The sequence below is a fragment of the Oceanobacillus sp. CF4.6 genome (assembly GCF_051262635.1).
Lineage (GTDB): Bacteria > Bacillota > Bacilli > Bacillales > Amphibacillaceae > Oceanobacillus.
Genome location: NZ_JBIMEX010000002.1, coordinates 115,343 through 173,013 on the forward strand (window position 1 = coordinate 115,343; position 57,671 = coordinate 173,013).

General features: G+C 38.5%; 54 protein-coding genes, 1 tRNA gene, 1 other RNA gene and 1 pseudogene (2 of these 57 running past the window's edge). 6 read left to right on the forward strand and 51 right to left on the reverse strand.

Annotated elements, in window-relative coordinates; genetic code table 11:
- On the reverse strand, positions 1-726 hold the 5' portion of the coding sequence (rfbB, locus tag ACHABU_RS04190) for a dTDP-glucose 4,6-dehydratase (RefSeq protein WP_435762582.1). The gene continues 315 nt to the left of window position 1, outside the view; the window shows 726 of its 1,041 coding nt (coding positions 1-726); the start codon lies at positions 724-726; its stop codon lies off the left edge, out of view.
- Positions 719-1,651: a glucose-1-phosphate thymidylyltransferase RfbA gene (gene rfbA, locus ACHABU_RS04195; RefSeq protein ID WP_435762584.1), complete on the reverse strand. Its 933-nt coding sequence runs from the start codon at positions 1,649-1,651 to the stop codon at positions 719-721. The genes rfbB and rfbA overlap by 8 nt, the downstream gene beginning before the upstream one ends.
- A 567-nt stretch (positions 1,652-2,218) precedes the next feature.
- Here rfbA and ACHABU_RS04200 point away from each other — a divergent pair.
- On the forward strand, positions 2,219-2,626 hold the full coding sequence (locus ACHABU_RS04200) for an LAGLIDADG family homing endonuclease (RefSeq protein ID WP_435762585.1): 408 nt from the start codon (positions 2,219-2,221) through the stop codon (positions 2,624-2,626).
- A 317-nt stretch (positions 2,627-2,943) separates the two neighbouring features.
- On the opposite strand, the gene ssrA is transcribed toward ACHABU_RS04200, so the two are convergent.
- From ssrA to secG, 6 genes are all read right to left on the reverse strand, one after another.
- Positions 2,944-3,282: a transfer-messenger RNA gene (gene ssrA, locus ACHABU_RS04205) on the reverse strand.
- A gap of 117 nt (positions 3,283-3,399) precedes the next feature.
- Positions 3,400-3,867 (reverse strand): SsrA-binding protein SmpB, encoded by a 468-nt coding sequence (gene smpB / locus ACHABU_RS04210; RefSeq protein WP_435762587.1) that lies wholly within the window; start codon positions 3,865-3,867, stop codon positions 3,400-3,402.
- Between the two features lie 77 nt (positions 3,868-3,944).
- Positions 3,945-4,751, reverse strand: coding sequence for a zinc transporter ZupT (zupT, locus tag ACHABU_RS04215; protein ID WP_435762589.1), 807 nt, complete (start codon positions 4,749-4,751; stop codon positions 3,945-3,947).
- Between the two features lie 247 nt (positions 4,752-4,998).
- Positions 4,999-7,215: a ribonuclease R gene (gene rnr / locus ACHABU_RS04220; RefSeq protein WP_435762591.1), complete on the reverse strand. Its 2,217-nt coding sequence runs from the start codon at positions 7,213-7,215 to the stop codon at positions 4,999-5,001.
- A 48-nt stretch (positions 7,216-7,263) separates the two neighbouring features.
- Positions 7,264-8,010 (reverse strand): alpha/beta hydrolase, encoded by a 747-nt coding sequence (locus ACHABU_RS04225; RefSeq protein WP_435762593.1) that lies wholly within the window; start codon positions 8,008-8,010, stop codon positions 7,264-7,266.
- 112 nt (positions 8,011-8,122) lie between these two features.
- On the reverse strand, positions 8,123-8,356 hold the full coding sequence (secG, locus tag ACHABU_RS04230; RefSeq protein ID WP_379496290.1) for a preprotein translocase subunit SecG: 234 nt from the start codon (positions 8,354-8,356) through the stop codon (positions 8,123-8,125).
- Positions 8,357-8,523: 167 nt separating this feature from the next.
- Here secG and ACHABU_RS04235 point away from each other — a divergent pair, with 167 nt between their 5' ends.
- A complete protein-coding gene (locus tag ACHABU_RS04235; protein ID WP_435762596.1) occupies positions 8,524-9,438 on the forward strand; it encodes a lysophospholipase in 915 nt (304 codons plus the stop codon).
- 92 nt (positions 9,439-9,530) lie between these two features.
- Positions 9,531-11,243 carry a phosphoenolpyruvate--protein phosphotransferase gene (gene ptsP, locus ACHABU_RS04240; protein ID WP_435762598.1) on the forward strand — a complete coding sequence of 571 codons (1,713 nt, stop codon included), beginning with the start codon at positions 9,531-9,533 and terminating at the stop codon, positions 11,241-11,243.
- 101 nt (positions 11,244-11,344) lie between these two features.
- On the opposite strand, the gene ACHABU_RS04245 is transcribed toward ptsP, so the two are convergent.
- The 14 genes from ACHABU_RS04245 to ACHABU_RS04310 all read right to left on the reverse strand — a co-directional run bounded on the left by ACHABU_RS04245 (position 11,345) and on the right by ACHABU_RS04310 (position 26,037).
- Positions 11,345-11,923, reverse strand: a complete 579-nt coding sequence (locus ACHABU_RS04245; protein ID WP_435762600.1) for a nitroreductase family protein — start codon at positions 11,921-11,923, stop codon at positions 11,345-11,347.
- Positions 11,924-12,023: 100 nt separating this feature from the next.
- Positions 12,024-12,179 carry a hypothetical protein gene (locus tag ACHABU_RS04250; protein WP_435762602.1) on the reverse strand — a complete coding sequence of 52 codons (156 nt, stop codon included), beginning with the start codon at positions 12,177-12,179 and terminating at the stop codon, positions 12,024-12,026.
- 288 nt (positions 12,180-12,467) lie between these two features.
- Positions 12,468-13,757 (reverse strand): phosphopyruvate hydratase, encoded by a 1,290-nt coding sequence (gene eno, locus ACHABU_RS04255; RefSeq protein ID WP_435762604.1) that lies wholly within the window; start codon positions 13,755-13,757, stop codon positions 12,468-12,470.
- A gap of 44 nt (positions 13,758-13,801) precedes the next feature.
- The gene (gene gpmI, locus ACHABU_RS04260) at positions 13,802-15,340 is read right to left on the reverse strand and encodes a 2,3-bisphosphoglycerate-independent phosphoglycerate mutase (protein ID WP_435762606.1); all 1,539 of its coding nucleotides are present in this window, start codon (positions 15,338-15,340) and stop codon (positions 13,802-13,804) included.
- The gene (tpiA, locus tag ACHABU_RS04265; RefSeq protein WP_435762608.1) at positions 15,337-16,095 is read right to left on the reverse strand and encodes a triose-phosphate isomerase; all 759 of its coding nucleotides are present in this window, start codon (positions 16,093-16,095) and stop codon (positions 15,337-15,339) included. The genes gpmI and tpiA overlap by 4 nt, the downstream gene beginning before the upstream one ends.
- 38 nt (positions 16,096-16,133) lie before the next feature.
- Positions 16,134-17,315 carry a phosphoglycerate kinase gene (locus tag ACHABU_RS04270; RefSeq protein ID WP_435762610.1) on the reverse strand — a complete coding sequence of 394 codons (1,182 nt, stop codon included), beginning with the start codon at positions 17,313-17,315 and terminating at the stop codon, positions 16,134-16,136.
- A gap of 215 nt (positions 17,316-17,530) precedes the next feature.
- Positions 17,531-18,538 carry a type I glyceraldehyde-3-phosphate dehydrogenase gene (gene gap / locus ACHABU_RS04275; protein ID WP_435762612.1) on the reverse strand — a complete coding sequence of 336 codons (1,008 nt, stop codon included), beginning with the start codon at positions 18,536-18,538 and terminating at the stop codon, positions 17,531-17,533.
- Between the two features lie 48 nt (positions 18,539-18,586).
- On the reverse strand, positions 18,587-19,615 hold the full coding sequence (locus ACHABU_RS04280) for a sugar-binding transcriptional regulator (RefSeq protein ID WP_435762614.1): 1,029 nt from the start codon (positions 19,613-19,615) through the stop codon (positions 18,587-18,589).
- Positions 19,616-19,857: 242 nt separating this feature from the next.
- Complete coding sequence (locus tag ACHABU_RS04285; RefSeq protein ID WP_435762616.1) at positions 19,858-20,112, reverse strand: glutaredoxin family protein; 255 nt, start codon at positions 20,110-20,112, stop codon at positions 19,858-19,860.
- Between the two features lie 2 nt (positions 20,113-20,114).
- Positions 20,115-21,404 carry an RNA polymerase factor sigma-54 gene (gene rpoN, locus ACHABU_RS04290; protein ID WP_435762618.1) on the reverse strand — a complete coding sequence of 430 codons (1,290 nt, stop codon included), beginning with the start codon at positions 21,402-21,404 and terminating at the stop codon, positions 20,115-20,117.
- 152 nt (positions 21,405-21,556) lie between these two features.
- A complete protein-coding gene (locus ACHABU_RS04295; RefSeq protein WP_435762620.1) occupies positions 21,557-22,486 on the reverse strand; it encodes a fumarylacetoacetate hydrolase family protein in 930 nt (309 codons plus the stop codon).
- Between the two features lie 86 nt (positions 22,487-22,572).
- Positions 22,573-24,609 carry a TRAP transporter permease gene (locus ACHABU_RS04300; RefSeq protein WP_435762622.1) on the reverse strand — a complete coding sequence of 679 codons (2,037 nt, stop codon included), beginning with the start codon at positions 24,607-24,609 and terminating at the stop codon, positions 22,573-22,575.
- Complete coding sequence (locus tag ACHABU_RS04305; RefSeq protein WP_435762624.1) at positions 24,606-25,070, reverse strand: DUF1850 domain-containing protein; 465 nt, start codon at positions 25,068-25,070, stop codon at positions 24,606-24,608. The genes ACHABU_RS04300 and ACHABU_RS04305 overlap by 4 nt, the downstream gene beginning before the upstream one ends.
- Entirely contained in the window at positions 25,060-26,037 is a 978-nt protein-coding gene (locus ACHABU_RS04310) for a TAXI family TRAP transporter solute-binding subunit (RefSeq protein WP_435762626.1), read from the reverse strand. The genes ACHABU_RS04305 and ACHABU_RS04310 overlap by 11 nt, the downstream gene beginning before the upstream one ends.
- A gap of 395 nt (positions 26,038-26,432) precedes the next feature.
- On the opposite strand from ACHABU_RS04310, the gene ACHABU_RS04315 reads away from it, so the two are divergent.
- Together ACHABU_RS04315 and ACHABU_RS04320 are read left to right on the forward strand one after the other, a co-directional pair.
- Positions 26,433-26,822 (forward strand): RNase H family protein, encoded by a 390-nt coding sequence (locus ACHABU_RS04315; protein WP_435762628.1) that lies wholly within the window; start codon positions 26,433-26,435, stop codon positions 26,820-26,822.
- Positions 26,823-26,908: 86 nt separating this feature from the next.
- Entirely contained in the window at positions 26,909-27,463 is a 555-nt protein-coding gene (locus tag ACHABU_RS04320) for a shikimate kinase (RefSeq protein WP_435762630.1), read from the forward strand.
- A gap of 115 nt (positions 27,464-27,578) precedes the next feature.
- On the opposite strand, the gene ACHABU_RS04325 is transcribed toward ACHABU_RS04320, so the two are convergent.
- The 7 genes from ACHABU_RS04325 to ACHABU_RS04355 form a co-directional block, all read right to left on the reverse strand.
- Positions 27,579-28,862 (reverse strand): GntP family permease, encoded by a 1,284-nt coding sequence (locus ACHABU_RS04325; RefSeq protein ID WP_435762632.1) that lies wholly within the window; start codon positions 28,860-28,862, stop codon positions 27,579-27,581.
- A 23-nt stretch (positions 28,863-28,885) separates the two neighbouring features.
- The gene (locus tag ACHABU_RS04330) at positions 28,886-30,064 is read right to left on the reverse strand and encodes a thiolase family protein (RefSeq protein WP_435762634.1); all 1,179 of its coding nucleotides are present in this window, start codon (positions 30,062-30,064) and stop codon (positions 28,886-28,888) included.
- A 28-nt stretch (positions 30,065-30,092) separates the two neighbouring features.
- The gene (locus ACHABU_RS04335) at positions 30,093-30,869 is read right to left on the reverse strand and encodes a 3-hydroxybutyrate dehydrogenase (RefSeq protein ID WP_435762636.1); all 777 of its coding nucleotides are present in this window, start codon (positions 30,867-30,869) and stop codon (positions 30,093-30,095) included.
- A gap of 33 nt (positions 30,870-30,902) precedes the next feature.
- Positions 30,903-31,577: a 3-oxoacid CoA-transferase subunit B gene (locus tag ACHABU_RS04340; RefSeq protein WP_435762638.1), complete on the reverse strand. Its 675-nt coding sequence runs from the start codon at positions 31,575-31,577 to the stop codon at positions 30,903-30,905.
- Between the two features lie 16 nt (positions 31,578-31,593).
- Positions 31,594-32,289, reverse strand: a complete 696-nt coding sequence (locus tag ACHABU_RS04345; RefSeq protein ID WP_435762640.1) for a CoA transferase subunit A — start codon at positions 32,287-32,289, stop codon at positions 31,594-31,596.
- 225 nt (positions 32,290-32,514) lie between these two features.
- A complete protein-coding gene (locus ACHABU_RS04350) occupies positions 32,515-33,876 on the reverse strand; it encodes a sigma-54 interaction domain-containing protein (protein WP_435762642.1) in 1,362 nt (453 codons plus the stop codon).
- A 99-nt stretch (positions 33,877-33,975) separates the two neighbouring features.
- A tRNA-Arg gene (locus ACHABU_RS04355) sits at positions 33,976-34,051 on the reverse strand.
- 971 nt (positions 34,052-35,022) lie between these two features.
- Between ACHABU_RS04355 and clpP the strand changes: the two genes are divergently transcribed.
- Complete coding sequence (gene clpP, locus ACHABU_RS04360; RefSeq protein ID WP_435762644.1) at positions 35,023-35,622, forward strand: ATP-dependent Clp endopeptidase proteolytic subunit ClpP; 600 nt, start codon at positions 35,023-35,025, stop codon at positions 35,620-35,622.
- Between the two features lie 47 nt (positions 35,623-35,669).
- Here the strand turns inward: clpP and ACHABU_RS04365 are convergent, their stop codons facing one another.
- From ACHABU_RS04365 to ACHABU_RS04470, 22 genes and pseudogenes are all read right to left on the reverse strand, one after another.
- Positions 35,670-35,924, reverse strand: coding sequence for an HPr family phosphocarrier protein (locus ACHABU_RS04365; RefSeq protein ID WP_435762647.1), 255 nt, complete (start codon positions 35,922-35,924; stop codon positions 35,670-35,672).
- Positions 35,925-36,085: 161 nt separating this feature from the next.
- On the reverse strand, positions 36,086-37,033 hold the full coding sequence (gene whiA / locus ACHABU_RS04370; RefSeq protein ID WP_435762649.1) for a DNA-binding protein WhiA: 948 nt from the start codon (positions 37,031-37,033) through the stop codon (positions 36,086-36,088).
- A gap of 41 nt (positions 37,034-37,074) precedes the next feature.
- Positions 37,075-38,037: a gluconeogenesis factor YvcK family protein gene (locus tag ACHABU_RS04375; RefSeq protein ID WP_435762653.1), complete on the reverse strand. Its 963-nt coding sequence runs from the start codon at positions 38,035-38,037 to the stop codon at positions 37,075-37,077.
- Position 38,038: 1 nt separating this feature from the next.
- Entirely contained in the window at positions 38,039-38,920 is an 882-nt protein-coding gene (gene rapZ / locus ACHABU_RS04380; RefSeq protein ID WP_435762655.1) for an RNase adapter RapZ, read from the reverse strand.
- Between the two features lie 379 nt (positions 38,921-39,299).
- Complete coding sequence (trxB, locus tag ACHABU_RS04385) at positions 39,300-40,250, reverse strand: thioredoxin-disulfide reductase (RefSeq protein WP_435762657.1); 951 nt, start codon at positions 40,248-40,250, stop codon at positions 39,300-39,302.
- Positions 40,251-40,337: 87 nt separating this feature from the next.
- Entirely contained in the window at positions 40,338-41,327 is a 990-nt protein-coding gene (locus tag ACHABU_RS04390) for a tetratricopeptide repeat protein (protein WP_435762659.1), read from the reverse strand.
- A gap of 143 nt (positions 41,328-41,470) precedes the next feature.
- Positions 41,471-43,135 (reverse strand): glycerol-3-phosphate dehydrogenase/oxidase, encoded by a 1,665-nt coding sequence (locus ACHABU_RS04395; RefSeq protein WP_435762662.1) that lies wholly within the window; start codon positions 43,133-43,135, stop codon positions 41,471-41,473.
- Between the two features lie 195 nt (positions 43,136-43,330).
- Positions 43,331-44,824, reverse strand: coding sequence for a glycerol kinase GlpK (gene glpK / locus ACHABU_RS04400; protein WP_435762665.1), 1,494 nt, complete (start codon positions 44,822-44,824; stop codon positions 43,331-43,333).
- A gap of 167 nt (positions 44,825-44,991) precedes the next feature.
- Positions 44,992-45,109 (reverse strand): annotated as a pseudogene (locus ACHABU_RS04405) (aquaporin); the annotation flags it as partial.
- Between the two features lie 189 nt (positions 45,110-45,298).
- The gene (locus tag ACHABU_RS04410; RefSeq protein ID WP_435762667.1) at positions 45,299-45,844 is read right to left on the reverse strand and encodes a glycerol-3-phosphate responsive antiterminator; all 546 of its coding nucleotides are present in this window, start codon (positions 45,842-45,844) and stop codon (positions 45,299-45,301) included.
- A gap of 21 nt (positions 45,845-45,865) precedes the next feature.
- Positions 45,866-46,375: an acyltransferase gene (locus tag ACHABU_RS04415; protein WP_435762669.1), complete on the reverse strand. Its 510-nt coding sequence runs from the start codon at positions 46,373-46,375 to the stop codon at positions 45,866-45,868.
- A gap of 2 nt (positions 46,376-46,377) precedes the next feature.
- Positions 46,378-47,013, reverse strand: coding sequence for a pyrophosphatase PpaX (gene ppaX / locus ACHABU_RS04420; RefSeq protein ID WP_435762671.1), 636 nt, complete (start codon positions 47,011-47,013; stop codon positions 46,378-46,380).
- Positions 46,988-47,947 carry a nucleoside recognition domain-containing protein gene (locus ACHABU_RS04425; protein WP_435762673.1) on the reverse strand — a complete coding sequence of 320 codons (960 nt, stop codon included), beginning with the start codon at positions 47,945-47,947 and terminating at the stop codon, positions 46,988-46,990. Before ACHABU_RS04425 ends, ppaX begins: the two co-directional genes overlap by 26 nt.
- 33 nt (positions 47,948-47,980) lie before the next feature.
- Positions 47,981-48,859, reverse strand: coding sequence for a prolipoprotein diacylglyceryl transferase (gene lgt, locus ACHABU_RS04430; protein ID WP_435762676.1), 879 nt, complete (start codon positions 48,857-48,859; stop codon positions 47,981-47,983).
- Positions 48,860-48,878: 19 nt separating this feature from the next.
- The gene (gene hprK / locus ACHABU_RS04435) at positions 48,879-49,811 is read right to left on the reverse strand and encodes an HPr(Ser) kinase/phosphatase (protein WP_435762678.1); all 933 of its coding nucleotides are present in this window, start codon (positions 49,809-49,811) and stop codon (positions 48,879-48,881) included.
- A 92-nt stretch (positions 49,812-49,903) separates the two neighbouring features.
- Positions 49,904-50,263, reverse strand: coding sequence for a phage holin family protein (locus ACHABU_RS04440; RefSeq protein ID WP_435762680.1), 360 nt, complete (start codon positions 50,261-50,263; stop codon positions 49,904-49,906).
- Positions 50,263-50,457 (reverse strand): PspC domain-containing protein, encoded by a 195-nt coding sequence (locus ACHABU_RS04445; RefSeq protein WP_435762682.1) that lies wholly within the window; start codon positions 50,455-50,457, stop codon positions 50,263-50,265. Before ACHABU_RS04445 ends, ACHABU_RS04440 begins: the two co-directional genes overlap by 1 nt.
- Before the next feature lie 130 nt (positions 50,458-50,587).
- Entirely contained in the window at positions 50,588-51,259 is a 672-nt protein-coding gene (gene bshB2, locus ACHABU_RS04450; RefSeq protein WP_435762685.1) for a bacillithiol biosynthesis deacetylase BshB2, read from the reverse strand.
- A 27-nt stretch (positions 51,260-51,286) separates the two neighbouring features.
- On the reverse strand, positions 51,287-51,640 hold the full coding sequence (locus tag ACHABU_RS04455) for a YojF family protein (RefSeq protein ID WP_435762687.1): 354 nt from the start codon (positions 51,638-51,640) through the stop codon (positions 51,287-51,289).
- A gap of 147 nt (positions 51,641-51,787) precedes the next feature.
- Positions 51,788-54,667 (reverse strand): excinuclease ABC subunit UvrA, encoded by a 2,880-nt coding sequence (gene uvrA, locus ACHABU_RS04460; protein WP_435762689.1) that lies wholly within the window; start codon positions 54,665-54,667, stop codon positions 51,788-51,790.
- A 7-nt stretch (positions 54,668-54,674) separates the two neighbouring features.
- Positions 54,675-56,657, reverse strand: coding sequence for an excinuclease ABC subunit UvrB (uvrB, locus tag ACHABU_RS04465; RefSeq protein WP_435762691.1), 1,983 nt, complete (start codon positions 56,655-56,657; stop codon positions 54,675-54,677).
- A gap of 221 nt (positions 56,658-56,878) precedes the next feature.
- A protein-coding gene (locus tag ACHABU_RS04470; protein ID WP_435762693.1) for a PDZ domain-containing protein crosses the window boundary here: on the reverse strand, positions 56,879-57,671 show its 3' portion. It continues 416 nt past the right edge of the window; 793 of the gene's 1,209 nt are visible here — the last part of the coding sequence; its start codon lies beyond the right edge, outside the window; its stop codon occupies positions 56,879-56,881.

Here is a 57,671-nt window from a genome sequence, read left to right on the forward strand (position 1 = left end):
ATAAATAGCATCCAATGCACGGCAGTGATCTTCTACAAAGAGCCAATCACGAATGTTTTTCCCATCACCGTAGATTGGTATATGCTCACCTGCAAGCGCTTTTCGTATGATGGTCGGGATCAACTTCTCCTTGTGCTGCTTCGGTCCGTAGTTGTTAGAACTGGATGAAATGATGATATTCATCCCATATGTATACCCGAAGCTTTTCACAAGTAAATTTGCTCCCGCCTTTGAGGCGCTATAGGGATTTCTTGGATCATAAGGTGTCTCTTCGGAAAATACCCCATCTGTACCTAGCGATCCATATATTTCATCCGTTGAAATTTGATGGAAGCGCCTGTTGGAAATCTCACCCTTTTTTTCCCAGTCATCTCTGGCAGCCTGCAGAAGTGTCATCGTACCGAGTATATTGGATTGTATAAATGCTCTGGAATCTTCGATGGAACGATCTACGTGGGACTCTGCGGCAAAGTGAATGACGCCTGTAATATCATAGTTTTGAAAAATATGTTTTACCAAGCTTTCATGTGCTATATCTCCATGGATGAATTGATAGCGATCTGAACCTTCCACCTCGTTCAGGTTTTCTGTTGAACCTGCATAAGTGAGCTTATCAATATTCAATATAGTTACGTTAGGATATTTTTCCATGAAATATTGGATAAAATTAGATCCAATAAAACCCGCTCCACCCGTAATAAGAATTGTTTCCTCTTGATTATTCATTTTTCACCAGTCCCATCATCGGATGAAGATCAATAGAGTCCCAATATTGGTCCGTATGTTTCCTGTTAGCAATTTCCATGAGATACTGTCCATAGTCATTCTTCTCCATTGATTTCCCTTTTTCGTACAGTTCTTTCCTCGTGTTATAGCCTAAATAAAAGGCAATCTCCTCCAAGCATGCAATCTTGAATCCTTGTCGCTGCTGAGTCGTTTTTACAAACTCCGCCGTTTCAAACAATGATTCCTGGGTACCTGCATCCATCCAGGCAAATCCTCTCCCCAGTAATTCAACATCCAAATGATTCCATTTCAAATATTCTTTATTTAAATCTGTTATTTCCAATTCACCCCGGTCAGAGGGTTTCAATTTTTTCGCAATCTGGACAGCACGGTAATCATAAATATACAGTCCAGTAACAGCAAAATCGGATTGAGGATCATCTGGCTTTTCTTCCAGAGAAATAACTTTTTGCCTGTGATCAAACTCAACTACCCCAAAACGCCGTGGATCTTTTACTCGATAGCCAAAGATAGTAGCATACTTATGGTTTTTAATTGCATTTCTAAGAAGTGTTGTAAATCCCTGCCCATAGAAAATGTTATCCGCTAGAATCAAAGTTACTTTATCTTTTCCTATAAAATCCTCTGAAATGGTGAGTGCTTCCGGAATTCCTCTTGGTTGGGCCTGTTCCCGGTATTTCAATGTAATTCCAAGTTCTGAACCATCGCCAAGAAGCTTCTCAAAGCGTGGAGTATCCTCTGGTGTACTAATAATTAGAATCTCCTTGATCCCACCAAGCATCAGTACTGAGAGCGGATAATATATCATAGGTTTGTCATAGACCGGCAGTAAATGTTTATTGATACTGTCCGTACTGGGGGATAACCGTGTACCGCTGCCTCCCGCCAAAATAATACCCTTCATATATAAAACACCCCTCTCGGAAGTGAAAAGCGTGCCTGTCACTACCCGAATTTTGTCGAATTATTTCATGTGTTGCTCTCCATATAGGTTAATTCCACATTTAGTTGGTAAGTAATCTTACATTTGTATTTCAAATTTATTTCAATTAAGGAAATCTAAAAAAAGCACAAGCTATCCAAATGGAAGGCTTGTGCAAATTTTTAAAAAAAAATAACTTTAATTCATAGGTGTTAATTTAGAAATAACTTCAATAAAATCAGTTGCTAAGGCACCGATTTCCATTTATTCTACTAGAAGAATTATAAAACCCATCCCCACCATTATATGCAATACTAAGGGGATACCAAATCACAATATACAATATTTGCGGATAGCGATGAAATCACCAACTTTGACCAATACGTTTTTTGGACTCTTGATTATTTATTAGTTATTTACATTTTATTCGAATCGACTGAAATACTGTTCGATGTATGGCGGGGTCTTCAAATTAATCTGGAAAATTGTTTTTAATAAGGTATAATATAATAAGGTTCTTACTATTAAGTAAATTATTGGAGGGAAAAGGTGGAAAAGTGGGAGGCTGCTTATATAGCTGGAATAATTGATGGTGAAGGAAGTATAACGTTAACTCGAATGCATGTGAAAGAACATCGTAGACCATGCATTACTATAGCCTCAAATGATATAGAATTACTTAATTACGTTCAAAAATTAACGGGTGGAAGTATTTATCTGAAAAAGAATTATAATATTATTAAGCATCAAAACTCATATATTCTAAATATAAATAAAAAGAAAGATGTGTTTCGAGTTTTAACGGAAATTTACATATTTTTGAGAATAGACAGGAAAAGAAAAAGAGCCGAATGGATATTAAACCATTACAACCATGTAACCCCAAGAAATGGAAAGTACAGCGAAGAAACTTTAAAAAAGAAGTTATTATTTGAAGAAAATTTCTTTAAGTTTTAGAAAAGAAAAAAACCACCAACATATGTATTGGTGGAGACGGTGGGACATGCTCATCCATGCTTTCGTCATGGCACTGACTATATCTTGAACCTATATGAAAGGTCCTTCGGCGTTTTATACGAATATAAATTTACCATAATGGTAGGATTTCGTATCCTAGTACTACCTAATAGGCAGCCTATGAGTCGATACATGGCTGTTGGATTACTCCACATACCACTCGGTATTGCCTTATTGCTATATTTATAAGCAACTTAGGTTTCACCGATAAAGCCAAATTTTCACTTTTGTGTTGCCACAAAAGGCGACTAAATTACTAATCGAACCCACGTCCAGAGATATTGGCACTCAGGCCTCTACACGCTTAGTTGATATATTATCATTCGCTTATCCTTCAGCCTATCAACAGGCTTCAGAGTAGCTAGTCTGATTCAGTTCAACTACCGTTCCCCAGACGGAGGATGGTAGTATAGCCCGCTTCATTTGAGACCCTTCAATCTGCCACACGGGCGATAACAGGAAGGATCCTTTAGTGCTACTTACGCAGCTGCTAAAGAGTAATTTTGTTCTTTGCCAGTTATTATAGGCGTTTAACGTTTTACGAGCCGTAACCTCGACATGCAACCTGAGCTCAATCTATCCCTGTCGAATCCGTAACGTCCCCAAAAAAGGAGAAACGCTCGGTAAAAGTGAGCATTCATAATTTGTACTACATATTTTATTATAACAGAAATCCTGTTAAATTCAAGGGATGGAAAGATTTACAAGGTAGCTTACTTTACATGTTCCTTTATAGCACGGTCCACATCACGTTTCATTTGTTTCCGCTTCAGGTCTTCACGCTTATCGTATTTCTTTTTCCCTTTTCCTAGTCCAATCAGCACTTTTGCAAATCCATTTTTAATATAGATTTTCAATGGAATAAGTGCATAGCCTTGCTGTTGGGTTAATCCGATTAACTTATCAATTTCTTTTCGATGCAGCAGGAGTTTACGGGTTCGAGTAGGGTCATGATTATAACGGTTCCCTTGCTCATATTCCGCGATGTGTAAATTGAGTAGCTGTACTTCACCGCGCCTATCAATTCTTGCATGGGAATCTTTCAAATTCACTCGCCCATTTCGTAGTGACTTGATCTCTGTTCCCTGTAATACGATTCCTGCTTCATATGTTTCTTCAATTAAATAATCATGCCTTGCTTTTTTATTTTGAGTGATTGCTTTTCCATGTCCTTTTGGCATAATGTTCCTCCTACTGCTTCCCATAGACCTTTATTTTAACAAAGATTCAGTATGATTCCAATCAGAATACATTTAAATTAAGCAAGTAGTACTAAGCTGACTGCCATAACGGCCATACCAGTCATTACGCCATATATGGAAAGATGGGCCTCATCGTATTTTTTTGCAGCGGGAAGTAGTTCATCCAAAGAGATAAATACCATAATACCAGCCACCATAGCAAATATAATTCCAAATAAGGTTTCAGTGAGAAAAGGCATTAAGATCAGGAAGGCAACAATTGCTCCTACAGGTTCTGCGAGCCCTGAAAGGAAGGAAAGTTTAAATGCTTTCTTCTTATCACCTGTAGCATAGTAAATAGGAACAGATACTGCGATTCCTTCTGGTATATTATGAATCGCAACTGCAACCGCAATCGCTATTCCAATTGATGGATCCTGCAACGCAGAGACAAATGTTGCAATCCCTTCCGGAAAGTTGTGGATTGCAATGGCTAAAGCCGTAAACATCCCCATCTTCAATAAGGCCTGATCATTTACAGGGTTTGTCGGTTTTTCCATATCCTCCACCTTTTTGACTTCATGGGGATTCGTATATTTTGGAATGAATTTATCGATTAAACCAATCAACAACATTCCGGCAAAAAAGGCTAGTATTGTTACCCAATACCCCTGTGTTGCTCCCATGGCAGAAGTGAGTGAATCTTTAGCTTTAAAGAAAATCTCGATCATGGATACATAAATCATAACACCTGCAGATAATCCTAGAGCAAATGACAAAAATTTCGTATTCGTGGTTTTGGCAAAGAAAGCGAGTAAACTTCCAACACCTGTAGCAAGCCCTGCAAACAACGTTAACAAGAAGGCAAATAAAATATCATTCATTCAAAATCACTCCAAACATCGATTATTATGTTGCGCCAGTATTTTTATCTGAAAACACATTATTATTAGGACTATTATAATAAGTAGTCTATAGGACAATTAGTTAGGTGTCAACAAATAGTTTTCCCGGGTGCAACTTTTAATAAAATATATATATGCATCTTCTATTGTTTTGATGACACAAATTTTAGGTAACTGTCATTGTTGTAAATTCGGCGAAAAAAATAAGCCAAACAGAGTGTCTGGCTTATCTTTTACTTTTTTTCTTTTTTGATTTCGCTTTATTAGATGGGGATGGGAACTCTTTCCGATGTGGATTCGTTTTCCTGCTCTTATTCATTTTAGGAATTCCAACCAATTCAAAGTCCACCGTATGCTCATCCGTATTAACACTGACAACTTTTACCTCTACCTCTTGTCCAATCCGATATACATTGGCGGTTCGTTCACCAATTAATGCATGGCTGCGATCATCATAATGATAATAATCATCTGTCAAATAACTTACATGAACAAGACCTTCAATGGTATTTTCCAGTTCAATAAACATACCAAAGTTGGTTACGGAGCTGATTACACCTTTGTATTCTTCACCAATTTTATCCTTCATAAATTCTGCCTTTTTCAGATTGTCGGTGTCTCTTTCCGCATCAACAGCCCTGCGCTCCCGTTCCGAAGTATGTCTGGCAATATCTGGTAGTTTATTTTTCCAATGTCCCGTTGTTTTATTGTCTAATTGATTATTTATTAAATACGTGCGAATGAGACGATGAACTATTAGATCGGGATATCTTCTGATTGGTGATGTGAAATGTGTATAAAATTCTGTTGCCAATCCAAAGTGGCCAATGCCTTGAGGATCATATTTCGCTTGTTTCATCGACCGTAGCATCAATTTGGAAACGATCATTTCCTCCGGTTCTCCAGATATGGAATCCAATACCTTCTGAAGTGCCTGTGGATGAACTTCATTTGCAGTACCTTTTACAGATAAACCGAGGCTTCCAAGGAAATCAAAGAATTTTTCCAGTTTTCCTTCATCAGGATCTTCGTGAATACGATGAATAAATGGAACATCCATCCAATGGAAATGCTCTGCTACTGTCTCATTTGCCGCAAGCATGAACTCTTCAATCAGACGCTCAGCGACGCCTCGTTCACGAACGACGACATCTGTCGGTTTTCCTGTATCATCAACAAGTACTTTCGCTTCTTTAAAATCAAAATCAATTGCTCCTCGACCAAAGCGCTTATGACGAAGAATCTCAGCAAGCTTTTCCATTTGTTCAAACATTGGAACCAATGCATCATATCTCGCGAGAACTTCCTCATCTTTATCTACCAAAATTTTATTAACATCGCTATATGTCATTCGTTCTGTTGTTTTAATAACACTTTGAAAAATTTCATGGTTGACTACTTGTCCTGCATTATTAATTTCCATTTCACAGCCAAGTGTCAACCTGTCCACCTGTGGATTCAACGAACAGATTCCATTGGATAGCCGGTGTGGAATCATCGGAATTACTCTGTCAACGAGATAGACACTCGTACCACGATCAAATGCCTCCGTATCGATTGGAGATTCTTCTTCCACATAATAAGTAACATCAGCAATATAGACACCAAGCTTATAATTTCCATTATCAAGCTTTTTGACCGTTACAGCATCATCGAGGTCTTTCGCATCTGCACCATCTATCGTAACAATCATTTCGTCACGCAAGTCCCGACGACCCTGCAACTCTTCCTCTTTAATCGTTTCCGGAACATGTGTTGCATGCGCTAATACTTCCTCAGGAAAATCGATGTTAATTCCATGTTTATAAATAATGGATAGAATATCAATTCCTGGATCATTTTTATGACCAAGGATATGGAGAATTTCCCCTTCAGCACTTTTTCTGCCTTCCGGATATTTCGTGATACGTGCAATGACCTTATGCCCACTGACAGCTCCATGTGAGCCACCTTTTGGAATAAAGATATCATTCGGGATCCGTTTATCATCTGCAATGACAAAACCAAAGGAACGGTTATCTTCAAATGTCCCCACAACTTGTATTACAGCACGCTCTACTATACGAATGACTTTGCCCTCAGGTCTGTTACCATCCATATCTGCTTTTTCCAGACGTACAAGAACCTTATCATTGTTCATTGCAGATCCGAGATCATTGGCATGAATATAGACATCCTTCGTTTCCTCATCCTCCGGAATCAGAAAAGCAAAGCCCTTTGCATGCATTTGTACTTTCCCTTTAACAAGGTTCATTTTGTCCGGTAATCCGAAGCGGTTTTTACGCGTTCGTACCAGTTCACCATCATTTTCCAACTCATTTAAAGCTTTGATAACCTCTTTGAACTCAACTGCATCATCAATTCCCAGCTCTTTTTCTATTTCATCTACTGCTAATGGTTTTGTTCCACTTTCTTTGAAGTAATGAAGTATTTTCTCTTTCATCTGGTCACCTTCTTTCTTATTATTGTTTGCATTTTTCCTTGAATATAATCATATTTTCCAGTCAAGTGTTTCCAAAAACTGAAAAATATCCTCATGCAGCTGCTCTTTTTCTTTATCAACTGTAACAACATGTCCAGATTCTTCATACCACTTTATATCTTTTACATCAGATTCGACATTTTCATAGATATACATGGCACTGTCCGTATTAATCATTTGATCCTTTCTAGCTTGTACTACAAAAACTGGTGTATAGATTGTGTCCACATTATTTTTAACATCTTTAATTGTTTTACCCAGGTCATCAAACAATTCTTCTGAACCTTCAACCAATGAAGCAATTTCTTTTTGTATTGTGTCATCGTCTTTTTGTTCTAGCTGTTTATATTCTTTGGAAAAAAGTTTAAATCCTTGTGTAAGCTGTGTTTCATTATCAAAAAACATAGGAGCACACATTGGAATCATTGCTTTAATATTTTCTGAATAGGCAAGCTTTAAACCTAAAACACCACCAAGAGAAAGTCCGGCTACAGCTATTTCTTCATATCCAAGCTCCCTTAAATGCTGAAACGCTTTCCTAACATCTTCCCACCACTGCTTGGGATTTGATTTAATCAATTCTTCTGGTGGTGCACCATGTCCCCGATAGATCGGTGCATGGGTCGTATAGCCTTTTTTCTCCAAAAATCTGCCTAGCATCCTTACATCTGCAGTATGTCCAGTGAACCCATGCAGTAATAACACAGCACGCGGTCCTGCTTCAAAGGTAAACGGTTGTGGTTGCTTTATTTTCATAATACCTGCATCTCCTTACACATTCCTAATCTTACTCTACCCCATATGTATTACTATACAACATATAATAATAAAAAACCCTTATCACGAAATCATGATAAGGGATTGGTTTCTATTGTAATACGTATGCACTTAAAAAAGCTAATACGAAAAACAAAATTCCAGTAATAACCGTTCCGCGATGTAAAATCAAGTCTGCACCACGTGCTTTTTGTTTTCCAAATAATTGCTCAGCACCACCAGAGACTGCTCCAGATAGTCCTGCGCTTTTTCCTGACTGCAATAGCACAAATGCTATCATTATAATTGCATCTACTACTAATAATACATTCACTAAACCTGCCATGTTTCCACGACACCTCCTGTATCCGACAAATACCTACTTATTACTTTATCATAATAATGATTTAATTAGCAAGTTATATTTTCAATTTCACAGCTTACGTTTGCACACCTGAAGCAAATGATTTTATATTATATAATAAGAGATCCTTAAGTCTGGAGTGAAAAAAAGTGGAAAGTTCCTTTTGGCTAACAATGGAAGATGATACGGAAATCTATGTCAAGCAATGGTATATCGATGGAATGAAACCAAAAGCGATCATTCAACTTGCACATGGAATGGCGGAACATATTAACCGATATGACGAATTTGCATCCTATCTATTAGAACAGGGTTATTTTGTAATTGGAAACGATCACCGAGGTCATGGAAAGACTGGTGAAAAATCAGGAATACTAGGTTATTTTTCCGATAAGGATGGGTTTAAGAAGGCAACGAATGATTTATATGAGATTACAAGGTATATCAAACAAAGCTACCCGGAGATCCCCATATTTTTAGTTGGGCATAGTATGGGGTCGTTTTTAGTAAGAAACTATATACAAACACATAGTGCTCTTCTCAAGGGGGTCATTCTATTAGGAACAGGCTATTACCCCAAAACCATCTCCATCGCTGGCAGAAGACTTTCTTTGCTGCTTCCACCTAAAGAAGAATCGAAATTAATGAATCGATTGGCCTTCAGCAGCAATAGTAAAAAAATAAGCGACCGGAAAAACGGCTTTGAATGGCTAACAAAAGATGAAGCTATCGTCACGAAATATATGGACGATCCCTTAAGTGGATTTGTTCCAACAGGGAGGTTTTTCTATGACTTGCTTAGTGGTGTACTTTCCATGCAAGATAAAAAGAAAAATACCTCCATTCAAAAAGACCTACCATTACTGTTAATCAGTGGCGATGCAGATCCGATTGGAAATTACGCAAAGGGAATCTGGAAAACCGCTGATATCTATCGAAAAGCAGGTCTTCAAGAGGTGCTTGTTATGCTTATTACCGATGGACGTCATGAATTATTAAATGAAATAAATCGAGAAGAAGTTTTCGAATCATTATGTGAATGGTTGAATTCGCAACTTCCATAGTGCCTTCCCTTGCATGTACGATCACAACTGTTTAAAATAAGATTGTACGAATGAAATTCAAGAACCTTCCATAGAAAGGGTGCTACCAAGAAATGAGAAAAATAGATGGAATTGCTGCATCAACAGGAATAGCTATTGCAAAAGTATATGAATTAAAAGCCCCGGAATTAACATTTGAAAATGTTACGATAGATAATCCCGATAAAGAGATTGAACGACTTGATGAGGCCTTAAAAATTTCCAAACAAGAATTGGAGAAAATAAAAGAACATACAAAGAAAGAAATGGGCGACGAGCATGCCGAAATCTTCTCTGCCCACTTACTTGTTCTTAGTGATCCTGAACTTATTAAACCAATAGAAGATAAAATTAATACAGATAAAGTAAATGCCGAAGCTGCTTTGGATGAAGTGGCGAATAGGTTTATTGAAATGTTCAAAGATATGGATAACGAATACATGCGCGAACGTGCGGCGGACATTCAAGATGTTACAAAACGGATAATGGCTCACTTATTAGGTGCAAATTTCCCTGATCCAGCATTAATTGATGAACAGGTGGTTGTTATCGCGAATGATCTAACACCTTCTGATACAGCACAATTAAATCGGGAATTTGTTAAAGGATTTGCCACTGATATCGGCGGACGCACTTCTCATTCTGCAATCATGGCCAGATCCCTTGAAATTCCAGCTGTAGTAGGCACAAAAAATATTACAACATCTGTTTCCAAGGACGATATTATTATCGTAGACGGCATGGAAGGGATTGTCATTATTAACCCGTCTGATGAAGAAATAGATTCGTATCGCAAGAAACAGGAAACCTTTGCAGAACAACAGCAGGAATGGGCCAAATTAAAAGATGAGCCAACATTCACAAGTGATGGAGAGCAAGTGGAACTCGCTGCCAATATTGGAACACCGGCTGATGTAGAAGGTGTTTTGAATAACGGCGGAGAAGGAATTGGTTTATACCGGACGGAGTTCTTATATATGGGTAAATCAGAACTTCCAACAGAAGAAGAGCAATATGAAGCTTATACTTCTGTATTAGAGCAAATGGGAGATAAACCAGTTGTTGTTAGAACATTGGATGTTGGTGGAGATAAAGAGCTTAGCTATTTGGACTTACCTAAAGAGCTTAATCCGTTTTTAGGATTCCGTGCCATCCGATTCTGTCTAGAAAATGAGCATGTTTTCCGACCACAATTACGTGCATTACTACGCGCGAGTGTACATGGTAACTTAAAAATTATGTTCCCTATGATTGCAACACTGGAAGAATTCCGTAAGGCGAAAGCCCTTTTATTGGATGAAAAGGAAGCCTTACTTGCAGAAGGTGTAAAAGTTTCCGAGGATATTGAAGTAGGAATTATGGTTGAAATCCCATCTACTGCAGTTATTGCAAGACAATTTGCCAAAGAAGTTGATTTCTTCAGTATCGGTACCAATGATTTAATTCAATATACCATGGCTGCTGATCGAATGAATGAACAAGTTTCCTATTTATACCAGCCATACAATCCCGCAATTTTAAATTTAATTCATACTGTTATAGAAGCTGCACATAAAGAGGGAAAATGGGTTGGTATGTGTGGAGAAATGGCAGGAGATTCCATTGCCATTCCAATTCTGCTCGGATTAGGACTGGATGAATTTAGTATGAGTGCAACATCCATTCTACCAGCAAGAACACAGATTCTTAACTTATCTAAAAAAGAAATGACTTCCTTTAAAGAACAACTGCTTTCCATGGGAACTGCAGAAGAAGTCATTGCATTTGTAAAAGAAAAAACAGAATAAATCCAAAAAGCGCACAGACCTAACTAACATGGCCTGTGCGCTTTTTTTGGTACCTTTTTGGTGCCTGTCACTCCCCGAATTATAGGGAATTTTGTCGAAGGTTATTCCTCAATTATTTCCATTTTCTGTTCTATTGGTGTTCTGCCTTTATCTCGCGAGACTTTTTTCGGGTATCCAATCTGCAATACGGCAGCTAATTTAGTTGTCTCGCTATTTAAACCGATAGCAGCCAAAAACTGTGGGTCATGCATATATGGCGTAATTGTCCATAGCATTCCTACATCATATTCCCATGCAGCAAGTTGTGCGTTTTGGATAAATGCTGCTACGGACGCGTATTCTTCTTCATACCTTATCGGATCATCATCTTTCTCAAAATAAATAAGTGCATGATGTGGTATTGCCATTAAAAAGTCCTTCATTGAATCAATCATACGCAATGTTTTTGGATCATCATCCCTTCTGATCATGCCAATGCGCTGGTAGCTTGTGATAATTGCGTCGATAAATGCATGCCTCCCCTTTGACTGATATAACTTAATCTTCCAAGCTTCAGTCATATAATGTGTCGGGGCGTAGGAACCGTATGTAAAAATCTGTTTCAATATTTCACTCTTAACTTCTTCCTTTTTAAATGTATGTATCGATCGACGTTCTTTCATTGTTTTTAAAATATCCATATGAAAACCTCCAAAGACTGTAAAGAGTACTGTTACTATTATATACGCAGTACCCTTTTAATTCACCCTTTCTAATGAAAACGTCGTCCGGACATATCGGTCATAAAGTCCATAAAAATTGTGAATAGTCAAAATCTAATGCTATACGATGGGTTTTTATCTCTGTTGCACTTTCTTCTTCCATATTTTCATATGGCCTTATGTCAGCAATGCTATGTCCTCTTTCCGTACCTCCCCTTGTCTGTACAATATCCACAGGTAACTCCCGGAACGTAAACATCTCCATTGTTGGTTGTTGCCATTAATGTTAATACAATCGTGCATTGGACTTCCCTGTATATTCGGGTTTCTCTTTTTATAGAAATCATAATAATAATCGATCATCGGCTTAAATCTCAACTAGACCGACCATTAGAAAACTTGGCATTCGCCAAGCCTTTTAGCGATGCCTTAGCTGCACTTATGCAGAAAGAAATATGGATATACTTTCTTTACTGCCAAAAAAAAAGAGGCAGATTTCTCTGCCTCCTCTTAAATGAATGGGTTATTTACTTTTCAGATTATAAAATGCAGTCGCTCCTGCATATTCGCCCATACCAGCAAGTTCATCTTCAATACGAAGTAACTGGTTGTATTTAGCTACACGGTCGGTACGTGAAGGAGCACCTGTTTTAATTTGACCGGCATTTGTTGCTACAGCAATGTCAGCAATGGTTGCGTCTTCTGTTTCACCAGAACGGTGAGAGATTACTGCAGTATAGCCTGCACGTTTTGCCATTTCAATTGCTTCGAATGTTTCTGTTAATGTACCAATTTGGTTTACTTTAACAAGAATGGAATTTCCGATACCTTTTTCAATTCCTTCAGAAAGTTTCGCTGTGTTTGTAACAAATAGGTCGTCACCTACTAGTTGTACACGGTCACCAATACGATCTGTCAGCAATTTGAAACCATCCCAGTCATTTTCATCCAAGCCATCTTCAATAGAAATAATTGGGTATTTATTAATCATTTCTTCATACCAGTCAACCATTTCTTCGGATGTACGAACGACACCTTCACCTTTTAGATTGTACTTGCCATCTTCATATATTTCAGATGCTGCTACGTCCATCGCAAGTTTAACTTCTTCACCTGGTTTGTAGCCAGCAGCTTCAATTGCTTCTACAATTGTTTGCAATGCTTCCTCGTTGGAACCAAGGTTTGGAGCGAATCCACCTTCATCACCAACAGCAGTGTTTAGCCCTTTATCACTTAACACTTTTTTCAATGAGTGGAAAATTTCAGCACCTGTACGTAATGCTTCTTTGAATGTTGGAGCTCCAACAGGCATAATCATGAATTCCTGAATATCCACATTGTTATCAGCATGCTCTCCACCGTTTACGATGTTCATCATTGGTGTTGGCAATACTTTCGCGTTAAATCCTCCAAGGTAGTTATATAAAGGCACTTCAAGATAGCTTGCTGCTGCATGTGCTGCAGCCATGGAAACACCAAGAATAGCATTTGCTCCAAGTTTTCCTTTGTTTTCTGTACCATCCAGGTCAATCATTAATGCGTCAATGATATTTTGGCGTGTAACATCAAGACCGATTAACTCAGGCCCAATAATGTCATTCACATTTTCAACTGCTTTTAAAACACCTTTTCCTAAGTAACGGTCTTTGTCACCATCACGTAATTCTACTGCTTCATATTCTCCAGTTGATGCACCACTTGGTACCAAAGCAGAACCAAATGCACCTGATTCTGTGAAAATTTCTACCTCAACTGTTGGGTTACCACGTGAATCTAAGACTTCTCTAGCATATACGTCAGTAATGTATGGCATGAAAATCTCTCCTTTTTGTTTTCATTTTTTTTAATATTGCTGGTTTATTTAATAATCAGTGACTCTCCAGTCATTTCTTCTGGTTTACTAACATTTAATAGATCCAATAGTGTTGGTGCAAGATCTGCTAGAATACCACCTGTACGTAAAGAAGCATCTTCTTTGGTTACAATTACCGGTACCGGATTCGTTGTATGGGCGGTCATTGGTGTACCTTCCATTGTAACAACTTCATCCGAATTTCCATGATCGGCAGTAATAATCGCATTTCCACCTAGTTCAGTAATCTTATCTACAATTTTACCTAGACATTCATCAACCACTTCAATGGCATCAATAGTCGGTTGCAGCATCCCTGAATGTCCAACCATATCTGGGTTGGCAAAGTTTAAGATGATGGCATTTTGCTCGCCTTTGTCAAGCTCAGCAAGAAGCGCATCGGTAACTTCATAGGCACTCATTTCTGGTTGTAAATCGTAGGTGGCAACCTTTGGTGAATCAATTAATATTCTTGTTTCACCAGGGAATTCCTGTTCACGTCCGCCACTCATAAAGAATGTAACATGCGGAAATTTTTCCGTTTCAGCAATCCGAAGCTGTTTTAAATCATTTTGTGCGAGTACCTCACCAATGGTATTGTCCAGATTAATTGGTTCGTATGCTACGAAACCATTGACAGTTTCACTGAAATTCGTAAACATAACAAAATCCAAGTCTTTCGGAACATTCTCACCACGGTCAAAGTCACGAAAATCAGCATTCGCAAACGTACGTGAAATCTGAATTGCTCTATCTGGACGGAAATTATAAAAGATGATGGAATCATTATCTTTTATCGTTCCAACAGGCTCGTCATTATCATCTGTTATTACAGATGGAATGACGAACTCATCATGGATTCCATTCTCATAATTGTCCTGAATTACTTCCATTGCATGCTTATATTTCGGCCCTTTACCATGTACCATCGCCTCATAGGATTTTTGTACACGATCCCAACGTTTATCGCGGTCCATGGAATAATAACGACCTGAGATACTCGCAAATTCACCAATACCAAGTTCGCGCATCTTTTCTTCTGTCTGTTGAATGTATTGTCCTGCAGTTTGTGGACCTACATCACGCCCATCCAAAAATGCGTGAACATACACTTTATCCAAATCACTGTCTTTTGCCAGTTTCAGCAATGCAAATAAGTGATTGATATGACTATGGACACCACCATCGGATAACAATCCAAATAAATGGAGTGCCTTATCATTTGTTTTCGCATGATGAATCGATTTCAGAAAAGCATCCACTTCGTAAAAATCCCCTTCTTCGATCGAGAGATTTACGCGGGTGAGACTTTGATAGACAACTCTACCTGCACCAATATTTAAATGGCCTACCTCAGAATTACCCATTTGGCCTTCCGGAAGACCTACTGCATGTCCACTGGCAGTCAATTGACTATGTGCATACTTTTTCAAATAACGATCAAAATTAGGTGTATTTGCTTGTTTGACTGCATTACCTTTTTCTTCATCACGGATTGCAAAGCCATCTAGGATGATTAATGCAGCTACATTATTTTGACTCATTTTGTACCTGCCTCCACTAGTTGCAGAAAGGATTCTGCCTCCAGACTTGCTCCACCAACTAAAGCTCCATCAATATCAGACTGTGATAATAATTCTTCTACATTGGAAGGTTTTACACTACCTCCGTATTGAATTACAACTTTTTCTGCTATAGCTTCTGATGTTACTTCTTTAATTACGTTTCGAATATGGGTACATACTTCATTGGCATCTTCACTTGATGCAGTTTTACCTGTTCCAATTGCCCAGATTGGCTCATAAGCAACAATTGTTTCAGCCACTTGCTCATCCGAAAGACCTTCAATTGCTTTCTTAACCTGTGTTTCAACATGATTTTTAGTTTCATTTGCTTCACGTTGTTCCAGCGTTTCACCTACACAAACAATTGGTGTTAGACCATGATGAAATGCGGCATGTGTTTTTTTGTTTACTGTTTCATCCGTCTCTGCAAAATACTCACGACGCTCGGAGTGTCCTAGGACAACATGCGAAACACCAAGATCTTTCAGCATAACTGGACTAACTTCTCCCGTATATGCTCCACTGTCTTCAAAGTGCATGTTTTGTGCTGCTACTTTTACTTTTGAACCATTCGTCTTTTCTACCAATGATGATAAATACGGGAATGGTGCACACACAATAGCTTCCACCTGTTCACTATCGGGTACCTTACTGACAACCGCATCAACGAATTGATTTGATTCTGATAAAACCTTATTCATTTTCCAGTTTCCTGCAATAATTTTTTTACGCATCGTCTCACCTCTCGAATTAGTTATAGATTTTGTTTGGTTTATTTATCATCTAGAGCTGCTACGCCAGGTAAAACTTTACCTTCCATATATTCAAGGGAAGCTCCACCACCAGTTGATACATGATTCATTTCTGAAGCAAGGTCAAACTTCTCAACAGCTGCAGCTGAATCACCGCCACCAATAATTGAAAAACCTTCTGTTTCTGCTAAGCTTTCAGCAACTGCTTTTGTACCACCAGCAAATGGGTTCAATTCAAATACCCCCATTGGTCCATTCCAGATAATAAGCTTAGAATCTGCAACTATTTGACTGAATATTTCCCTCGATTTTGGACCGATATCCAATGCTTCCCAGTCTTCAGGAATTTGATTTATGTCCACAATTTTAGTGTTTGCTGTTTCGGAAAAATCATCAGCAACTACTGCGTCAACTGGTAAAACAAAGTTAACACCTTTTTCTTCTGCTTTTTTCATGAATTGTTTAGCAAGGTCAATTTTATCTTCCTCAAGTAGTGACTTACCAATTTCATGGCCTTGTGCTTTTATGAAAGTGTAGGCAAGTCCTCCACCAATTATCAGATTATCAACTTTTTCCAACAGATTATCAATCACATTGATTTTATCCTTCACCTTCGCACCACCAATAATTGCGGTAAAAGGGCGTTCCGGATTGCTAAGTGCACTGCCCAGGGCAGCAATTTCTCTTTCCATTAAGTAGCCAGCCGCTGATGGAAGTTTCTCAGCAACACCAGTTGTTGAAGCATGTGCCCGGTGTGCTGCACCAAATGCATCGTTAACATACAAATCAGCCATATCAGCAAAAGCCTGAATCAATTCAGGATCATTCTTCTCTTCGCCGGCCTCAAAACGTACATTTTCAATTAATAAAACATCCCCATCACTTAGTTGGGAAATAGCTTCATTGACTTCATCACCGTATACAGAATCTGTTTTCACTACGTCTTTTCCAATTAAATTACTTAAATGTTTGGCAACAGGGTCTAATCGTAATTCATCCACTACCTGACCATTTGGTCGCCCAAGATGGCTTGCCAAAATTACGATGGCACCTTGCTCCGTTAGATAGTTGATTGTTGGTACTGCTGCTCTGATGCGTGTATCATCCGTAATGGTCCCTTCTTTCAATGGAACATTAAAGTCCACACGGCAAAATACTTTTTTCCCTTTAACATCAAGGTCTTGAAGTGTTTTTTTGTTCATGATAAACCCTCCTAATTTTGGCCTATGTAACATATTTACTGTTATAGGTCTTCCCTGATTACATCGTTCGTAACCATTATATACCATGATTGGCATTAGCGCTTGTAACAGTAAAAGAATAAATAGAAAACGGAGGAGGAATGGAATCCTCCTCCGTCTAAATTGTATCGTGTAATGTATAGATTATTTGACTAGTGTTGCATTCGCTTTTGTTATTATAGTCCTTGTTTTTTCAAGAATGCTGCTAAGTCTACACAACGTGCAGAGTAGCCCATTTCGTTGTCATACCAAGAAACAACTTTAACTAGATTGTCTTCCATAACCATTGTAGATAAACCATCAATTACAGATGAATGTGGATTTCCAATAATATCAGTAGAAACAAGTGGTTCTTCACTGTATTCTAACACGCCTTTTAATGGGCCTGCCGCTGCTTCTCTTAATGCATTATTAATATCTTCAGCAGTAACATTTTTATCAAGTTCAGCTACTAAATCAACTAATGAACCATCTGGAGTTGGTACACGTACAGCCATACCATTCAATTTACCATTGATTTCAGGTAAAACTAATCCAACTGCTTTTGCAGCTCCAGTAGTTGTAGGAATAATATTTTCTGCTGCAGCACGAGCACGACGATAGTCTTTGTGCGGTAAATCAAGAATTTGTTGATCATTTGTATAGGAGTGGATTGTAGTCATCAAACCACGTTTAATTCCAAAGTTGTCGTGAAGTACTTTAGCAAATGGAGCTAAACAGTTTGTTGTACAAGATGCATTGGAAATAATATTGTGTTTAGAAGCATCGTATTTATCATCATTAACACCCATAACGATTGTTAAATCTTCGCCATTTGCAGGTGCAGAGATAATAACTTTCTTAGCTCCAGCATCGATGTGTTTCTGAGCGTCTTCACCTTTTGTGAAACGTCCAGTTGATTCAATAACTACTTCTACTCCAAGCTCTCCCCAACCAAGGTTAGCAGGGTCACGTTCAGACAATACTTTAATTTCTTGTCCACCAACAACGATGTTTGAACCATTAACCGAAATTTCTTGTTCTAATTTGCCATGTACAGAATCATATTTCAATAAATGTGCAAGCATATTAGCGTCTGTTAAATCATTTACTGCAACAATTTCAACCTCATCATTTGATAAAGCCTGACGGAATACGTTACGTCCTATTCTACCAAATCCATTAATACCAACTTTAACTGTCATTTGCTATTCCTCCTAAAGATCTTTTACTATTTATTACTAATGATATATTTAAAGAGGAGTACCTCTCAAAATCTGTTCTGCTGCACCCTGATCTGTTATAAACAGGTCGCTTTTACCTTGCTTAAAATAAGAAGCAATCGCTTCACCTTTTGATTTCCCACCAGCTACCGTAACGACATGATCCACAGCTGCTAAATCTTCAAGTTGAATACCAACTGTCTTCACCTTATGAACCACATTCCCATATTTGTCGAAATAATAACCAAATGCTTCGCTGGCAGCTTTCTTTTCTTTTAATAGTGTCATCACTTTCTCGGGTGTTCTTCGGCGTTCTGCCATTTTAAATGCATTCCCAACTCCATGGATAACAATATTTGCGCCTTTGATCTTCTCTAATATTTCAATAATGGCCGGTTCTGTAATGATTGTCTCATAGGTAGAATTACTGATAGGATCAGGTACATATAACATGCGATATTCGCCATGTGCTCTTCTTGCCATTTCAGCAACAATGCCAGACGCCTGATTTTCTGCCTTTTCTCCAATTCCCCCACGGGCCGGTACAAATAAAAGGTCGCTTTCTTTACCGAGAGGTGTCATCACATTTGCAACAGCAGCCATTGTACTGCCACCTGTTACGGCGATTGTGTTATCACGCTGGAGGATGGATTTGAGATAACTAACACATGCTTTTCCCATTTCCTGCTTAACCCCTGCATTTACATCACTATCACCTGGAACAATAACAACTTCACCTACATGTAATGTTTCCTTAATTCGTTTTTCTAAAACATGTAACCCGGATAATTCGCCAATAAATTTCACTAGCTGTTCCAGAATTAATTTACCCTCATTTGTAATAAACATTCCTTTAGTAGTGATTTCAATTAATCCTTGGTCATGCAGAAAGTCGACCTCGCCTCTGACATGTCTTTCCGTCAATTTCGTATTTTCTGCCAAACCTCTTCTTCCAATAGGTTGGAAAAGATTAACACTTTGCAGTAAGGAATACCTTTGTTGCATTACTTCGAGTAACTCAGGAACTAACATTTTTTGTAAATCAATTAAGGATTTCATGTAAAGGCTCCTCTATATCGGGTCATAAATTGCCCCTATGGGTTACATTATGTCCCGGTACAAATTTATTATAACATATCCACGAAGTTATACAAATAATAACTCATTAAATTATCTGTTAAGATTATTTAACATTTATCAGCTATATAAATTATTCCTCTATGAAGCAATCGTAAACATAATGTACTAATGTATACCCATGAATTTGTGCTTTATCTCAAAAAAAAGAGGAACCTGGTTATTCACCGTGTTCCCCCTTTTTGACCTTTAAATAGCAATTCAATCGCATTATAATTTAATTCTTCACAATTCAATTGTTTTCCTTCTATCTCAATCACAGGTATTTGCAGATGGTATTCTTCAAGCCATTTGTCATTTGAATAAATATCCCTTTTTTCCAATTCATATGGAAACTCTCCTTTAAAAAGAGACAGTAATGCTTCTGCATCCTCGCATAAAGAACAAGCTTCTTTTGTATAAAATATTACGCGCTGCAATTTTATCCCCCCGACCTTCTTTTTATTGACGATGGTAATTTAAGTTGCCTACGATATTTCATCACCGTACGCCTAGCTACCTCAATTGAAAATTCCTCCTTCAGTTTCTTTTTTATTGCTTCATCGGATAAAGGCTTATTTTTATCTTCATATGTAATCAGCTCTTGGATAAGTTGTTTAATTACAAACGCAGCAGTTCCATTTCCATCCCCTTTTTTAATACCACTTTGCAGAAAGAATTTAAGTGGTAATACCCCCTGGGTCGTTTGAACATATTTCTGACTCATTGCCCTGCTGATCGTGGATATGTGAAGATCTAATTCTTCTGCAATTTCTTTTAATGTTAACGGTTGGATCATGTATGTCCCATGTTCAAAGAATGCCACCTGTTTCTCCACCACAGTTCGTATCACTCGTTCCAATGTGTTTCCACGGTACGATATAGCCCTCCGTAGCGACTCAATCTCATTATATTTTTCTTTTAAATAATCAGCAGCTTCATTTGTGGGATCTTTTAAATGTTTATATTGTGGATTTAAGGTTATCCTCGGCGCAGCCCATTTATAGAAGGAAATTTTCCACTCCCCTTCCTCTTTATATATGGAAGCTTCAGGAATGATATATTCCGGTTCCGTTGTTGTTAATAATCGACCTGGTTTAGGATGACAACGTTTTATATTTTCTATTATATGATTCGCTTCTTCTGTTGAAATATCATACAACTGACTGATTAATTCCACATCTGAATCAGCAATAAGATCCAAATGCTCGGTCAACAGTTCTTCTATGAATTGTTTGTAACCGTTTAACTGTTTGAGTTGCAACAATATACATTCCTGAAGGCTCCTAGCTCCAATTCCTGTTGGCTCCAATGACTGAATTTGATCAAGGGCTTTTTCTGTGATATCAATAGTGGTCTCTAATGAGCTTGCCCATTCTTCCATTTCGATATCCAAATAGCCATCCTCATCCAACGAGTCAATTCCAAACTCAATAATCTTTCTTAAATCGTCATCCATTGTGAGCATAAACATTTGGCTCTTCAATTGATCATACATTGTCAGCTCTGATTGATTGATCTCTCCAATGGATTGCACGCTCGTATTTGCTGGACTATACTGTGCCCAGTCCATATCCGAATGGATTTCCTCAATTAATGGATTCTCGTTGGCAACCTCTTTTAAGTAATCGGTCAATTCACCGCTTGTAAGTTGTAAAATATTAATCGATTGCATTAGTGACTGATTCATTTTCCATTGTAATGATTGTTTTAAGACTAGCTTTTGTTGCATTATCATCACTCCTTAAATCATATCACTCCCTTCTATTTTGCCATTGTTATCCGTAAATGTCATTAGTGGATTTACTACTGTAAAACGTACACATAGGAAATAATAAAAAAAGAAGCTCCAATAGTTTATGGAAGCTTCTCAAAAGTTAACGATTACGATTCAATTACCTTATTTTCCATCCTGCCGATTTTTTCAATTTCCATCGCTACAATGTCCCCATCTTTTAAGAATTGTGGTGGGTTCATCGCTAAACCGACACCATCCGGGGTACCTGTTAGAATAATATCACCTGGATTTAAAGTTATTAGATCGGAGATAAACGCAATCAAGAAAGGTATATCAAATATTAAATGACTTGTATTCGAAGATTGCCTTTCTTCACCATTCACATACGACTTAATAGCTAAATTGGACGGATCTCCTACTTCATCGGGAGTAACAACCCAAGGACCGATTGGTGTTGTTCGATCCAATGTTTTTCCCTGTAACCACTGTGGTGTCCTTTTCTGTAAGTCTCTGGCTGATACATCATTCGCAATCGTATAGCCAGCAATGTATTCCAATGCATCAGCCTTTTTCACTTTAGAAGCTTCTTTACCGATTACAATAGTAAGCTCAACCTCGTAATCCAATTTATTCGTGGAGGCTGATTTCGCAATTGCATCTTCCGGCCCTATCAATGCATTTGTGAATTTAGCAAAGAGTACAGGAAAGTCTGGAATTTCACTTTGCATTTCCGCAACATGATCAGCATAGTTTTTTCCGATACAAATAATTTTCGATGGGGAAGATATGGGAGTACCCACGTTTACTTCTCCTTTCGCATACGAGAATTTCTCTGTACTGTTGCTTAATATATATTCATAAGCTTCCTTCGCCTTTTCGATTACACTGTTACCTATAGAAAAAAATTTATTTGGTTCAGCGGGGAAAACTTGTTCAATTGCAGTTAATGTATCTTTTTCTGTATATGATATAAGCTTTTGGCGATAAGCTTCCTGAAGATCAACTACTCGATCTCCCACCATGCAGCCGATTCTCCAGGTTTTCTTGTTTTTGGTTTGATAACTAATCAGTTTCATTTTTCGCGTCTCTCCTATTTTATCGTGTTTTTTCTATATAAAAGTGCGTTGAAAAGAAAAGCTGCGTATATGTATATGCACCATACCTAGCTTGCAGATTTCGACTCTATCGCATTAGTATCCTTTTTATTTTTTATATAATTTAGCGCAAATACGACTGCAACAATTAGTAATCCAACAATATCTGTTGTCGTTTCAGGGACAATCATCATAAGTGAACCTGCACCTAAAATTATTCTGAAAACCACATTTAGATATGTTTTAAAATAACCTTCCAGTGCTGCCCCTAGACCGATAATTCCAATAAGCGCAGTTGCCGTGATTAGGATCACTTCCATTATTGGAGGGAATGGAAACTCGGTTGCATTTACTGGTAATCCAGTTGTATCAATTAAGAGCATTGCCGGGTTATAAACAAACAGATAAGGGATGATAAACCCTGCAAGTGCTAAACGTAATGCAATGAACCCTGTCCGCATCGGATCCCCACCCGAGATACCTGCTCCTGCAAATGCTGCAAGTGCAACCGGTGGTGTGATGTTTGCAAAGATACCGAAATAAAATACAAACAGATGCGCAACTAATATCGGTATGCCAAATTCAGCAAGTGCAGGTGCTGTCATAGTTGCGGTAATAATGTAGGCCGGTATGGATGGTAACCCCATTCCTAAAATAATGGATGCTATCATTGTAAGGAACAATGTTAAGAATAGGGAACCTGAACCAATACTCGTAATTGCTGATGTCATTACCGATCCAAAGCTCGTTAGGTTTACAACTCCAATAATGATACCCACCACCGCACAAGCAATCATTACAGATAGAGACTGTCTAGCTCCATTTTCCAATGCATCAAGGATATCTTTAATACCCATTCTACTAACTTTTCGGAATGAAGCTATAATTACAGTAAGAATAATCGTGTAAAATGCTGAGAAACCAACGGGTATCCCCATATATAGCATTACAACAAGACCAACGATTGGAAGCAGTAAATGTCCTCTTTCTTTCAAGACATCTTTAGCCCTTGGCAAATCAGCTTTTGGAATACCTTTTAAATTTCTTCTTCCTGCCCGAAAATGCACTTGCATAATAACCGCCAGAAAATAAAGTACCGCTGGAATTAATGCTGCCAAGGCGATGGTTCCATAAGCAATCCCGGTCGTCTCCGCCATTATAAAGGCACTTGCACCCATGATTGGCGGTAGAATCTGACCACCAATCGAGGCACTCGCTTCAACTGCACCTGAAAAGTTTTTCGAATAACCGATTTTTTTCATTAATGGGATCGTAAAAGCGCCCGTGCCAACTACATTTGCCACCGCAGCTCCATTAATGCTCCCCATAAAACCACTGGAAATAACAGCTACTTTTGCAGGTCCTCCTTGTTTACTTCCTGCAAGTGCCATTGCTAAGTCATTAAATAACTGGCCCATTCCTGACTTTGTTAGAAATGCTCCAAATAAAATAAATAGGAATATAAATTGGACGGAAGCACCAATTGCAGTCGAAAATAGCCCTTCCGTTTTCAAGTATAACTGTCCAAATATATCTCCCATATCAAATGGTCTGGTCATCAGCATATTTGGCAGCCAATCCATATAACTGATAAAAGGATAAGCCAGGAATAACAAAGCAAGGATTGGTAAAATAAGTCCTGTCACTCTTCTCGCTGCTTCTAATACCAAAATGACAGTTAAAACTGCAAATACAATATCCATTGTATTTGGTATTCCACCACGTGTAGTCACAATGGCATTATATTCAATAATTAAATATAGTGAGGAAGCTATGCTCAGAAGAAAGAGTAACCAGTCATATGCTGGTACGGCTGCTCTGTTTTGTCTTTTAAAGGTAGGGTAAATTAAATAGATGAGTGCCATCCCTACAGACATATGTATAGACCTTTGCAGGAGGGCAGGTATTGGATTATATGTAACATATAAATGGTATATAGAATATAAAATGGCAAGGATTGAAATACCAATCGCAACTTTCTTGTTTTTCAATTTTCTTACTCTGGATTCCGTATCATATTTTTCCAATACTTCTTGTGTTTTGGCATCTTCACCTACTTCGGGAGTAGTTTTTTCGATGATTGATTCTTGATTTTTTTCTGTCATAAAAATTCGCCTCCTATGTACTCCCAAATATGTAAATATTCAACTGAGATATTTACACTTTCGTAGTCATCCGTTAAATCATACAAACGAATCACAGCATCACTAGTAGTAATTGTAGTTTTCACATTCTCTGAGACTGTAAGATTCATCTCTTGCATTCGTTGTTCAATCTTCATATGCACATAACCATCATCTGAGTCAATTACCTCCGCATCTGATGGAACTCCTGCTCCAAACGTCTTAAAATACGTTTCCGTGAGAATAAGTTCATCCCCATCACGTAAATAGGTCTCTACCCATTCTGCTTTCTCTACGGAGTGAATCCATTGCAATTCGAAATGATCACTTGTTATAAAATACGTCTTATGACCGAAATCAAGTTGGATAACAGGAACCCTGTATAAAAGAGAAAAGAGGAGCACAATTATACATGCGCTCCATAAACTCTTCTTACTGTTCATTATAGTAGCGTTCTGCCCCAGGATGCAGAGGTGCTACTAGTCCTTCCTGTGCTGCTTCCAACGAAATATCGGCTGCCGCCTGATGAGAGTTTACGAGACTATCAAGACTTTCAAAGAACGTCTTTGTCAGTTCATAAACATCATCCTCACTCATATCTGCATGAACAACTAGAGCATTCATAATTGCAGCGGTTGGAATTGGTTCGTCATTTCCATAAGTGCCTTCTGGTATTTCCATCGCTACAAAATAGGATTCATCCTGTGCAATTTGTTCTACGTCATCCGGGTCAACTGTAACTAGTCGGATATCTAATGTCTCCGATAATTCGAGAAGAGATGCGTTTGGCAATCCACTTGTAAGAAATGCTGCATCCAATTGACCTGCTCGCAAGCCATCTGCTGCTTCTGCATATCCTAAATAATCAACCTCGATATCATCATATGTAATACCATGACCTTCCAGCAGTGTGCGGGCATTTACTTCCACACCGGAGTTTTGATCTCCTACTGCAATACGCTTACCTTTTAAATCTTCAAATGTTTCAATACCTGAATCAGCAGTTGTCACAATTTGAACAAAGTTAGGATAAAGTGCAGCGATTTGGTTTACTTTTTCTGCTGGTTGCTCAAAGCTAACCTCGCCGGCTACAGCCTGACTGACAACGTCACTCATTGTAAAAGCAAGCTCTACCTTGTCCTGTTCCAGTAAATTTACGTTTTCTACGGAAGCACCTGTTGTTTGCGTTCTTGAGTTCACACCATATTCAGAGCTATATTTGTCAGCTAATGTCGTAGCAATAATATTATAAGGACCAGAAGCTCCACCAGTAGCGATGGTGACAATACTTGTATCAAGTCCTTCCCCATCTCCACCTTCTGCTGAATCACTATTACCATTACCACATGCTGCCAGAACGCTACCTGCTAATAGTGTTGTAGCAAGAAAATAACCTATTTTTTTCTTCATCAAAAAAATCCCCCCTTTGTTATATTACAGAAATCCATAAACACTAAATGAAATGGCTTTCATAATCTATATTATTTAAATTATTTATTATTGTCAATACATTTCATATTGTTTTTAACGGTTAAATCAGTAATAATTAAATACATTGACGTTATATAAATGATAGGTTGATATAATACAGCATAATAGCAAGCTATACAAATTCAATGAACGTTTAGCACGAGGGGGCTCACCAGCCGCCCGTGGAAAGCGAAGTATATTTCCCCGGAGCGGTCGCCCAGGTTACTATTCTTGTTTCACGGTTTATATATTCTCTGCTATAACGACAATTTTGTAGAAAAGATTTTATATATTCAATAGAGAGCTCATAATATAATGTTGGGAGTGTGTTCGTTATGATTATCGTTTATACCGATGGTGCATCTAGTGGTAATCCTGGGTGGAGCGGTGCAGGAGTTTACATACAAGCAGGAGGAAGCAACTATGAATATTCCTTTCCCCTGGGAATGTTATCCAACCATGAAGCAGAATTTCACGCAATTATAAAAGCTCTTGAAATCTGTAAAGAATCTTTCCCAAATGAAATATTATCATTTCGATCAGATTCGAAAGTTGTCGTAGATGTTATTGAAAAAGATGTTACGAAGAATAAACTTTTCCATCCCTTGCTTGAAATAATTAGAGAGAATTACAGTGCTTTCCCATATTTCTTTATCAAATGGATTCCTGAAAAACAAAATCTTCACGCAGATGTATTGGCAAGAAAAGCAATTCGACTACAATAACAGAAAAGTTAAACATATCTCCTCGTGCAAATTTAACTTATTTAGCTTATACTAGTTTTACAGAAAAGATGACTAGGGGGATACGCATGAATGACGTTTCGCTTCGGGAACAGAGTATTGTACTGATTGGCTTTATGGGGGTTGGTAAAACAACAATCGGCAGAGCTGTTGCAAAAAAATTATACAGAGATTTCATTGATATAGATGAGGAGATTGAAAAAAAATTCAATTTGCCCACTCCAGATATTTTCAAAAAGTACGGAGAGAAAAAATTTAGGGAAACTGAAAAAGAAATCATTATTCATTCATGCAAACAAAAACTGAAGATTATTTCAGTTGGCGGCGGGGCATTTTTACAGGAGGAAATTCGGAAAGCCTGCTTGTCGGAATGTATCATCTTTTTCCTCGATCTATCCTGGGATTCATGGAAAGAGAGAATTAGTTTACTTATTGATAGCAGACCAGTTCTTCAGGGAAAGAATATCGAAGAAATAGAAAAACTCTTCTACGAGAGACAGCCCATTTACGAAGGGCACCATTCCCGAGTAATTACTGACAATCTCGTTGAAGATGAAGTAGCAGATTATATTACAGACTCACTAAAAACAGCATGGGATATTTACGAACCGAATGGAAACTAAGAAAGACAAGGAGCTATTGGCTTCCTTGTCTTTCTTAGTTTTATACTTGTAAATTTTCTATTCTAATCAACTATGCCCATACAGCTACAATACTCTTTTGTCGTCTGTATGATGATTAGTAAATACCTATTGAAGCAAGCAAAATTGCTGCAATAATAGATACAATTGGAATTAGTACAGCTACAACAAAAATATCTTTGTAACTATCTTTGTGTGTCATTCCAGTAATGGTTAATAGTGTCAATACTGCTCCATTATGTGGAAGTGCATCCAATCCACCTGAGGAAAGCGAGGCAACCCGGTGAAATGCTTCAGGATCAATGCCCGTATTCATTGCAATTTCATAATACTTTGAGCCAAGTGCTTCAAGGGCTATACCCATACCTCCCGAAGCTGAACCAGTTGCTCCAGCAAGTATATTGACTGCAACCGCTTCTGAAATCAATGGATTGCCTTTAATACCCATTAATAACTCCGTCAGACGATTAAACCCAGGAACTGCCTGAACAACCGTACCGAAACCAACTGCTGCACTCGTATTGATGATTGCTGTAACTGATCCGGTTGCACCACCATTTATTGCTTTTACAAATCCTTTAAATTTCGAAATGTTCAACAACATTAGTAAAATGATCCCTGATAGTAATGCAACTACTATATCCCATTTTAATAAGTTCAGCGTAAGAAGTACGGTTAATAATGGTAAAATCGATAATATAAAATGCGGTGTATCCCCATCTACATTGATAATTTTATTATCTTTCGGTTCTGTATATGTTTCCCCTTTTGCAGTCAACTGCTTTTCACGCCATCTTAAATAATAATACCCACCGACGGCCATAATTATAGCTGCTACAATACCCATGATTGGTGCCGCCATCGCATCTGTCATAAAATATTCTGTTGGAATGAGGTTCTGAATTTGTGGTGTTCCTGGCACGGCTGTCATCGTAAATGTAAATGCCCCAAGTGCAACGGTTCCTGGAATTAAACGTCTACTAATATTTGCTTCCTTGAAAAGCGTCAATGCTAGTGGATAAACTGCAAATACCACGACGAACAAGCTAACCCCACCATAAGTAAGTACGGCACAAGAGACTAATACACCTAAGATTGCCCGTTTTGTACCAATGACCTTCGTAAAGGCAACGGCAACTGACTTTGCCATTCCCGTGTCTTCCATTAATTTCCCAAAGATTGCTCCTAGCATAAATACCGGGAACCAGCTTTTAGCAAAGTTAACAAACCCACTCATATACGTATTGGTATATGCATCCAACAAATCAAGCCCACCAGTTAGCGCCACTACCCCAGCAGCAATTGGTGCGATCCATATGATAGACCATCCTAAATATGCTAAGCCCATTAAGACGATTAAGCCTAAAATAATACCAAACATACTACCCCTCCTCTTTTCTCTTTTTAAATAACTTCAACAATCATCGCGATTCCTTGACCTCCACCGATACAGAGGGAAGCAATACCGTATTGCTGATCGCGTCTTTTCAATTCTTTGATCACGCTGTACAACACCCTTGTTCCACTTGCCCCTATTGGATGTCCTAAAGCAATGGCTCCTCCATTAACATTCACTTTTTCGCGGTCTAATCCGAGTTCCTTTTCTACTGCTAGATATTGCGATGCAAAAGCTTCATTCACTTCAATTAGATCAATATCATTCAAAGTAAGACCTGCTTTTTCGAGTGCTCGTTTTATAGCTGGTACAGGTCCTATCCCCATGTAAGACGGATCGACTCCAGCAATACCATAAGAGACTATTTTTGCTAGTGGTTGCAGATCATTACGTCGAACATAGCTTTCTCCGGCAACAATTACTGCTCCTGCACCATCATTAATTCCACTTGCATTTCCACCTGTGACAGATCCATCCTTTTTAAAAGAAGGTTTAAGTGCAGCCAGCTTCTCAACTGTTGTATCTTCACGAATATGTTCATCCGAATCTACTATAACTGTTCCTTTTCTTGTTTTTACTTCAACCGGAACGATTTCTTCTGCAAACTTCCCTGTTTTCCTGGCAATTGCTGCACGCTGATGACTTAAACAAGCATACGCATCTTGCTCATCACGCGTAATCGAATACTTTTCTGCCAGATTCTCAGCGGTTACACCCATTCCTGATCCGATATATTCATCTGTTAAAGCTGCCCATAACATGTCATCTACTTGAGGCGTTTTTAGTTTTGTTCCAAATCTGCTTCCTCTCATTGCGTAAGGCGAAAGACTCATATTCTCTACTCCACCAGCCAGTGCTACTTGCCCATCACCAAGCATAATGGATTGTGCAGCTGAAACTACCGATTGCAGTCCTGACCCACATAAACGATTAACAGTTAAGGCTGGACTTGATAAAGGAAGCCCCGTTTTTAAAGCGATATGTCTCGATAAATATGGAGCGTTTTTTGCTGAATGAATGACATTGCCCAAAAACGAAAAATCGATATCCGCAGCATCAATACCACTGCGACGAATGGCTTCTTTACTTACAGTTACACCGAGTTCTGTTGGGTCAACATCTTTTAGGTCTCCCCCGAAAGTCCCAAAAGGTGTACGAGCTCCTTCTAAAATATATATATTTTCCATTTTCCCACTCCCCTATAATTTCAGAATTCTATTGTGCCGTATATCCTCCATCGAGAACAACAGCCTGACCTGTAACTCCTTTTGCTTTATCGCTCGCCAGAAACATTGTATAATCTGATATTTCTTGTACTTCTAAAAGCCTCTTTTGCGGTACTAATGGATAGAGTACTTCCTCCAGAACATTTTCCAATGGTACATTCCGGTTTTTTGCAAGATCTTCAAATTGTCCTCGGACTAACGGCGTATCGACATATCCAGGACAAATCGCATTGACAGTGACTCCATCTGCAGCACTTTCCAATGCCGCTACCTTCGTTAAACCAATTAAACCATGCTTGGCACTGTTGTAGGCTGCTTTTCCAGCAAAACCAATTAGTCCATTAATGGATGCCATATTAATAATACGTCCAAATCCCTGTTTTTTCATAACTGGTAATACATGTTTTGTAGCTATAAATGGCGCAACCAACATGACTTTCAACATAAACTCATATTTTTCTGTCGGAAACTCCTCTAATGTTGCAACATGCTGTAATCCAGCATTGTTAATTAGAACATCTAGTCTGCCGTACTTTTCAACTGCATAATCGAGCGCTTGTTGTAACTCTTCTTCTTTAGTGACATCACACTTTAAACCAATACAGTCATAGCCATCTTTGCTCAATTTTTCAGAGACTTCCTTTACTTTTTCCGTGTTAATGTCTGAAAAAACAACTTTAGCGCCATCTTTTGCAAACGCAACACCAATTTCATATCCAATTCCACTTGCAGCACCAGTAATAAAAACCACTTTATTTTCTACCATACTAATCCCCTCCATTTGTCTATTTTATATTTATCAATAGGTTCCTATTTGCAGATCTTCACTTATTTTCAGGTCCGCTTCCGTTGATGCAATAACTTCATCAACTGTCCATCCTTTTGCAACTTCCATTAACATCAGACCATCGTTTACTACTTCAATGACAGCCCGGTCGGTAATAACACGATTTACTACGTTTTTACCTGTTAATGGTAAGCTGCATTGCTTCAATATTTTTGGTTCTCCTTTTTTATTCACATGGTCCATGATGATAACAATTTTCTTAGCGCCATGCACAATATCCATTGCACCACCCATGCCTTTAATCATTTTTCCAGGTATCATCCAATTAGCTAAATCACCTGCCTCAGATACTTCCATTCCTCCAAGTATCGCAAGATCTAAATGCTCCCCGCGTATCATCGCAAAAGACTCTGCATTACTGAAATAGGAGGCACCTTTCTGCGCAGTTACCGTTTCCTTGCCCGCATTAATCAAATCGGGATCTACTTCCTCTTTTAATGGTGACTTACCGATTCCGAGTAAGCCATTTTCCGATTGAAGTACTACTTGCTTTCCATCCTGAATATAATTTGCAACCATTGTTGGCATCCCAATGCCCAGATTAACATAGGAACCGCTTACAATTTCCTTCTCTGCTCTTTTTGCAATTCTCTCTCTAATCGTTGCCTTATCCATTTGTTTCTCCATTCTAAGATAACCTCCTTTAAGCTTCTTGTCTGATTGTCAGACGTTCGATTTTCTTCACCTGTTTTCCTTCAATTAAACTTTGTACATATATTCCTGGTGTGTGAACATGATCCGGATCGATTGTACCGGTTTCAACTAATTGTTCAACCTCAGCTATCGTAACTTTTCCTGCAGATGCCATCATGGGGTTAAAATTTTGTGCAGTTTTGTTATAAATAAGATTTCCATCTTTATCTCCTACAGCAGCTCGAATAAGACTGAAATCAGCCTTTAATGCTGTTTGAAGTAAATATTCTTTATTGTCAAATTGCCTAACTTCCCCGCCCTCAGCTATCGGTGTTCCTACTCCAGCTGGTGTATAGAAGGCCGGGATACCAGCTCCACCTGCACGGATCCTTTCAGCCAATGTACCTTGAGGCGTTAACTCAACCTCCAGTTCACCCGAAAGTACCTGACGTTCAAATTCTTTATTTTCTCCTACATAGGATCCTATCATCTTATCAATCTGCTTATTCTTCAGGAGTAAGCCAAGCCCCCAGTCATCCACACCACAATTATTGGAAATTACCGTCAAATGTTTGACTTGTAAATCTACCAGTGCAAGAATAAGATTTTCCGGTATTCCAACAAGTCCAAATCCACCTACCATGATTGTAGAGCCGTCTTTAATATCCTTTACTGCTTCGTCGAATCTTGTATAAATTGTTTTCATATCACACACTCCCTTCCACCTATATACAAGCAAAAATCATGCCAACTTTTTCTATTTAAGAATATACTTTACCATAGCCAAAAAAAATGAAAAATAAAAAAACCTATTTCCGGAATGATGGAAAATAAGTTTCGATTTGGTTATTCGCTAAATGTAAACCCTTACTTCAGGCGGTTTATGATGCTTTTTCCAGAAAACCGGAATTCTTTCCTAGATTCCGGAAATTTACAAGCCGTACTTTTTCAGTTTTTCATAGAAACTGGATTTACCAACCCCAAGAAGTTTTGCTGCTTTTGTTCTATCATTGTTTACTTTTTTTAATGCTTGTTCTATTGCTTGCTTCTCTGTTCTGTTCATGATTTCCTTTAAGCTCGTTCCTTGCTTAAGAATAAAAGGAGTGGCCTGCATTTGTTCTGGAAGGTCTTCTAGCTTAATCGTATCAGAGTTTGTAAGATGCACAGCAGACTCAATTACATTTTCGAGTTCACGCACATTTCCCGGCCATTGATATTGCAGAAAAAATTCCTTTACAGATTCATCAAAGTCTAGCACCCTTTTACCGGAACGTCTGGTTATTTTCCCAAGCAGATAGTTTGCGATGACTCGAATATCCTCTGACCTATCCCGTAATGGCGGAATCTTGATTTGAACTACATTGATCCGATAAAACAAATCTTTTCTAAAACGGTTTTCTTCAATTAATTGTTCTAATGGCTGGTTCGTTGCAGCAATAATCCTGACATCGACTTTTTGCACTTTTTCCGAACCAATGGCTTCTACTTCTCCTTCCTGTAGCACACGAAGAATCTTGACCTGTGCATTTAATGGCATATCACCAATTTCATCCAGAAAGAGTGTTCCACCGTCAGCAAGTTGAAATTTACCCAGTTTACCACCCTTTACAGCTCCAGTAAAAGCACCTTCCACATAGCCAAACAGTTCGGATTCCAGAAGTTCTTCCGGAATAGCTGCACAGTTAATTTTTATAAATGGTTTTGCACTGCGCTCACTTAAGTGATGGATACTATGGGCAAACAATTCCTTTCCCGTACCACTATCACCCTTTAAGAGTACAGATACATCGCCTGAAGATACTTTTTTAATTTTTTCCTTCACTTTGTTCAATTGATCTGAACTGCCCACAATATCATGTAGGGAATAGATGGCACCACTTTGATTGATTAGTTTTTTTCGATATTGTTCGATTTCTAGTAAAAGATCTTTAATGTGGGAATTCATTTTCATCCATTCTTTCGTATCCCGGTATAAAACAGTCCCTACCGCCCCAACGATTTTTCCGTTTGCGTACAATGGCACCCTATTAGCAATCATATAATTACCCCGAATATACTGGATATCCGCAATCTCTTCTTTACCTGTTTTCACAACGATGTGCATTCTCGTATTTTCTATAACATCTTCCACATGTTTACCAATAGCTTCTTCCTTCTCAACATCTATAAATTCACAATAATTATCATTTAAATATGTCAGCATTCCCTGATTATCCACTACTACAAAGCAAAAATTTGATTTCTCGAAAACGGTTTCAATAATTTCTTCCCTATATGGACTGTCCAAGAGCATATTCTCATCCCTCCGCAAGGTATTAAATTGTTATAGATTCGTTTAGAGAAAAGGACAAGAGAAATGATGCATTCTCTTGTCCCAACTCGTTCATTTAAGCGCGCCCGGAGGGATTTGAACCCCCGGCAAACCTGGTACCGGAAACCAGTGCTCTATCCAACTGAGCTACGGGCGCATGTATGTGATTAAATTTGACACATTCACTATTATAACGTCGTTTGCGATTAGAAACAAGTCTTTTTTTAGTATTCACTGTATAATTAATAACTCCACATTCGCACCACTAAAAAAAGTTCAAACGTTTAGCTGGGTTAAACTTAGAATCTCTCAAATGATCACCCTGATAACCTTGGTAAAAATAAGGCTATTTTCATAACTTGTTGTTTTTTAAACATAGCAGAGTTGAGATAAACTGCGAACTAGGATATGTCTTTTCAGCGACCGCTCTGGGAAATATACTTCGCTTTCCGCGGGCGGCTGGTGAGCCCCTTCATGCTAGCGCATTTCAGTGTCTCACCTATGCCTCTCTCCCGCAGGAGTCTTCGTATATTTCCCAGAGCTGGTTAGAAGGTTGCTGACAATGACTACATTTGCTAATAGCTAAAACAGCTTCACCAGTCCGGGTGAGCGGCGGGCGGTGACTCCTGCGGGAACAACACGTGTCCGAAGACCAGAAGAGTGGTTTTCTCTTCGGGGCTGAGGCCGTGCCCGCGGAAAGCATCCGCCCAGAGCGATCCCGGACGGCGGGAAAAGCAGTTACTAATTGAAACCAATCAACCAGCAGTTACTTCGGAGTTTATAGAAAATGCGATGATAATAAGCAGCAAAATGAACGAAAAAAAGCCTTGGAGTCTATATGTATCCAAATTGCTCTAAGCAAACAGTTAATCCAAAGTCAACTTGAGCAGTGTTTCTCCAGCCCTCCTAATTCTACCAAGGATTATTTGTCAATTTCACTCTGCGAAAGTTAAGTTAATAACTATATAGTCTAATACGTTTATAAAGATGAAAAAAGGGAATCATGAAAAAGTATATTTTTTTCTAAAGGTGAATCTTTTCGTTTGACCTTTATTGACCTTTAAGCTATTATGAAAATATATCCAAATATAAGGATTTTAATGTTACAGACTAAGGGAGGATTTACAAATGAATTTAGTACCTACAGTTATCGAACAAACCAACCGTGGAGAGCGCGCATATGATATTTACTCACGTTTACTTAAAGACCGTATTATTTTACTCGGAAGTGGAATTGACGACAATGTTTCCAACTCAATCGTTGCACAGTTACTCTTCCTAGAAGCAGAAGATCCGGATAAAGATATTTCCTTATACATTAACTCACCAGGTGGATCAATCACAGCTGGTATGGCAATCTTCGATACGATGAATTTCATCAAACCAGATGTATCTACAATCTGCATCGGTATGGCAGCATCTATGGGTGCATTCTTACTTACTGCTGGTCAAAAAGGCAAACGCTATGCATTACCAAACAGTGAAATTATGATACACCAACCATTAGGCGGTACACAAGGTCAGGCTACTGATATTGAAATCCATGCAAGACGCATTATTGAAATCAAGAAAAGAATGAATGAAATTATGGCAGAAAAAACTGGCCAACCACTTGAAGTCATTGAACGTGATACGGAACGTGATAACTTCATGACTGCTCAAGCATCTGTTGATTATGGTTTAATTGATCAGATCTTGCAACGCAAGGAAGAAAAAGAAGAAAAATAATAGCAAAAAATCCCTTTCATTAAACTGAAAGGGATTTTTTCTTTTGGTTATTCCTTTTCAACGAATGATGCCAAATGATCCAATGCTTCTTGTTCATCAGAACCTTCAGCAATCAGTTTGATAACTTCACCTTTTGTAATGGCGAGACTCATTAAGCCCATTATACTTTTAGCATTAACCTTTTTTTCACCTTTCTCCAGAAATAAATGTGCAGAATAGCGATTAGCCTCCTGAACAAACTGTGCTGCAGGTCTTGCCTGCAATCCTGTATCTAATTCAACTGTTATTGACTTTTCTACCAAGTCACTCATCCTCCCCTATTTAGGAAACGCTATCAAATTAATATACGACAATAGCTAGAAGAAGCTAGCATACTGTCCTTTTTATTTTAATTCATTATATTCTTTAAATTATCAGTATTATATCACGAATAGATAATCAAATGAACTATTTGTTATCCCTATTATCTAACAATTGTTTCTCCACTTCTGATTCGATCTGCAAAGTCATCAATTTTTTTCAACCGATGATTTACACCTGATTTGGAAATTTTGCCGCCTGTTACTAATTCCCCTAATTCCTTTAATGAAACATCTTCATGTTGAACACGCAGTTTTGCTATTTCCTGAAGTTTATCTGGAAGCTGGTCCAGACCCACCGTTTCATCAATAAATTTTATGTTCTCTATTTGCCGGAAAGCAGCTCCGATTGTTTTATTCAAGTTTGCCGTTTCACAATTCACGAGACGATTAACAGAATTTCGCATGTCTCTAATAATCCGAACGTCTTCAAATTTAAACAATGCAATATTTGCACCAATGATACTTAAAAACTCCGTAATTTTTTCTGCTTCTTTAAGGTAAACAATATAACCATTCTTCCGTTCCAATGTGCGTGCTCGCAAATTAAATGAATTTAGCAGTTCGCATAATGCATCATTGTGCACCTGGTAATAGTTGGATATCTCCAGATGATAAGATGACGTTTCTGGATTATTGATAGAACCACCTGCGAGAAAAGCCCCACGTAAGTAGGCCCTTTTACAGCACGTCTTATCCAAATATTTCTTGGAAATAGTTCTTACAACTGTATAATGATCACGGATAATATCGAGGTCCTTCAAAAATTGCTCCACATCCTCTTTCATCCGAACAATATATACATTATTCTTCTTTAGTTTCATCTTTTTTCGAACAAGAAGCTCCACAGGCAGTGAATAGCTGGATTTGATTAACGTATAGATTCTTCTTGCAATCGCAGCATTTTCGGTTTGTACATCAAGTGAATACTCCTGTCTTGAAAGGGAGACTGCTCCATTCATACGGATTAATGCTGCAAGCTCTGCAAATTTACAACACTCTTCGATTTCCATCGTTGTTAGTTCCTTTTTAATTTCGGAAGCAAAGGACATATTTAGACTCCCCCTTTACTAAAAATTCTAAGATATATTATCTATCTATTTTCCATAACGGAATACAGTAATTTAGCTATTTTATTATTATCATGTCGCAACATAAATTGAGTGTGGTCAATAATGTCCCCTTCAATAATCTCCAGTCCCATATCAATCAGCCGTTCCATGTCGTATTCAACGGGTTCGGCATTTTCTTCTGCATAAACAGCGCGAATGGATTTATCGATTACTTCGTTATTCACGACAATTGCATCAAGGCATTCACTACCAATATGATCACTTATAGCACGTACGTGGTCTGATGCAGAATATCCGGTCGTTTCACCTGCCTGTGTCATTACATTACAGACATATACAACTTTAGCTTTCGTATCTCGAAGCGCCTCTTTAACTTGAGGAATGATTAAGTTTGGCATAATGCTTGTATAAAGACTTCCTGGTGAAATGACAACGAGATCTGCTGCATCGATCGCTCTAACAGCATTAGGTAGTGGCTTCACTGGCTGTGGTCTTATAAATACACGTTTAATACGCTTATTAGAGAGTGGAATACTAGATTCTCCGGACACAATTGTACCATCTTCCATTTCGGCATGAAGAGACATGTTCTCATTAGAGATTGGATAAATTTTACCCTTTACGTTCAGCACACGCGAAATTTCTTTAATGCCCGTATTGAAATTTCCAGTTACCGAAGTCATTGCAGCAAGCAATAAATTACCCATTGAATGCCCAGAGAGCCCATTCCCCTCAGAGAATCGGTGTTGAAATAATTCCAATAGCATCGGCTCTGCATCAGATAATGCTGCAATTACATTTCGTATATCTCCCGGAGCTGGAATTGCCATTTCATTTCTTATTCTTCCTGTACTGCCTCCATCATCTGCAACCGTCACAAGTGCGGTAAGTTCGATTGGCAGATTTTTAAGACCTCTTAATAATACAGGCATACCAGTTCCTCCACCAATAACAACTACTCGTGGCAACTTCTGCTTACTCATATTAATGTCCCTTTCTTTTATCAATATCCCGATGACTTACATGAGTAATATAGTTGGAGGTTAGCTCTCTTGCGAAAAACTCTGATAATGCTACGGAACGGTGCTGTCCGCCCGTACATCCAATCGCTACTACCAGTTGGGATTTCCCCTCTTTTTTATATTGAGGAAGCATAAACTTTAACAAATCGAGAACTTTTTCATTGAATTTTTGTGTATCGGACCATTTAAATACGTAGGATGCAACTTCTTGATTCAAACCTGTTAAAGGTTGAAGGTTGGCAACGTAATGAGGGTTTGGAAGAAAGCGTACATCAAAAACCAAGTCAGCATCGATAGGCAAACCATATTTAAAACCGAAAGATAGAAAATGAACAGAAAATATTTCCTGTTTTTCTTCGGAGTAGTTTTTTAATATTTTCTCTCGCAAGTCTCGTGGTTTTAAAGCCGTTGTGTCAATTATTCGTTGAGAACGTCCCCTTAATTCATCCAAAATTTCCCGTTCCTGGGTAATCCCGTTTAATGGGAGACCTCCAGTAGAAAGAGGGTGAGAGCGTCGCGTTTCTTTATATCGTGAAACCAATACTTCATCCTTTGCATCCAGAAACAGAATGTGTTCTTGTAGCCAATCTTCACGACCTAATATACCCAAAGCTTCAACTAGTGAATCAAAGAATTCACGCCCACGTAAATCCATTCCCAATGCTACTTTGCGTATATTATTGGTGGAATCCTTCATCAGTTCTAGAAATTTCGGCAATAATGCTGGGGGCAGGTTATCCACGCAATAGTATCCCAAATCTTCAAAGCTCTGGATGGCAACCGTTTTACCGGCACCTGACATACCTGTTATAATAACCAATTTTGTTTCGTGTTCATTACTCATATTGTTTACTCCCCTTCTAAACATCTCAAAGCGACGAAGACATTGTAATCAAATTACTAAAGTTTCTCTATACATATTGCATATCAGCAAAGACTGTATTCACAATTGTTCACCATATTAAATGTTATTCCACCTTCATTATACTATGAACGGTTCGCTTCCAACAAGGGTATGAAATACGATTTTATCCCTTCGACAAATTGGGACAAGATGAATCCATAAAAAAGGCACAGGTGACATTCACCTGTGCAATAAACTAATTTATCTATTAAAAGGGGGTCAATTAGTTATTTATAGTGTACCCCATTTATGTTTCGAATGTATTACAGGACGATTAAAAAGCAATTACTCTTAGTAAATTTTTTTACACATTTTTTATTTATTTTGCTGCTTTCAATTCTTCTGCCAATTCCTCTACATACTTTATTGCAGCTTCTGCAGCAATACTCCCATCACCCGTTGCTGTCACAATTTGTCGAAGTGTTTTCTCGCGAATATCTCCCGCAGCAAAAATCCCTGGTATACTAGTCTCCATTTGTTCATTAGTCGGTAGATAACCTTCATCATTTGTAATACCCAGTGACTTAAATGGTTCACTTAAAGGAACCATACCAATATAGACGAAAACACCGTCCACATCAAAATCGTATACTTCACCAGAATTTTTATTTTGAAGCGTTACACTGCTTACTTTTCCTTCTGGACCATTGATTTTATTAATAACCGTGTCCCAGATAAAGTTAATTTTTTCATTATCAAATGCACGCTGCTGAATAATCTTTTGTGCACGAAGTTCATCGCGTCGGTGAACAACTGTAACCTTATCCGCAAAACGGGTTAGGTAGATTCCCTCTTCAACCGCAGAATCTCCTCCACCAATAACGACAAGATTTTTTTGTTTGAAAAACGCTCCATCACAAACGGCACAATAGGAAACGCCACGTCCACCAAGCTCTTCTTCACCTTCGATACCCAATTTTTTATATTGTGCACCGGTAGTTATAATTAGTGATCTTGTTTGATACTCTTTACTGCTTGTGATAATTGTTTTATGATCTCCATGATCAATAACTTCTTTTATATCACCATAGGCATATTCTGCGCCAAACTTTTTGGCATGATCATACATTTTATTGGAAAGATCCGGTCCTAATATATGATCGAATCCAGGATAGTTCTCTACATCTTCTGTATTTGCCATTTGTCCACCGGGAATACCACGCTCCAGCATTAGTGTATCTAAACTTGCTCGTGAAGCATACACTGCTGCTGTCATACCTGCAGGTCCTGCTCCCGCAATAATTACATCATACATACGTTCTTCGGACATTTGAATCGCCCCTTCATTCTTCTATTAGTAGTACTACAGCTAGTGTAATTAATTTGATCCTATCCGTCTATTTTTCTGCTCACAGCTTTATATCCAAGGTCCTTCCTCTTTGGAAAGTTTCGGATGCCTTCTGCAGCCTTCTTCCCAAATTGTGAGCGCTTTACCAGGGTCCCCATTCTGATATGCCGTCACACTATACCACTTAAAATAAGATACGTGGCTGTTCAACTTCTCTTTTGCGAGCATACGGAAGCGCGCATAGGCTTCCTGATGAAAACCAGTTCTCGCCAAAGTAACAGCGATTCGTAATTTTTGTTGTTCATGAATTGGATATATATTTATTAATGCCTGAATATGATTTTCGTATTCCTCTTTTATATTCTTTTCATAATAATACAACGCCAAATTTATATGGCTATATAGAGAATTGGGATTCTCTTGTAAAATTTCCTCTTCCATATCAATTGCTTCCTGTTCACGTCCGGTAAAGAACAAAGCTTGTGTATAATCATGTTTAGCCATACTGTGTTCCGGAAAGATTGTCATCATTTCTTCGATAATCGGAAGTGCTTTCTCCCATTCCATATTCTCAAGATGATGAAAAGCGGTTTCCTGATAAATTAATAGCTCATCTTCATCCTCAAGCGTCCAATCTTCATCGTCTTCTTCATCGATGTCGATTAATTCCAGCAAGCTTCTTGCTTCGTCGCTGAAATCACCATCTGGTTCTTTGTCAAGATATGAATCCGCATATTTCCTGGCATCATTCAGTAAACCAAGATGCGCATAATTATTTGCAATCAGGTAATAACAATCCATATAATCACTTGATTGTAGGACGCTTGTTAACAGTTGATTTGCAGCATGATATGATCCAATTTCAGTATATATAATGGACATTTGACATTTATACAATGGTTCATCGGGCTTCATGTCAGTAGCCTTTTTCATCCATTTAATAGCTATATCAAATTTTCTTTTTTGAAAAGCTTCTACACCTTTAGTAAAATAAAAATCACCCTCAGGAATAAAAGGGATAATGTTATTTGTTTTGATTTCCTTATCTTTAGCGTGCATGGATATCCCCCTAAATTCGCAACATTCGTCAAAAGTATACCATATATTTACCGCTAATAACATAGGACGGAAGGAAATGCAAAATTTAGGCGATAGAAAAAGCCAAGCTTGGCTGATTGGCTTTTTTCTATGATATGGATATATTATTTCACAGGGGTTACTGACTCTTCCAGAAGTTGCTTCAATTCAGCCGTATAACGATATTGCTGTTCTACACTCCATTTAAAGGTTTTTGTCAAATAATTGATCACATCTTGACAGTGCGTTTCAACCCAATCTCTGTCGAAAAATAATGCACCCGTTCTTTGCACAAAAAAATCAACAGGTTTATATGCTAATTCATAATCAATCGAATAATTTACTTCTGCAAAAACGATTGGATCAATCTTTTCGTTTTTTGCTTCGGCATATTTATGATGATATATTTCAAAAAAGGTATCGATATTGGAACCATATCTTTGTACGACTTGGGCAGCTATATCTCTGTTAAGCCCTAAACGAACACCTTCTTCTATTTTCCGCTTCTTGTATTTCTCGAAACCTTCAGACCCACCGACATCCCCACCGGAAATGGGCAAGTGTTTCGTTTCACTTCTAGAATACAGAATTCCCTCTTCATCTTTCAATTGGTTGATAATTGTATCCACTGCTTGTTCCGCCATTTTTCGATAACCAGTAAGCTTACCGCCAGCCATCGATATCAATCCAGAATCAGATATGAATATTTCATCTTTACGGGAAATTTCACTTGGACTTGTTGCTCCCTCTTCAGCAATAAGCGGTCGTAATCCAGCCCAACTCGAATGAACATCTTCAGCCGTTATTTTTAGTGACGGAAACATATATTGAATTGCATCGAGTAAATAATCACGATCCTTTTCCGTTATCAACGGGTGGGCGATGTCACCCTCATAGGTCGTATCTGTAGTACCTACATATGTAATGTTGTCACGGGGAATAGCAAAAATCATTCGACCATCCGGAGCATCGAAATAAATTGCTTGCTGTAACGGAAAGATGTCTTTTGAAAATACCAAATGGACACCCTTCGTTAAGTGTAAGGATTTCCCATGTTTTGACCCATCTATCTCCCTTACTTCATCTACCCAGGGGCCACCAGCATTTATAATTTTTTTTGCATAAATTTTATGTGTATTACCACTAATCTGATCCTCCACAATAACACCACAAGCTTTATTTGATACATCATAAATAAATTCTACTACCTTGGCATAATTCATTGCATGAACGCCATGCTCCACTGCTTTTTTTAGGACTTCAATCGTCAGTCGGGCATCATCTGTCTTATATTCTACATAATAGCCGCCTCCCCGTAGATCTTTACTTTTTAGGAGTGGCTCTCTCTTTAGCACTTCATCCGGTTTGAACATTAAACGGCGTTCCTCTTTCTTCACTCCTGCCAGAAAATCATATACCCGGAGACCAATATTCGATGTTAATGGTCCAAGTGTACTTCCTTTATGAAAGGGAAGTAGCATCCATTCCGGTGTTGTTACATGTGGTCCGTTCTCATATACGATTGCCCTTTCCTTCCCTACCTCTGCTACCATTTTCACTTCAAACTGCTGTAGGTAGCGTAGTCCCCCATGCACCAACTTTGTGGAACGACTTGATGTTCCCGCGGCAAAGTCCTGCATTTCCACTAATCCTGTTTTTAGACCTCTTGTTATCGCATCAAGTGAAATACCCGCTCCTGTGATTCCTCCGCCGATTACTAACAGATCAAGTGAAACATTTTCCAATTTATTATAAATATCATATCGATGATGGCTTGAAAATAAAGTCATTTCCACACACTCCCTATTAATAGTCTTTTACTTCTACCTATATTTACCCTGTTTAAAGCAATCATGTAATAAGAGAAACAAAAAACCGCAAACACACCAGTACACAATTGTACTAGTCGTCTGCGGTTACTCCATTTCTCCGTCCAAATCCTATTAACTTATATTAAGTATAGCATATCTCCCTAGTATATGGAACTATTTAAACGACCTTGCTGACGCTACCGCTTTTTGCCACCCAGCGTATAAATCTTCACTCTGTTCATCGTCCATTTCATTTGTAAAAGTACGTTCATTCAACCATTGTTTCGCAATCTCATCTTTATCTGCCCAATAACCAACTGCTAATCCAGCAAGATAAGCTGCTCCAAGTGCCGTTGTTTCCTGTACCACCGGTCGGTCAACAGGTACACCAAGAATATCACTCTGGAACTGCATGAGAAAATCATTTTTCACTGCACCCCCATCGACACGTAGCGTTTTCAAATCAATTCCAGAATCAGCAATCATTGCATCCAACACATCTTTCGTCTGGTATGCAAGTGACTCCAATGTCGCACGGATAAAGTGGTTTTTTGTTGTACCTCTTGTTAACCCAAATACTGCGCCCCTTGCATCACTATCCCAATAAGGAGTTCCCAATCCAACAAACGCAGGTACCATATATACACCATCTGTAGAGTCCACCTTTGTCGCAAAGTCTTCACTTTGTGGGCTTGATTCAATTATTTTCAGTCCATCGCGTAACCACTGGATAGCAGACCCTGCAACAAAAATACTACCTTCCAATGCGTATTCCACCTTACCATCTACTCCCCATGCTAATGTGGTTAATAAACCATGATCAGACTGGACAGGTTTTACTCCGGTATTCATTAACATGAAACAACCAGTTCCATACGTATTCTTTGCCATCCCTTTTTCGAAGCATGCTTGGCCAAACAATGCTGCTTGCTGATCTCCAGCAATACCTGCAATTGGCACTTCATGCCCGAAGAAATGGTATCCTACCGTTGTGGCATATACTTCAGAGGATTGCCGAACCTCAGGAAGCATGCTCTTAGGTACGGTTAATATTTCCAAAAGTTCCTCGTCCCACTTAAGATCATAGATGTTAAACATCAATGTCCTTGATGCATTGGAATAATCGGTAATATGCGTTTTTCCACCAGAAAGCTTATAAACGAGCCAACTATCCATCGTTCCAAATAATAGATTGCCATTCTCAGCTTTTTCTCTTGCACCGTCCACATGATCAAGAATCCATTTCACCTTCGTACCTGAAAAGTATGGGTCTATTAACAAACCAGTTTTTTTCCTAATTAAGTCCTGATGGCCTTGTTCGGCTAATTCTTTACAAATTTCTTCTGTCTGACGTGACTGCCAGACAATTGCCTTATAAATCGGTTTACCAGTATTTTTATCCCAGACGACCGTCGTCTCACGTTGGTTCGTAATACCAATTCCAGCAATTTGACTTGGATCAATATCAGCCTTGCGCAATACATCTGCGATACAAGCCAAAACAGAGGTCCATATTTCATTTGCATCATGTTCCACCCAACCAGGCTTCGGAAAGAATTGTTCAAATTCCTTTTGAGCAGTCTCCACGATTTTCCCATCATGATTAAATAATATTGCCCGTGAACTTGTTGTACCTTGATCTAAGGATAAAATAAATTTTTCTGTCATTTTAAAATTCCCCTAACACGATTTTTTGGTTCACTATATCTGCAATTGCTCGCTCTTTTAAGCTCACATTTACTCCTCCAATTAAAAGTATAATATTAGTATCCTTCATACCCAAAACAGTACCGAATTATTCCCTGAAAAGATTGCTTGATAAAATAAAGCTCCATATATACCACCATTGTAACAGCAAGTCTCCAACCAATAATGATGACGACCCAGCTAACCCCTTCTGCTTTCGTACTATTTAATACGACTCCTCCGACGATTCCATCCCCAAAAAATCATCGTCTCAACTAACTCAGCTAAAAAGCTGACATTAAAAAGACCCACACTTCAATAGACATACTCTTTATAAGAGTACGATCGAAATACAGGTCTCCAAGTCTCCACCATTAATTAACTTGTTCTTTATCTTAACTTGCAATGAAAACGTTGTCAATATATTTTAATTATTCTTAATCGTTCATGAAATTTCTAGAAGCTCCATAGGTTCTTATTCGATGTGGATACCGCTACAGCACCAGCTTGCATCGCTGCTTGCACTTCTCCTACACTATTTATCAGTCCACCGGCTATTATTGGAATAGTTGTTTGCTGACCGATTTGTTCAATAATTGTAGGCATGAGTCCCGGCAATACTTCAATACAATCCGGTTTTATCTTTTCAACCAGCTTTAAATTATGATCAAGGGCAAGACTATCTAAAAGAAAGATTCGTTGAATGGCTAAAAGTTTATGTTTTTTTGCCAGATTAATAACATTCCCTCTAGTGGATAGTATACCATCGGGTTTAACTACACGAATTAAAAACTCCATTCCAAATTCATCTGATTTCAAACCCTGTATTAAGTCAAAGTGAATCAGAACCTTCTTATTGGCTTTCCTAGCGTACTCGACCAAACTTCCTATCTGAACAAGCCTTGATTCAAGAATTACAATAGAATCATGACTTGTTTCCAATGCACTGTCAAAGTCTTTCATTTTTCTTATTGCGGGTAATATCCCAGATGGTATATCCATTTATGTCACCTACTTGTTCATTTAATCTAAATCCCGCTTGTCCATTTCTTCTTTCGTATAAATTAATCGCATTGGATTACCACCAACGAATGCACCTGCAGGAACATCTTTATGTACCAATGTTCCTGCAGAAACAATTGCATGGTCTCCGATTGTCACACCCGGAAGGATGGTCGAATTAGCTCCAACCATCACTTCATCGCCAATAATGACTTCCCCAATACGATATTCTTTTATTAAATATTCATGCGCCAATATCGTTGTATTATAGCCGATGACACAATTACGACCGACCGTAATCTTTTCAGGAAACATAATATCCGGCATCACCATTAAGGCAAAAGATGTCTCTTTCCCTACCTTCATCTTCAGAAAAACGCGGTACAACCAATTTTTCATATTTAAAAACGGTGTATATCTTGCAAGCTGAATCACGATAAAGTTCTTTACAACCTTCCAGAACGGGACAGTTTGATAAATTTGCCATAAAGAATTAGAGCTTTCTACCTTAAATCGTTCGGTTCTTCGCATCGTTATACACCTGCAATTTTCAACAAATCTGACATTTGTTCCAGCATATAGGTTGGATTGTATTCCATTAATCTCTCTTTTCCTTTATGTGACCAAGCTACCCCTGCAGTCTGTACATTTGCATTTTTCCCGGACTCAATATCATGATGATTATCACCAACCATTAATGTTGTTGCTGGATCTGCCTGTAAAGACTCCATTGCCTTTAATACTGGTTCGGCGTGTGGCTTCGGTCGGCTGACATGATCAAATGTAATGATCGTATCGAAAAAGCGATCCAAACCCGTAAGTGTTAATCCCATATTTACTGATTTTGTCATTTTTGTCGTGACTATTCCAAGTTTTATTTCTCGCTTTAGAAGTTCTTCCAACGTCTCGATTACTTGTGGAAAAGCAGTTACATAATTATCATGTTCGGACAAGTTATGTTCACGATAGGTTGCAACCATCCTATCCGCTTTTTCCGGATCAATCTTTTGAAATGTCTCAATGAGAGGCGGACCATTAAACTCCAGGATTTCATCTGGTGTAAATGCTAGCTTATAGTGTTCAAATGTATGCCGGAATGAAGCATTAATTAATTCATTTGTGTCGATTAATGTTCCATCCAGATCAAAGAGAATTGTACGAATGCTCATGTAAGGCTCCCTTTCTTTTCCTTCTTTCTTTACTGTTCCAGACAAATGCGATTATCATTGTGAGCAGGATTGCTGTTGTTAAACGTATGATTAGTAATGGCAATACTGGTATACCCAATGGAATAAATATGAGTGTATCTTCGACAATAGCATGACAGGATACTAGAAAAATCATGGCAAGATACATATCCTTCTTTGATACATTATCCTCTTTTACTGCCTGAATCATTAGTCCTGCACCATATGCCAATCCAATTGTTAAACCTGCCACCATTGTCATTGATGCTTTCTTATCCATTCCAAGAATCTTTAAGAATGGAGCAAGCTTATTGGACATCGCGTTCATCCACCCTAGCTCACGCATATATTGCATAATGACCATTAGTGGAATAACAATTAGTGCTAATTGCAAGATAGCAATTAAAGCTGTTTGCATGCCATGTAACGCAATTTCTCCCCATCCATTTAGGACAACCTCCGTTGCAGTTACAAAACCGTACTGTGCCATTTCAGCGCCACCATGCCATATGAGGTTGATGATTGTGGCCGCTGCCAGTGCAAGTCCGACACGAATGCCGATAATAACCCACCATTTAACACCTACTTTTGTTGCCACAGCAGATTCCACAAATAAATTATGTGAAAATGAAAGCATGACTGCAAGAATAAATACTTCTTTTACTGTGAACTCAAATGAAAGGATAGCCGCTATCCCTGCGTATAAATTGAGTGTATTTCCAAGTACTAATGGAACTGCTGCTTCTCCTGGCAAACCAATCAAACCCATTACAGGTGCTAATAAACGAATAATCCACGGTAATACAGGGGTAAATTGTAAAATAGTAACAATCAATGTAATAGGAAAAATTACTTTCCCCAAGGTCCATGTCGTGTTAAAGCCCTGTTGTAGACCTCGGTATAATATTCCGGACATCTTACTACCTCTCTTTCAATGTAAAAGTTTGTGCTATTTTTTCTTCTTTTTTCGTTTCTTTTTAGTATTATGATTGGATTTCTTCTTTTCAGGAATTGGAATATCATTGTATCTTACTGTTACCGTTCTCCGTCGATAAATAATGAAGATAATCGATACGACAATCATCAAAATGGAAATTAATTGTGCAGTCCGTATTTCACCAAATACATACAAACTATCTGTACGAAGTCCTTCGATAAAGAAGCGGCCAATGGAATAAAATATGGCATAGCTCAGGAATATTTCCCCACGCAACGGATTATACTTTCTTATTAGTAGAAGGAGAGTGAAAACGAGAATATTCCAAACGGATTCATATAAAAATGTCGGATGATACATCACACCATCAATTATCATCTGGTTCATGATAAAGTCAGGTAAATATTGATGAAAACTTTCATATGTAGATTGAGCAATCGGTCCTCCATGTGCTTCCTGGTTCATAAAATTTCCCCAGCGTCCAATAGCCTGTGCAAGGATCAAACTTGGAGCTACAATATCTGCCAATTGCCAAAATGGAACGTCTCTCACTTTTGAAAAGACAATTGCTGTCAATACACCGCCAAGAACTGCCCCGTGGATGGCAATTCCTCCTTCCCAGATGGCAAAAATACTCCACCATGGTCCATCTGCATACCTTTCCCACTCAAAAACAACATAGTAAATACGTGCACAAATAATCGCAATCGGAACTGCGAATACGATAAAGTCAATAAGTAAATCCTTTTTCAATCCGAGACGATCTGCCTCTTTTGTAGCCAAATAAACCCCTATCAACGCCCCAAACGCAATAATTAATCCATACCAATAGATTGTTAAGGGTCCTAATTCAAGAAATACCCTGTCTAATGGAGGTGCACTGTATAACAAAGAAAATCACTCCTACTTGTCAGTCTTTTTGTTCATGTTCAATCATGGTTGTCAAACGGTCTGAAAATTCCTCAGCTGCATTGACGCCCATCCCCTTCAATCTATAATTCATTGCTGCAACTTCAATAATAACAGCAAGGTTTCTTCCTGGCCGAACAGGGATTGTTGCTTTCGGTATATGCACATCCATGATTTTCATTGTATCTTCATCAAGACCTAGACGATCATATTGTTTCTTCTCATCCCAATTTTCCAGATTAATCACGAGGGAAATTCTTTTTTTACTGCGGACAGAACCGGCACCAAATAATGTCATTACATTGATGATTCCCAACCCGCGAATTTCTAATAAATGTTCAATTAGTGGAGGGGAATTTCCAATCAGGCTATCATAATCCTCCTGGCGAATTTCCACATTGTCATCAGCTACCAAGCGATGTCCACGTTTTACAAGTTCCAATGCTGTTTCACTTTTACCTACTCCACTTTGGCCAATAATTAATACACCAACCCCATAGATATCTACCAAAACTCCATGTATGGCAGTAAACGGGGCAAATTTTGCTTCCAAATAATTGGTAAGTCTACTGATGACACGAGTCGTTTTCCTCGGTGAATGCAATATCGGAACACCAGACTTATTCGACTCTTCGATTAAAATCTCTGGAATATCCATTCCTCTGGAAACGACAATTCCCGGAGTAATATCCGTACAAAGATTTTTCGCTCGATCCCTTTTCTGCTCATCATTTAAATCAAGGAAGTAAGTCATTTCGGTTTTCCCGATTAACTGGAGACGTTCTTTTGGATAATATTTAAAATAACCTGTCATTTCAATACCTGGACGTGATATATCACTTGTAATAATTTCTCTGTTGATCCCATCCTCTCCTGCTATTAAAACAAGATTGAAATTTTCCAGTAAATCTTTTGTGCGGACAACTGCTGCCATTTAAAAACTCCTCCAATCATTAACCTGGACATGCTAACTGATATATATTCTAGCATATGCCAAGGAAAAAACGTAGGCATGAGCCTACGTTTTTATCCTTTGAGGGAATCTTTTATAAGACTGTTCAAAAGCATGCTAATCAGAGAAATGACAATAGATGCAATAATGGCTATACCAAACCCGTCGATTACAAATGAGGAACCTATTAACGCCTGAGCAAACATCAGCGTTATAGCATTAATAATGATTAGAAATAACCCAAGTGTTAGTATGGTAATTGGTAATGTCAATATAATTAAAATTGGTTTAACCAATATATTTAAGATAGCTAGAATGAAGCTTGCTAATAGTGCTGTTCCAAAGCCCTCTAAATGGAAGGAATCAAACAGTTGCGCCACAGCAATTAAGGCAATTGCATTTAAAACAAGTGATACAATCCATCTCAAAATCATCAGTAAATCTCCTCTTCCTTAGGTATGATTAAGGCCGCAACCAAATATACCAGGGCAAACGTCATAAAACTAGGAATCAGCAAAACTACAAATATTAATCGCAATAGCGTCGCATCAATATTAAAGTACTCACCAAGTCCCCCCAGTACTCCTGACATCATTTTATTTGAAGTTGAACGGTACAACCGCTTCATCTGCTCATCCTCCTTCTTTTGTTATATTTCCCCTAAAGTTTACACTCTATAAACATATATACGTTTCACTTCGCCAAAAAGTTTCCTAAAGGTAAAAATTCCCCTGCAGCTTTTCTGCAAGGGGAAAGAATTAGTCTTCAAACTTCCACGTGTAAAATTCCTCTTTACTGAATCTTTCTTTAATATCTTCCTGAATTTCGCTTTCCAACTTATCGATATGTTTAAATTGTCCAAGTACACCTGCAGCCTGTGAATCATGACAAAGAATTGCTTCCATTTTGTTTTCAAAAAAGTCGCTAATATCGTTTCGGATATCCGGCTTTCCGAGTACATCATAATAATTATTTGTAATTGCTTGAGCCCAAACAACCGGACGTTGATTAGAATCCATTAAGCGAACTGCTTCTATTGCAGCTGCCCCTAATGCATTATGGTCGGGATGTACCGCATGTTCCGGATAATGCGTGATGACAAGACTTGGTTGGATTTCATCCAAAATCTGTTTTAGATTTGCTGCTACTTCACTACGGTCTTCAAATTCAAGCGTCTTATCACGATATCCAAGCATTTTTAAATCCACATCCAGCGCTTTACACGCATTAATTAACTCTTCTTTTCTAATAACTGGCAATGTCTCCCGATTGGCATACGTTGGGTTACCCATGTTTCTTCCCATCTCTCCCAACGTTCCACATAAATATGTAACGGGCACATCCTGTTCACGGAATTTGGCAATCGACCCAGCTGCACCAAATGATTCATCATCAGGATGAGGATATATAACGACAACATGTTTTTCCATTCTGTTCACCTATTTTCATAATTTAATTTAATAGTTAAAAGGTGTTTCACTAATTTCCAGGGAAACCATCAATCTGCCTTCACGATCGTGACCTGCTAGCAATAGTTTTGTCCCTTCATGCATTACCCAGTCTGTCAGCCCTTCTGCGTATATCCAACCCATTTCCATTTTTAAACCTGCACGATAAACTTTACCGTCACCGACCAGCTTCGCTTGCGTAAATACGACGTTTGCATTGCGTATATACGCTCCAACATTGTATGCCTGGTCATTAAAATGACTTGCATATGCACCATTTGTCGTTTCTAAATGTACATATACGCTTTTATTCGTATACGCGTCCAGAACAGTCTGGACTTTATCTATTTCAATTGGTTTCATCTTTCCATCCTCCAATTCACACCTAATTTCACTGTACCGAAACCCGCTTAAAACGTCAATCAGTTCGTTCCAATATCCTAAGTATATCATCCTTTATTTTGGCTAAAAAGACAGTAGCGATAAAACACTACTGTCTTTTGCAATTGTTTAGTTTGTACTGACTTTTTCCTTTTTTGTTAACGCTTCTTGCATTCGTTTATTGTCACGCTCAAGAATGGATTTTAAATATTTGCCGGTATAGGATACATCCTCTTGTTTCGCAATCTGTTCAGGTGTTCCGGTTGCAACAAGCTGACCACCTTTATCTCCACCCTCAGGCCCAAGATCAATGATATGGTCGGCACTTTTGATTACGTCCAGATTATGTTCGATAATCACTACGGAATCCCCATTATCAACAAGACGCTGTAAGACCGTAAGCAGCCGCTTAATGTCGTCTGCATGCAGTCCTGTTGTCGGTTCATCTAAAATATAGAATGATTTACCGGAAGACCGTTTGTGAAGCTCACTCGCCAATTTAACACGTTGCGCCTCTCCACCTGATAGTGTTGTTGCCGGCTGGCCAAGCTTAACGTAGCCAAGACCAACATCAAAAAGGGTTTGCACTTTACGCTTTATTTTAGGAATAGGAGCAAAAAAGTCTACTGCTTCCTCAACCCGCATTTCGAGTATATCGGCGACACTTTTCCCTTTGTATTTTACTTCCAATGTCTCACGATTATAGCGCTTACCGTGGCACACTTCGCATGGAACATAGACATCCGGCAGGAAATGCATAGCAATTTTAATAATTCCATCGCCACGACATGCTTCACAACGTCCACCTTTAACATTAAAGCTGAAGCGTCCTTTTTTATAACCTCGTATTTTTGCTTCATTCGTTTGGGAGAATAAGTCCCGAATATCATCAAACACACCAGTATACGTAGCTGGATTTGACCTTGGTGTACGTCCAATTGGGGATTGGTCGATAGCAATAATCTTATCAATATGTTCGATTCCTTTAATCTTTTTATGTTTACCAGGCTTGTGATTTGCTCGATTCAATGTTTTGGATAAATATTTATAAAGGATCTCATTAATGAGTGTACTTTTACCTGAACCGGATACACCTGTCACTACTGTCATTAAACCAATTGGAATTTTAACAGAAACATCCTTCAGATTATTTTCAGATGCTCCCAAAATTTCAATTTTTCGCTTATCCGCTTTTCGTCGTTTGGTAGGTACAGAGACAAACTCTTTGCCGGATAAATATCTTCCCGTTAAAGAATTTTCGTCTTTCATTACCATTTCTGGTGTATCATTTGCAATAATCTCCCCACCATGTTCCCCTGCACCTGGTCCAATATCAACAAGCCAGTCTGCTGCAAGCATTGTATCCTCATCATGCTCCACAACAATTAACGTATTATCGAAGTCACGCATTCTTTTAAGGGTTTCAATCAGTCGATCGTTATCACGCTGATGCAGTCCGATGGATGGTTCATCCAACACATACAATACACCCGTTAAGGCAGAACCGATTTGAGTTGCTAATCTGATTCGTTGTGCTTCTCCACCTGAAAGCGTTCCTGCTGCACGGGATAGTGTAAGATATTCCAGCCCAACATTATAGAGGAACTCCAAACGATTATCAATTTCCTTCAAAATCATTTTGGCAATCTGTTGTTCCTTTTCAGTCAGTTTTAGGTTTTTGAAAAAGTCTACCGCTTCTACAACAGAAAAATCGGTCACATTGCTTACATGTAATCCATCAATTAAAACGGCACGTGCCTCTTCTTTTAAACGATGCCCTTTGCATGTTGGGCAATGTTTTTCTGCCATATATTTTCCTAATGTTTCACGAGTGTACTCAGATGATGACTCCTTATGACGACGAGCTATATTATTGATCACACCTTCAAAAAGAATGTCACTGCTTCGTGCTCGACCAAAGTCAGTTACATAATGAAAGTTAATTTTCTCCTTGCCACTGCCATACAATATTTTATCCATTTTATCTTGCGGAATATCTTTAACTGGTATATTCATGTCAATATCATAATGTTCACAAACACTTTTCAGTAGTTGCGGGTAATATTGTGAGCTAATCGGTTCCCATGGTGCAATAGCACTTTTCTTCAATGTCAGGTTCCAGTCAGGAATAACCAGGTCAAGATCCACTTCCAGTTTTGTACCGAGACCATCACAGCTCGGGCAAGCCCCAAACGGACTATTGAAGGAAAACAGGCGTGGTTCCATCTCGCCAATAGAGAACCCGCAAATTGGACAGGCATGATTTTCGCTGAAAGTCAGTTCTTCCTGACCGATAATATCAACAAGAATCTTCCCTTCTCCCAATTGGAGTGCTGTTCCTATTGAATCACTTAATCGTCCAGCAACACCTTCCTTAAGGACGACACGGTCAATGACAACTTCAATCGAATGTTTTTTATTCTTCTCAAGCTTAATTTCTTCGGATATTTCACGCATTTCATTATCGACCCGAATACGAATGTAGCCTTCTTGTTTCAATTTCTCCATAACTTTAACATGTTCACCTTTTTTTCCTGAAATAACTGGGGCGAGGATCTGCAGCTTGGTTCTATCTGGATATTCCAAAACCCGATCAACCATCTGCTGAATCGTTTGTGAGCTGATTTCTATTCCATGTTTTGGACATGTTGGGCGTCCTACACGTGCATAGAGTAATCGCAAATAATCATAAATCTCCGTTACAGTTCCAACAGTGGATCTCGGATTTTTACTCGTCGTTTTTTGGTCAATTGAAATGGCTGGCGATAATCCTTCAATCACATCCACATCAGGTTTATCCATTTGACCGAGAAATTGCCTTGCATACGCGGAGAGGGACTCAACATAACGGCGCTGTCCTTCTGCATAAATGGTGTCAAATGCGAGTGAAGATTTCCCAGATCCGGATAAACCTGTTACAACGACAAGTTTATTTTTCGGTATCTCAATATCTACATTTTTTAAATTATGGGCCCTGGCACCCTTTATCTTAATTGATTTACTGGGCATGAAATGGTCATCCTTCCGCTTTTAATTCAAATATTACATCACGAAGTTCTGCTGCTTTTTCAAAATCAAGCGACTTGGCAGCATTCTTCATTTCTTTGTCCATTTGTTCGATTACTTTTTCTCTTTCTTTCTTTGTCATCTTCTTCAGACTCTTCGTTTTACCTTCATATTTATCTTGATCTTCTGCTACGACGGTTGCTTTTATCACATCACGGACTTCTTTAATAATCGTTTTCGGTGTGATTCCATACTTTTCATTATAATCCCTCTGAATCGTACGTCTCCTTGTCGTCTCGTCCATCGCCAACTGCATAGAATTAGTGATCCTATCTGCATACATAATAACTCTACCATTTTCATTACGCGCAGCTCTACCCATCGTTTGAATTAGGGCTCGTTCAGAACGTAGGAATCCTTCCTTATCGGCATCAAGAATGGTAACAAGGGAAACTTCCGGAATATCCAAACCTTCCCGGAGCAGGTTAATTCCGATCAGAACGTCATACGTCCCAACGCGGAGATCACGAATAATTTCAATCCGTTCCAATGTTTTAATTTCCGAGTGCAAATAGGCAACCTTAATTCCAATCTCTTTCAAATAGTCGGTAAGATCTTCAGACATTTTCTTCGTAAGTGTTGTAACCAGAACACGTTCATTTCGCTCTGACCGTTTATTGATTTCTTCTATTAAATTATCAATTTGACCTTCAATTGGTCGGACTTCAATTTCTGGATCAAGTAAACCTGTGGGACGAATAATCTGTTGCGTCATTTCCGGGTTATGTTCCAGCTCGTACGGTCCAGGTGTTGCAGACACATAAACGAGTTGCTTTGTTTTTTCTTCAAACTCCTGAAACTTTAATGGACGGTTATCCATTGCAGAAGGAAGACGAAATCCATGATCAACAAGGACCTGCTTCCTTGCCTGGTCTCCATTGTACATTCCCCTGATTTGCGGGAGAGTAACATGGGACTCATCGACGACAACTAAGAAGTCTTCCGGGAAAAAGTCAATCAATGTATATGGCGTTGCTCCTGATTCTCTCAGCGTCAGATGTCGGGAGTAGTTCTCTATACCAGAGCAAAACCCCATTTCACGCATCATTTCCAAATCATAATTAGTACGCTGTTCCAAACGTTGTGCTTCCAATAACTGATTCGCTTCTCGTAATTCTTTCAATCGTTCTTCCAATTCTTTTTCGATATTGTTAATCGCTATTTTCATTTTTTCTTCACCGGTGACAAAGTGGGATGCAGGAAAGATCGCAACATGTTCCCGATCACCAATAATTTCACCTGTTAACGCATCTACTTCCCGGATACGGTCTATCTCATCTCCGAAAAACTCTACCCGAATACAACGCTCTTCCCTTGAAGCAGGAATAATTTCAACAGAATCGCCTCTAACACGAAACGTACCACGTTGAAAATTAATATCATTCCGTGCATATTGAATGTCTACAAGATTGCGAAGTAATTGATCCCGATCTTTTTCCATTCCCATTCGTAGGGAAAGAACCTGATTACGATATTCTTCCGGATTACCTAAACCATATATACAAGAGACACTGGCCACAATTAATACATCTTTTCTTTCAAAAAGGGACGATGTAGCCGAGTGACGTAATTTATCGATTTCATCATTAATACTGGCGTCCTTTTCAATAAATGTATCTGTTGATGGGACATACGCTTCCGGCTGGTAGTAATCATAGTAACTAACAAAGTATTCTACTGCATTATCCGGGAAAAACTCTTTAAATTCACTATACAATTGTCCTGCCAATGTTTTATTATGGGCGATGACCAATGTCGGCCGATTGATTTCCCGAATCACATTGGACATTGTAAATGTTTTTCCTGTTCCCGTTGCACCAAGCAATGTTTGATGGCGCTGGCCGGCAAGAACTTTTTTCGTAATATCCTTTATTGCCTCAGGCTGATCCCCTGCAGGCTCATATTTTGAAACCAATTCAAATTTATCCTTCATAGATGCATCCTCCGTTTCTCTATAAAGTTTTCTACTATCTCTAATTATATATTTTAACATAAAATCGAACAAGTATTCGATGTATTTGTTTGATAGGCTCTTAATTATAATACCCATAAATCTCTTCCGAAAATCATTTCCCCTTTTTCATAGAGTGAGGAACCGTGCTGCTTTCAATTTCTATTGAATAAAAGGCAAAGAGCAACCATTCAATTGGTTGCTCATCCCGATAGTTTAGTTTTAGTTTTCTTAGCATTCTTCTGGCGGTGTGGTGCTGATGAAAATAGAAGTCCCAGTTCATGGTGGTCTCCTTCATAAAGTGCCCCTTGAACAAATCGAACCTCATGACGATCATCCAAAACATCTAACTTAAAGAATGCTCCGCTTCCTTGCAATGCTTTGTAGAATTCTGCTTCCGTAGATATTCTTTGGCCATTTACCTTTGCAATTGTCTCACCAGGATATACCTCCAACCTTGCAGCAGGTGTGGATGGAATGATACCAACAACCTTTAAACCCTTTTCCTGCGGTTGAAAAAATGGTCTCCGTAATCTGTCTCCAAGACGGTATTTATAATTTAAATACTCTTTTCCGATAATTGCTAACACAATTGCTACAATCGACAAGGATGGAATATAGATACTTCCTATAGCAATCACTATTATTCCTGTTCCTAAAAGCCCATTAAATTTAGAAATTTTTCTGGTAGCTTGCATTGGTTCATGTCCTTTAGCTAAATAATCAAATCCAATTAAAAAAGGAATGAGTACGAGACTATAAGATGCTTCTCCAATGGCAAAGTACGGCCACCAAGGTGCAAAAGGACTGATTAAACCATTTGGTACGATAACAAAAAATGGAATAACACTTAGTTTCTTAATTCGATGCTGACCTACCCATATTCCACGATCACTTAAAGCGATACTTGGATACGTTTCATTACGCTTTATTCTTCCTATCAGGATAGATTCCACAGTTAGCAATAACCCCGCCAACAACGCTAGTCCAGTAAAG

What these genes read in the sequence shown, in the direction of transcription:
- rnr (WP_435762591.1), bottom strand. Translation starts at nt 7,215, where the DNA reads ATGAAAGAGAAAATACTTCATTACTTCAAAGAAAGTGGAACAAAACCA.
- clpP (WP_435762644.1), top strand. Translation starts at nt 35,023, where the DNA reads ATGAATTTAGTACCTACAGTTATCGAACAAACCAACCGTGGAGAGCGC.
- ACHABU_RS04440 (WP_435762680.1), bottom strand. Translation starts at nt 50,263, where the DNA reads ATGATTTTGAGATGGATTGTATCACTTGTTTTAAATGCAATTGCCTTA.
- ACHABU_RS04340 (WP_435762638.1), bottom strand. Translation starts at nt 31,577, where the DNA reads ATGGAGAAACAAATGGATAAGGCAACGATTAGAGAGAGAATTGCAAAA.
- eno (WP_435762604.1), bottom strand. Translation starts at nt 13,757, where the DNA reads ATGCCATACATTACTGACGTATATGCTAGAGAAGTCTTAGATTCACGT.
- ACHABU_RS04320 (WP_435762630.1), top strand. Translation starts at nt 26,909, where the DNA reads ATGAATGACGTTTCGCTTCGGGAACAGAGTATTGTACTGATTGGCTTT.
- ptsP (WP_435762598.1), top strand. Translation starts at nt 9,531, where the DNA reads ATGAGAAAAATAGATGGAATTGCTGCATCAACAGGAATAGCTATTGCA.
- gpmI (WP_435762606.1), bottom strand. Translation starts at nt 15,340, where the DNA reads ATGAGTCAAAATAATGTAGCTGCATTAATCATCCTAGATGGCTTTGCA.
- ACHABU_RS04225 (WP_435762593.1), bottom strand. Translation starts at nt 8,010, where the DNA reads ATGAAAATAAAGCAACCACAACCGTTTACCTTTGAAGCAGGACCGCGT.
- ACHABU_RS04300 (WP_435762622.1), bottom strand. Translation starts at nt 24,609, where the DNA reads ATGACAGAAAAAAATCAAGAATCAATCATCGAAAAAACTACTCCCGAA.
- ppaX (WP_435762671.1), bottom strand. Translation starts at nt 47,013, where the DNA reads ATGAGCATTCGTACAATTCTCTTTGATCTGGATGGAACATTAATCGAC.
- ACHABU_RS04375 (WP_435762653.1), bottom strand. Translation starts at nt 38,037, where the DNA reads ATGAGTAAGCAGAAGTTGCCACGAGTAGTTGTTATTGGTGGAGGAACT.
- whiA (WP_435762649.1), bottom strand. Translation starts at nt 37,033, where the DNA reads ATGTCCTTTGCTTCCGAAATTAAAAAGGAACTAACAACGATGGAAATC.
- zupT (WP_435762589.1), bottom strand. Translation starts at nt 4,751, where the DNA reads ATGAATGATATTTTATTTGCCTTCTTGTTAACGTTGTTTGCAGGGCTT.
- ACHABU_RS04345 (WP_435762640.1), bottom strand. Translation starts at nt 32,289, where the DNA reads ATGAAAACAATTTATACAAGATTCGACGAAGCAGTAAAGGATATTAAA.
- ACHABU_RS04295 (WP_435762620.1), bottom strand. Translation starts at nt 22,486, where the DNA reads ATGAAACTGATTAGTTATCAAACCAAAAACAAGAAAACCTGGAGAATC.
- ACHABU_RS04325 (WP_435762632.1), bottom strand. Translation starts at nt 28,862, where the DNA reads ATGTTTGGTATTATTTTAGGCTTAATCGTCTTAATGGGCTTAGCATAT.
- ACHABU_RS04425 (WP_435762673.1), bottom strand. Translation starts at nt 47,947, where the DNA reads ATGTCCGGAATATTATACCGAGGTCTACAACAGGGCTTTAACACGACA.
- hprK (WP_435762678.1), bottom strand. Translation starts at nt 49,811, where the DNA reads ATGGCAGCAGTTGTCCGCACAAAAGATTTACTGGAAAATTTCAATCTT.
- ACHABU_RS04390 (WP_435762659.1), bottom strand. Translation starts at nt 41,327, where the DNA reads ATGCACGCTAAAGATAAGGAAATCAAAACAAATAACATTATCCCTTTT.
- uvrA (WP_435762689.1), bottom strand. Translation starts at nt 54,667, where the DNA reads ATGCCCAGTAAATCAATTAAGATAAAGGGTGCCAGGGCCCATAATTTA.
- gap (WP_435762612.1), bottom strand. Translation starts at nt 18,538, where the DNA reads ATGACAGTTAAAGTTGGTATTAATGGATTTGGTAGAATAGGACGTAAC.
- ACHABU_RS04350 (WP_435762642.1), bottom strand. Translation starts at nt 33,876, where the DNA reads ATGCTCTTGGACAGTCCATATAGGGAAGAAATTATTGAAACCGTTTTC.
- ACHABU_RS04305 (WP_435762624.1), bottom strand. Translation starts at nt 25,070, where the DNA reads ATGAACAGTAAGAAGAGTTTATGGAGCGCATGTATAATTGTGCTCCTC.
- rapZ (WP_435762655.1), bottom strand. Translation starts at nt 38,920, where the DNA reads ATGAGTAATGAACACGAAACAAAATTGGTTATTATAACAGGTATGTCA.
- smpB (WP_435762587.1), bottom strand. Translation starts at nt 3,867, where the DNA reads ATGCCAAAAGGACATGGAAAAGCAATCACTCAAAATAAAAAAGCAAGG.
- ACHABU_RS04415 (WP_435762669.1), bottom strand. Translation starts at nt 46,375, where the DNA reads ATGCGAAGAACCGAACGATTTAAGGTAGAAAGCTCTAATTCTTTATGG.
- rfbA (WP_435762584.1), bottom strand. Translation starts at nt 1,651, where the DNA reads ATGAAGGGTATTATTTTGGCGGGAGGCAGCGGTACACGGTTATCCCCC.
- ACHABU_RS04330 (WP_435762634.1), bottom strand. Translation starts at nt 30,064, where the DNA reads ATGGAAAATATATATATTTTAGAAGGAGCTCGTACACCTTTTGGGACT.
- tpiA (WP_435762608.1), bottom strand. Translation starts at nt 16,095, where the DNA reads ATGCGTAAAAAAATTATTGCAGGAAACTGGAAAATGAATAAGGTTTTA.
- ACHABU_RS04445 (WP_435762682.1), bottom strand. Translation starts at nt 50,457, where the DNA reads ATGAAGCGGTTGTACCGTTCAACTTCAAATAAAATGATGTCAGGAGTA.
- secG (WP_379496290.1), bottom strand. Translation starts at nt 8,356, where the DNA reads ATGGCAGGTTTAGTGAATGTATTATTAGTAGTAGATGCAATTATAATG.
- ACHABU_RS04410 (WP_435762667.1), bottom strand. Translation starts at nt 45,844, where the DNA reads ATGGATATACCATCTGGGATATTACCCGCAATAAGAAAAATGAAAGAC.
- ACHABU_RS04455 (WP_435762687.1), bottom strand. Translation starts at nt 51,640, where the DNA reads ATGAAACCAATTGAAATAGATAAAGTCCAGACTGTTCTGGACGCGTAT.
- trxB (WP_435762657.1), bottom strand. Translation starts at nt 40,250, where the DNA reads ATGTCCGAAGAACGTATGTATGATGTAATTATTGCGGGAGCAGGACCT.
- glpK (WP_435762665.1), bottom strand. Translation starts at nt 44,824, where the DNA reads ATGACAGAAAAATTTATTTTATCCTTAGATCAAGGTACAACAAGTTCA.
- ACHABU_RS04315 (WP_435762628.1), top strand. Translation starts at nt 26,433, where the DNA reads ATGATTATCGTTTATACCGATGGTGCATCTAGTGGTAATCCTGGGTGG.
- rpoN (WP_435762618.1), bottom strand. Translation starts at nt 21,404, where the DNA reads ATGCAACAAAAGCTAGTCTTAAAACAATCATTACAATGGAAAATGAAT.
- ACHABU_RS04245 (WP_435762600.1), bottom strand. Translation starts at nt 11,923, where the DNA reads ATGGATATTTTAAAAACAATGAAAGAACGTCGATCGATACATACATTT.
- bshB2 (WP_435762685.1), bottom strand. Translation starts at nt 51,259, where the DNA reads ATGGAAAAACATGTTGTCGTTATATATCCTCATCCTGATGATGAATCA.
- uvrB (WP_435762691.1), bottom strand. Translation starts at nt 56,657, where the DNA reads ATGAAGGATAAATTTGAATTGGTTTCAAAATATGAGCCTGCAGGGGAT.
- ACHABU_RS04395 (WP_435762662.1), bottom strand. Translation starts at nt 43,135, where the DNA reads ATGACTTTATTTTCAAGCCATCATCGATATGATATTTATAATAAATTG.
- ACHABU_RS04310 (WP_435762626.1), bottom strand. Translation starts at nt 26,037, where the DNA reads ATGAAGAAAAAAATAGGTTATTTTCTTGCTACAACACTATTAGCAGGT.
- ACHABU_RS04335 (WP_435762636.1), bottom strand. Translation starts at nt 30,869, where the DNA reads ATGGTAGAAAATAAAGTGGTTTTTATTACTGGTGCTGCAAGTGGAATT.
- ACHABU_RS04280 (WP_435762614.1), bottom strand. Translation starts at nt 19,615, where the DNA reads ATGAAATCCTTAATTGATTTACAAAAAATGTTAGTTCCTGAGTTACTC.
- ACHABU_RS04270 (WP_435762610.1), bottom strand. Translation starts at nt 17,315, where the DNA reads ATGAACAAAAAAACACTTCAAGACCTTGATGTTAAAGGGAAAAAAGTA.